General features: G+C 63.3%; 48 protein-coding genes (2 of these 48 running past the window's edge). 32 read left to right on the forward strand and 16 right to left on the reverse strand.

The annotated features are described in order from the left end of the window. From DOM67_RS07240 to DOM67_RS07270, 7 genes are all read left to right on the forward strand, one after another. A protein-coding gene (locus DOM67_RS07240; RefSeq protein WP_110674962.1) for an ABC transporter permease crosses the window boundary here: on the forward strand, positions 1-586 show its 3' portion. It extends 176 nt beyond the left edge of the window; only the last 586 of its 762 coding nucleotides appear in the window; its start codon lies off the left edge, out of view; the stop codon is at positions 584-586. A gap of 72 nt (positions 587-658) precedes the next feature. Further along, entirely contained in the window at positions 659-1,744 is a 1,086-nt protein-coding gene (locus DOM67_RS07245) for a nucleoid-associated protein (protein WP_110674963.1), read from the forward strand. 369 nt (positions 1,745-2,113) lie between these two features. Beyond that, positions 2,114-3,739: a methyl-accepting chemotaxis protein gene (locus tag DOM67_RS07250; protein ID WP_110674964.1), complete on the forward strand. Its 1,626-nt coding sequence runs from the start codon at positions 2,114-2,116 to the stop codon at positions 3,737-3,739. Between the two features lie 385 nt (positions 3,740-4,124). Beyond that, positions 4,125-5,765, forward strand: coding sequence for a methyl-accepting chemotaxis protein (locus DOM67_RS07255; protein WP_110674965.1), 1,641 nt, complete (start codon positions 4,125-4,127; stop codon positions 5,763-5,765). A 349-nt stretch (positions 5,766-6,114) separates the two neighbouring features. Beyond that, positions 6,115-7,731, forward strand: coding sequence for a methyl-accepting chemotaxis protein (locus DOM67_RS07260; RefSeq protein ID WP_110674966.1), 1,617 nt, complete (start codon positions 6,115-6,117; stop codon positions 7,729-7,731). Between the two features lie 379 nt (positions 7,732-8,110). Next, entirely contained in the window at positions 8,111-9,754 is a 1,644-nt protein-coding gene (locus DOM67_RS07265; RefSeq protein ID WP_198651749.1) for a methyl-accepting chemotaxis protein, read from the forward strand. A gap of 314 nt (positions 9,755-10,068) precedes the next feature. Beyond that, positions 10,069-11,709, forward strand: a complete 1,641-nt coding sequence (locus DOM67_RS07270; protein WP_110674968.1) for a methyl-accepting chemotaxis protein — start codon at positions 10,069-10,071, stop codon at positions 11,707-11,709. 242 nt (positions 11,710-11,951) lie between these two features. Here DOM67_RS07270 and DOM67_RS07275 read toward each other — a convergent pair whose 3' ends face one another. Continuing rightward, positions 11,952-13,415, reverse strand: a complete 1,464-nt coding sequence (locus tag DOM67_RS07275) for a catalase (protein WP_110674969.1) — start codon at positions 13,413-13,415, stop codon at positions 11,952-11,954. A gap of 381 nt (positions 13,416-13,796) precedes the next feature. Between DOM67_RS07275 and DOM67_RS07280 the strand changes: the two genes are divergently transcribed. From DOM67_RS07280 to cyoD, 4 genes are read left to right on the forward strand one after another with little or no spacing between them, the layout of a single operon-like run. Then, positions 13,797-14,816 carry a hypothetical protein gene (locus tag DOM67_RS07280; protein WP_198651750.1) on the forward strand — a complete coding sequence of 340 codons (1,020 nt, stop codon included), beginning with the start codon at positions 13,797-13,799 and terminating at the stop codon, positions 14,814-14,816. Beyond that, a complete protein-coding gene (locus DOM67_RS07285) occupies positions 14,813-16,918 on the forward strand; it encodes a cbb3-type cytochrome c oxidase subunit I (protein WP_110674971.1) in 2,106 nt (701 codons plus the stop codon). The genes DOM67_RS07280 and DOM67_RS07285 overlap by 4 nt, the downstream gene beginning before the upstream one ends. After that, positions 16,915-17,568: a cytochrome c oxidase subunit 3 gene (locus DOM67_RS07290; RefSeq protein ID WP_110674972.1), complete on the forward strand. Its 654-nt coding sequence runs from the start codon at positions 16,915-16,917 to the stop codon at positions 17,566-17,568. Before DOM67_RS07285 ends, DOM67_RS07290 begins: the two co-directional genes overlap by 4 nt. Continuing rightward, entirely contained in the window at positions 17,565-17,912 is a 348-nt protein-coding gene (cyoD, locus tag DOM67_RS07295; protein WP_110674973.1) for a cytochrome o ubiquinol oxidase subunit IV, read from the forward strand. The genes DOM67_RS07290 and cyoD overlap by 4 nt, the downstream gene beginning before the upstream one ends. A gap of 31 nt (positions 17,913-17,943) precedes the next feature. Here the strand turns inward: cyoD and DOM67_RS07300 are convergent, their stop codons facing one another. From DOM67_RS07300 to DOM67_RS07325, 6 genes are all read right to left on the reverse strand, one after another. Then, entirely contained in the window at positions 17,944-18,369 is a 426-nt protein-coding gene (locus DOM67_RS07300; RefSeq protein ID WP_110674974.1) for a transcriptional regulator, read from the reverse strand. Positions 18,370-18,907: 538 nt separating this feature from the next. Then, positions 18,908-19,384 (reverse strand): nucleoside deaminase, encoded by a 477-nt coding sequence (locus tag DOM67_RS07305; RefSeq protein ID WP_110674975.1) that lies wholly within the window; start codon positions 19,382-19,384, stop codon positions 18,908-18,910. Further along, positions 19,381-20,562: an N-methyl-L-tryptophan oxidase gene (gene solA, locus DOM67_RS07310; RefSeq protein ID WP_110674976.1), complete on the reverse strand. Its 1,182-nt coding sequence runs from the start codon at positions 20,560-20,562 to the stop codon at positions 19,381-19,383. The genes DOM67_RS07305 and solA overlap by 4 nt, the downstream gene beginning before the upstream one ends. A gap of 58 nt (positions 20,563-20,620) precedes the next feature. Beyond that, positions 20,621-21,943 carry a dicarboxylate/amino acid:cation symporter gene (locus tag DOM67_RS07315; RefSeq protein WP_110674977.1) on the reverse strand — a complete coding sequence of 441 codons (1,323 nt, stop codon included), beginning with the start codon at positions 21,941-21,943 and terminating at the stop codon, positions 20,621-20,623. 188 nt (positions 21,944-22,131) lie between these two features. Then, positions 22,132-22,992 carry a glutathione-dependent disulfide-bond oxidoreductase gene (gene yghU, locus DOM67_RS07320; protein ID WP_110674978.1) on the reverse strand — a complete coding sequence of 287 codons (861 nt, stop codon included), beginning with the start codon at positions 22,990-22,992 and terminating at the stop codon, positions 22,132-22,134. Between the two features lie 133 nt (positions 22,993-23,125). After that, positions 23,126-23,737 (reverse strand): NAD(P)-dependent oxidoreductase, encoded by a 612-nt coding sequence (locus tag DOM67_RS07325; protein WP_110674979.1) that lies wholly within the window; start codon positions 23,735-23,737, stop codon positions 23,126-23,128. A gap of 192 nt (positions 23,738-23,929) precedes the next feature. On the opposite strand from DOM67_RS07325, the gene DOM67_RS07330 reads away from it, so the two are divergent. Next, entirely contained in the window at positions 23,930-24,328 is a 399-nt protein-coding gene (locus DOM67_RS07330) for a helix-turn-helix domain-containing protein (protein ID WP_110674980.1), read from the forward strand. Between the two features lie 48 nt (positions 24,329-24,376). Here DOM67_RS07330 and DOM67_RS07335 read toward each other — a convergent pair whose 3' ends face one another. Beyond that, positions 24,377-25,618: a M48 family metallopeptidase gene (locus DOM67_RS07335; protein WP_110674981.1), complete on the reverse strand. Its 1,242-nt coding sequence runs from the start codon at positions 25,616-25,618 to the stop codon at positions 24,377-24,379. 433 nt (positions 25,619-26,051) lie between these two features. After that, positions 26,052-28,112, reverse strand: a complete 2,061-nt coding sequence (locus tag DOM67_RS07340; protein WP_110674982.1) for a sigma-54-dependent Fis family transcriptional regulator — start codon at positions 28,110-28,112, stop codon at positions 26,052-26,054. Between the two features lie 498 nt (positions 28,113-28,610). Between DOM67_RS07340 and DOM67_RS07345 the strand changes: the two genes are divergently transcribed. Both DOM67_RS07345 and DOM67_RS07350 read left to right on the forward strand, forming a co-directional pair. Continuing rightward, a complete protein-coding gene (locus tag DOM67_RS07345; protein WP_110674983.1) occupies positions 28,611-30,407 on the forward strand; it encodes an NAD(P)/FAD-dependent oxidoreductase in 1,797 nt (598 codons plus the stop codon). A gap of 31 nt (positions 30,408-30,438) precedes the next feature. Beyond that, positions 30,439-31,509 carry a 2,3-butanediol dehydrogenase gene (locus DOM67_RS07350; RefSeq protein ID WP_280951049.1) on the forward strand — a complete coding sequence of 357 codons (1,071 nt, stop codon included), beginning with the start codon at positions 30,439-30,441 and terminating at the stop codon, positions 31,507-31,509. Between the two features lie 87 nt (positions 31,510-31,596). Here the strand turns inward: DOM67_RS07350 and DOM67_RS07355 are convergent, their stop codons facing one another. Next, the gene (locus DOM67_RS07355) at positions 31,597-32,379 is read right to left on the reverse strand and encodes a hypothetical protein (RefSeq protein WP_110674984.1); all 783 of its coding nucleotides are present in this window, start codon (positions 32,377-32,379) and stop codon (positions 31,597-31,599) included. 403 nt (positions 32,380-32,782) lie between these two features. On the opposite strand from DOM67_RS07355, the gene DOM67_RS07360 reads away from it, so the two are divergent. Next, complete coding sequence (locus DOM67_RS07360) at positions 32,783-34,021, forward strand: MFS transporter (protein ID WP_110674985.1); 1,239 nt, start codon at positions 32,783-32,785, stop codon at positions 34,019-34,021. Here the strand turns inward: DOM67_RS07360 and DOM67_RS07365 are convergent. After that, positions 34,016-34,909, reverse strand: coding sequence for a LysR family transcriptional regulator (locus DOM67_RS07365; RefSeq protein ID WP_110674986.1), 894 nt, complete (start codon positions 34,907-34,909; stop codon positions 34,016-34,018). The two genes, DOM67_RS07360 and DOM67_RS07365, sit on opposite strands and share 6 nt — an antisense overlap. A 179-nt stretch (positions 34,910-35,088) precedes the next feature. Here DOM67_RS07365 and DOM67_RS07370 point away from each other — a divergent pair, with 179 nt between their 5' ends. The 3 genes from DOM67_RS07370 (at position 35,089) to DOM67_RS07380 (ending at position 38,057) form a co-directional block, all read left to right on the forward strand. Beyond that, on the forward strand, positions 35,089-36,291 hold the full coding sequence (locus DOM67_RS07370) for an amidohydrolase (RefSeq protein ID WP_110674987.1): 1,203 nt from the start codon (positions 35,089-35,091) through the stop codon (positions 36,289-36,291). A gap of 79 nt (positions 36,292-36,370) precedes the next feature. Then, the gene (locus DOM67_RS07375; RefSeq protein ID WP_110674988.1) at positions 36,371-36,592 is read left to right on the forward strand and encodes a DUF3311 domain-containing protein; all 222 of its coding nucleotides are present in this window, start codon (positions 36,371-36,373) and stop codon (positions 36,590-36,592) included. Then, positions 36,585-38,057 (forward strand): sodium:solute symporter family protein, encoded by a 1,473-nt coding sequence (locus DOM67_RS07380; protein ID WP_110674989.1) that lies wholly within the window; start codon positions 36,585-36,587, stop codon positions 38,055-38,057. The genes DOM67_RS07375 and DOM67_RS07380 overlap by 8 nt, the downstream gene beginning before the upstream one ends. 109 nt (positions 38,058-38,166) lie before the next feature. On the opposite strand, the gene DOM67_RS07385 is transcribed toward DOM67_RS07380, so the two are convergent. After that, positions 38,167-39,054 carry a LysR substrate-binding domain-containing protein gene (locus DOM67_RS07385; protein WP_110675306.1) on the reverse strand — a complete coding sequence of 296 codons (888 nt, stop codon included), beginning with the start codon at positions 39,052-39,054 and terminating at the stop codon, positions 38,167-38,169. A gap of 109 nt (positions 39,055-39,163) precedes the next feature. On the opposite strand from DOM67_RS07385, the gene DOM67_RS07390 reads away from it, so the two are divergent. Further along, a complete protein-coding gene (locus tag DOM67_RS07390; RefSeq protein ID WP_110674990.1) occupies positions 39,164-39,544 on the forward strand; it encodes a tautomerase family protein in 381 nt (126 codons plus the stop codon). 22 nt (positions 39,545-39,566) lie between these two features. On the opposite strand, the gene DOM67_RS07395 is transcribed toward DOM67_RS07390, so the two are convergent. After that, a complete protein-coding gene (locus DOM67_RS07395) occupies positions 39,567-40,499 on the reverse strand; it encodes a LysR family transcriptional regulator (RefSeq protein WP_110674991.1) in 933 nt (310 codons plus the stop codon). Positions 40,500-40,801: 302 nt separating this feature from the next. Here DOM67_RS07395 and DOM67_RS07400 point away from each other — a divergent pair, with 302 nt between their 5' ends. The 4 genes from DOM67_RS07400 (at position 40,802) to DOM67_RS07415 (ending at position 46,054) form a co-directional block, all read left to right on the forward strand. Beyond that, positions 40,802-42,301, forward strand: coding sequence for a CoA-acylating methylmalonate-semialdehyde dehydrogenase (locus tag DOM67_RS07400; RefSeq protein WP_110674992.1), 1,500 nt, complete (start codon positions 40,802-40,804; stop codon positions 42,299-42,301). Between the two features lie 55 nt (positions 42,302-42,356). Then, positions 42,357-43,661: an aspartate aminotransferase family protein gene (locus tag DOM67_RS07405; RefSeq protein WP_110674993.1), complete on the forward strand. Its 1,305-nt coding sequence runs from the start codon at positions 42,357-42,359 to the stop codon at positions 43,659-43,661. A 111-nt stretch (positions 43,662-43,772) separates the two neighbouring features. Next, positions 43,773-44,549 (forward strand): carbon-nitrogen hydrolase family protein, encoded by a 777-nt coding sequence (locus tag DOM67_RS07410; RefSeq protein ID WP_110674994.1) that lies wholly within the window; start codon positions 43,773-43,775, stop codon positions 44,547-44,549. Between the two features lie 56 nt (positions 44,550-44,605). Then, a complete protein-coding gene (locus tag DOM67_RS07415; RefSeq protein WP_110674995.1) occupies positions 44,606-46,054 on the forward strand; it encodes an APC family permease in 1,449 nt (482 codons plus the stop codon). Here DOM67_RS07415 and DOM67_RS07420 read toward each other — a convergent pair. Beyond that, positions 46,048-46,863 (reverse strand): helix-turn-helix transcriptional regulator, encoded by an 816-nt coding sequence (locus DOM67_RS07420; protein WP_348627296.1) that lies wholly within the window; start codon positions 46,861-46,863, stop codon positions 46,048-46,050. The two genes, DOM67_RS07415 and DOM67_RS07420, sit on opposite strands and share 7 nt — an antisense overlap. A gap of 132 nt (positions 46,864-46,995) precedes the next feature. On the opposite strand from DOM67_RS07420, the gene DOM67_RS07425 reads away from it, so the two are divergent. From DOM67_RS07425 to DOM67_RS07455, 7 genes are all read left to right on the forward strand, one after another. Then, entirely contained in the window at positions 46,996-47,301 is a 306-nt protein-coding gene (locus DOM67_RS07425) for a hypothetical protein (protein ID WP_110674996.1), read from the forward strand. A 41-nt stretch (positions 47,302-47,342) separates the two neighbouring features. After that, a complete protein-coding gene (locus DOM67_RS07430; protein ID WP_280951053.1) occupies positions 47,343-47,648 on the forward strand; it encodes a transposase in 306 nt (101 codons plus the stop codon). 299 nt (positions 47,649-47,947) lie between these two features. After that, positions 47,948-48,850 (forward strand): GHMP kinase, encoded by a 903-nt coding sequence (locus DOM67_RS07435; RefSeq protein ID WP_110675308.1) that lies wholly within the window; start codon positions 47,948-47,950, stop codon positions 48,848-48,850. A gap of 48 nt (positions 48,851-48,898) precedes the next feature. Beyond that, entirely contained in the window at positions 48,899-49,858 is a 960-nt protein-coding gene (locus DOM67_RS07440; protein WP_198651752.1) for a pyridoxal-phosphate dependent enzyme, read from the forward strand. A gap of 3 nt (positions 49,859-49,861) precedes the next feature. Further along, positions 49,862-52,429 (forward strand): lyase family protein, encoded by a 2,568-nt coding sequence (locus DOM67_RS07445; RefSeq protein ID WP_110674998.1) that lies wholly within the window; start codon positions 49,862-49,864, stop codon positions 52,427-52,429. Further along, a complete protein-coding gene (locus tag DOM67_RS07450) occupies positions 52,429-53,247 on the forward strand; it encodes a formyl transferase (protein WP_110674999.1) in 819 nt (272 codons plus the stop codon). The genes DOM67_RS07445 and DOM67_RS07450 overlap by 1 nt, the downstream gene beginning before the upstream one ends. Next, complete coding sequence (locus tag DOM67_RS07455; protein WP_110675000.1) at positions 53,244-53,840, forward strand: LysE family translocator; 597 nt, start codon at positions 53,244-53,246, stop codon at positions 53,838-53,840. Before DOM67_RS07450 ends, DOM67_RS07455 begins: the two co-directional genes overlap by 4 nt. Positions 53,841-53,904: 64 nt before the next feature. Here DOM67_RS07455 and DOM67_RS07460 read toward each other — a convergent pair whose 3' ends face one another. Continuing rightward, positions 53,905-54,639: an AraC family transcriptional regulator gene (locus DOM67_RS07460; protein ID WP_198651753.1), complete on the reverse strand. Its 735-nt coding sequence runs from the start codon at positions 54,637-54,639 to the stop codon at positions 53,905-53,907. 573 nt (positions 54,640-55,212) lie between these two features. After that, on the reverse strand, positions 55,213-55,881 hold the full coding sequence (gene tmpT / locus DOM67_RS07470; RefSeq protein WP_110675002.1) for a thiopurine S-methyltransferase: 669 nt from the start codon (positions 55,879-55,881) through the stop codon (positions 55,213-55,215). Between the two features lie 368 nt (positions 55,882-56,249). Here tmpT and DOM67_RS07475 point away from each other — a divergent pair, with 368 nt between their 5' ends. Both DOM67_RS07475 and DOM67_RS07480 read left to right on the forward strand, forming a co-directional pair. Continuing rightward, positions 56,250-57,053: an ABC transporter substrate-binding protein gene (locus DOM67_RS07475; RefSeq protein WP_110675003.1), complete on the forward strand. Its 804-nt coding sequence runs from the start codon at positions 56,250-56,252 to the stop codon at positions 57,051-57,053. A 113-nt stretch (positions 57,054-57,166) separates the two neighbouring features. After that, positions 57,167-57,671, forward strand: the 5' portion of a protein-coding gene (locus DOM67_RS07480; protein WP_110675004.1) for an amino acid ABC transporter permease. It continues 161 nt past the right edge of the window; only the first 505 of its 666 coding nucleotides appear in the window; it begins with the start codon at positions 57,167-57,169; its stop codon lies beyond the right edge, outside the window.

The following is a 57,671-nucleotide window of genomic DNA, read 5'->3' on the forward strand; positions in this document are numbered from 1 at the left end:
CGTGCCCGGGCTGATCATGTTGATGCTGTTGACCCAGAGCGTCTCCAACGCGTCCTTCGGGATCTTCTTCCCCAAGTTCACCGGCACCATCTACGAGGTGATGTCGGCGCCGATCTCGTACTTCGAGATCGTGCTCGGCTATGTCGGCGCTGCCGCCTCGAAGTCGGCGGTGCTGGGGCTGGTGATCCTGGGCACGGCGAACTTCTTCGTCGATCTGCACATCCTGCACCCATTCATGATGCTGCTGTTTCTGGTGCTCACCGCGATCACCTTCAGCCTGCTCGGCTTCATCATCGGCATCTGGGCGGACAGCTTCGAGAAGCTGCAGCTGGTGCCGCTGCTGATCATCACCCCGCTGACCTTCCTCGGCGGCAGCTTCTACTCGATCGACATGCTGCCCAGCGTGTGGCAGGCGGTCACCCTGGCCAACCCGGTGGTCTACCTGGTCAGCGGCTTCCGCTGGAGCTTCTACGGCATCAGCGACGTCAGCGTGGTCGCGAGCCTGGTCATGGTATTCGTGTTCCTCGGCGTCAGCCTGGCGGTGGTCAACTGGATCTTCCGCACCGGCTACCGCCTGCGTCCGTGATCGCCTGAGCCACCCGAGTCACGGGGCTGCCACGGCGGCCCCCCAAGAGTCACGCACCGCGCCGAGGTCCCCATGCCGATACTTCAAGCCTGTGCCTATCGCATCGACAAGCACGGCGACGACAGCCCCGCGACGCTCACCGCCGGCGAGGCGCTGGCCGCCAGCGAGGCCGCGGAGTCGCTGCTGGCCGCGTTCAACCAGAGCTTTCACGCCAAGCCCAAGGCGTGGGGGCACTTTGTGGAACAGCCAGGAGAGGAAGCGGACACGCAGGCCGCAACGGACGCCGACGATGAGAGCGAGGTCGTACCCTTCGCCGCCGACACCCAGGCCGCCGCGCCAGCGCCCTCGCGTTTCGCCGCGTCGCTGACACGCTATCGTCGTGGCGAGCTGAACTTCACCGACTTCACCACCCAGACCGCGCAGGACCTATTGGTGCTGGTCGACGCCCAGCTCTCCGTCGGCGGCCAGCTATGGTGCGTGCACAATCGCCAGGGCGAGACCGAGTTTCTGACCCTGGCGCTGCTGCACCAGCGCCGCGGTTATGGCTTCGATGCCGCCGGCCAGGTCGTCGAGGTCGACCAGCTCAACCTCGGCCAGCTGATGCTGGCGGCACGGATCGACCTGACCCAATGGCAGCGCGGCGAGTCGCGCCAGTACATCGCCCACGTGCAGGATCGCGGCAGCAAGAAGACCGGCGAAGCCTTTCGTGAGTGGCTCGGCTGCCGCGAAGGGGTCGATGCCAGCGCCGAGACCCGCACCCTGCTCAAGGCCTTCAGCGACTACGTCGAGCACGAAGATCTCAACGAAGAGGCCAGCCGCGAGAAGACCTCCACCCTGATCGACTACGCCAACGCCCAGGCCAAGCGCGGCGAACCGATCACCCTGGACGAACTCTCCGAGCTGGTCGACGAAACCCAGCCCAAGGCGTTCTACGACTACATCCGCAACCAGGATTACGGGCTGGCCGCCGAGATTCCGCCGGACAAGCGCACCCTGCAGCAGTTCAAGCGCTTCACCGGCCGTGCCACCGGCGTCTCGATCAGTTTCGACTCGCACCTGCTGGGCAACAGCATCGAGTATGACGAAGAGCGCGAGCGCCTGATCATCAAGCAGATCCCGGGGCAGTTGAAGGATCAGATCAAGCAGCGCGGTCAGTAGTCTCCATTCGCCCTTCGAGATCAGACCAGAGCCACCCAAGTCTGCCCCGCAGCCCGCCTTCGTGGGGGGCTGCGGGCATCCCCACCGCCTGATACGCGCCTGCACCGCACACCGCCCCTCTGCGCCATGCCCTTATCTGACAACCGCGCCTGCAAACCGCCTGTCACGGTGCCTGATCTCTCGATCGTCATCGCCTCTCTTCGCGCGTCCTTGCGCATCGAGGCGCGCAATAGTTCGCAAACTACTTAATTAAACTTGTCTTAAATTAGAATTAAATTCCGCCGATATAAACCTCGACGCAGCAGGTCCATGCCGCGTGCCGCCTATTCAAGGGCATAACCAGAGGCGTATCCATTCGGGGGAACGAATATGAGAAGTGCGCTACATAGCGTCAAGGCCCGGCTATGCCTGGGCTTGGGGTTGATTATCCTGCTGCTGATCGCGATCGGCGTGCAAGGCGTTCTCAGCAATCGCCAGACCCATCAAGCCATGCAGAGCATCGTCGAAGACAACACCCAGACGATGATCACGCTCGCTTCGGTCAGGGCCGCGATCGCCGACAATCGCACTATCTTCGCCAAGGTCGGCGGCGCCACGCCGACCCCGGCACAGAGCCAGATGATCGCCGAGAATCGTCAGCGCGCCGACGAAGCGTGGGGCCACTACTACCCCGAGCTCGCCACCACTGAGGTCGAGCAGCAGCTATCGCGCACCTATCTCGATACCTTGACCAAGCTGCGCCAACTGGTCGACAGCGGCGCCGAAGAAGCCGAAATCGACGCCACCTACACCCAGATCTACAAGACCGTGACCGAGCTCTACCGGCTGGCGCGTGAGACCACGCTGGCGGAGTATGAGAAAAGCGTGGCGGATTACCGCACCAGCCTTTACGTGGTCTTCGGGGCCATCGGCGTGAGTCTGCTGCTGGCCATCGCCCTAGGCGTGTGGCTGGCCCGCGGCATCCTGCGCCCGCTCAAGGAGGCCACCGACTTCTCCACCGCCCTGGCCGAGGGCGATCTGGGCGTGCGTCTCGACGCCCGCTACCGTGACGAGTTCGGACGCATGCTGGACGCCATGGCCGCCATGCGCGACAAGCTCACCGGCGTCATCAGCGAAGTTGCGAACAACGCACGCACCGTGGAGTCGATCTCCGCCGAACTGGCCGCGAGTAACGAGAACTTGAGCCAGCGCACCCAGGAGCAGGCCGCCAGCCTGCAGGAGACCGCCTCGGCACTGGAGCAGATCACCAATACCGTCAGCCAGAACGCCGACAACGCCGGCCAGGCCGACACCCTCGCCAGCGAGGTGAGCAGCCAGGCCAAGCAGGGCGGCGACGTGGTCGACGAGGCGATCGGCGCGATGCGCGAGATCGATGCCTCCAGCAAGCAGATCTCCAATATCATCGGCATGATCGACGAGATCGCCTTCCAGACCAACCTGCTCGCGCTCAACGCCTCGGTGGAGGCCGCACGTGCCGGTGAACAGGGCCGCGGCTTCGCCGTGGTCGCTCAGGAAGTGCGCCAGCTGGCCAGCCGCAGTGCCGACGCCGCCGGCGAGATCAAGCAGCTGGTCTCCGAAAGTGCCCAGCGCGTGGCGCGCGGCTCCGAACTGGTCAACCGCTCCGGCGAGACCCTGGCGCAGATCGTCACCAACGTCGAGAAGGTCACCGACCTGGTTTCCGAGATCGCCGTCGCCAGCCGCGAACAGTCCACCGGCATCCAGCAGATCAACCTGGCGGTGGGCGAGATGGATAGCGTCACCCAGCAGAACGCGACCCTGGTCGAGGAGTCGACCACTGTCACCGGCAACCTGCAGAACCAGGCCGAGATGCTGGCCCAGGAGATCAGCTTCTTCCGCGGCTATGCCAACGGTGAAGCGTCACCGCGCCATAGCCGGGCCCCCCTCCTCTCGCCGACGGTCAAGCCACGTCAATCCCAGCATCAACCGCAACCGCGTCACACTTCCCAGGACGTGGAGGAGTGGAGCAGCTTCTAACGCCAGCCGGCTCCAGCCGAGTATCGCCCGACAACCGGGCGATACTCGGGCCTCTGCTCTCTCCTCCTCACCCCACCTCATTCCCCTCATCACTGCCTGTTCTTGCTTTTCTTTACGCACTTCCTTGGCGCCATCAGCAAGCGGTGTCTCCCGCCTTCAGCATATCCCTGAACACCATCCTATTGATAACCAACATTTTAATTAAAAACATTATTTAGACACCACTCAATCATGCGTATCTAAAAAATAAATTGTCTTAACAATACCAATCGCCCCAATGAAATTTTAGATAAATAAAAATTCAACATGGTCGATAACTCTTCTGCGCGGCAACTCCCTGCCGCGACCTGCCTGCCTACCGAGCTACCCAGATGGGGAAACGAATATGAAAAGTGCGCTATATAGCGTCAAGGCCCGCCTGTGCCTGGGGCTGGGATTGATCATCTTGTTGCTGGTCGCCATCGGCGTGCAGAGCGTCTTGAGTAATCGTCAGACCCAGGAGGCGATGCGCTCCATCGTCGAGGTGAACGTTCAGGCGATGATCCGGCTCACCACGCTTAGAGCCACCGTCAGCGACAACCGCACGATCTTTGCGCTGGCTGGTAACGGGGAACTCACCGAAGCGCAGCGTAGCGAGGTGGAGTACAACCGCCAGCGGGCCAATAGCGCTTGGGAGAGCTACTATCCCGACTTGATCACCGGCGATGACCAGCGTCAGCAGGCGGAAACCTTCATCGAGCAGTTGCACACCCTGCGCAATTTGCTGGATAGCGGCCAGGTCGATGAGAGCGAGATGCGGCAAGACTTCGCCGATCTCTACGACACCATCACCGCCCTCTACCGCTCCACGCGATCGGTCATGCTGGCCAACTATCAGCAGAGCATGGTGGACTATCAGCGCGGTCTAATGATCGTCATCGGCGTCATGCTGGCCGCACTGCTGGTCGCGATTGCCATCGGTTGGTGGTTGGCCCGCGGTATCCTGCGCCCGCTCCAGGAGGCCACCGACTTCTCCACCGCCCTCGCCGAAGGCAACCTGGGCGTGCGCCTGAGCACCCGCTATCGCGACGAGTTCGGGCGCATGCTGGATGCCATGGCCACCATGCGCGACAAGCTCTCCGGGGTGATTCGCGAGGTGACGCAAAACGCCCGCACCGTGGAGTCGATCTCAGGGGAGCTGGTGGCGAGCAACGAGAACCTGAGTCAGCGCACCCAGGAGCAGGCCGCCAGCCTGCAGGAGACCGCCTCGGCGCTGGAGCAGATCACCAATACCGTCAGCCAGAACGCCGACAACGCCGGCCAAGCCGACACCCTCGCCAGTGAGGTGAGCACGCAGGCCAAGCAGGGCGGCGACGTGGTCGACGAGGCGATCGGCGCGATGCGCGAGATCGACGCCTCCAGCAAGCAGATCTCCAGTATCATCGGCATGATCGACCAGATCGCCTTCCAGACCAACCTGCTCGCGCTCAACGCCTCGGTGGAGGCCGCGCGTGCCGGTGAACAGGGCCGCGGCTTCGCCGTGGTCGCCCAGGAGGTGCGCCAACTCGCCAGCCGCAGTGCCGACGCCGCCGGAGAGATCAAACAGCTGGTCTCCGAAAGCGCCCAGCGCGTGGCGCGCGGCTCCGAACTGGTCAATCGCTCCGGTGAGACCCTGGCGCAGATCGTCACCAACGTCGAGAAGGTCACCGACCTGGTTTCCGAGATCGCCGTCGCCAGCCGCGAGCAGTCCACCGGCATCCAGCAGATCAACCTGGCGGTGGGCGAGATGGATAGCGTCACCCAGCAGAACGCCACCCTGGTCGAGGAGTCGACCACCGTGACCACCAGCCTGAAGGACCAAGCCGGGCTGCTGGCGCAGGAGGTCAGCTTCTTCCGCGGCTATGAAGATGGCGCGCGTAACGCCGCCAGCCGCGCGGTCAACAAGGCCACGGCCAAACTGGCCTCACCGCAGCCCCTGGTGGCCCCGGCCAAGCGTCAGCCCTCGCGTCAGACGTCCGAAGACGTCGAGGAGTGGAGCAGCTTCTAACGCCAGCAGCCTCCCCCACCTATCGCCCGACGATTGGGCGATAGGTGGCCTCTCAGCCCCCTCATCTCCTCACGGCCTGTTCTCGTTTTCCACGCGCCTGCGTAGCCGCATCGACACGCCGCTTCTCCTGCATTCGACGTCTCCATAACTTTCATCTTCTTGATCAACGACATGCTGGAAAACAATCTTTTAGTTAAGAACCATAAAAAATAAAAACATCTAATACAGAATGAATTTATTGATTGAACTTCAGCTCAATAACAATTAAACACGGCCGATAACCCTTGTACGCTGCAACTCCCTGCCGCGTGCTGCCTGCCTGTCAGACTATTCATATGGGGAAACGAACATGAGAAGTGCGCTACATAGCGTCAAGGCCCGTCTATGTATGGGACTGGGATTGATCATTCTGCTACTGGTCGCGATCGGCATGCTGGGTGTCTTGAACAATCGTGAGGCCCAGGAGACGATGCACGCGATCGTCGAGGATAACGTTCAGTCGATGATCGAACTCTCCACCGTCAGAGCCGCGGTCAGCGACAACCGCACTCTTTTTGCGCTGTCCGGCAACCAGGAACTCTCCGCAGCGCAGCGTCGCGAGATAGATGCCAACCGCCAGCGGGCCGATGCCGCCTGGGGGCGCTATGCATTAGTCTCCGGTGATGCACAGAAGCAAAAGGCGCAAACCTTTATCCAGGCACTAGAAACTCAACGCAACTTGCTGGATAGCGGTCACGCCGATGAGAGCGCGATAAGTCAGAGCTACGCCAATGTCTACGACTCGATCACCGCCCTCTACCGCTCGGAGCGCGCAGAGACACTGGCGAACTATCAGCAGAGCATTAAGAGCTACCAGCGCAACCGCACGATCGTCATCGGCGTCATTCTGGTGGCACTGGTGATCGCGATAGCCATCGGCTGGTGGTTGGCCCGCGGCATCCTGCGCCCGCTCCAGGAGGCCACCGACTTCTCCACGGCCCTCGCCGAGGGCAACCTGGGCGTACGCCTGAGCAACCGCTATCGCGACGAGTTCGGGCACATGCTGGATGCCATGGCCGCCATGCGTGACAAGCTCACCGGGGTGATCGCCGAGGTAGCCAACAATGCGCGCACCGTGGAGTCGATCTCCGGAGAGCTGGTGGCGAGCAACGAGAATCTGAGCCAACGTACCCAGGAGCAGGCCGCCAGCCTGCAGGAGACCGCCTCGGCGCTGGAGCAGATCACCAATACCGTCAGCCAGAACGCCGACAACGCCGGCCAGGCCGACACCCTCGCCAGCGACGTGAGCACTCAGGCCAAGCAGGGCGGCAACGTGGTCGAGGAGGCGATCGGCGCGATGCGCGAGATCGACACCTCCAGCAAGGAGATATCCAACATCATCGGCATGATCGATGAGATCGCCTTCCAGACCAATCTGCTCGCACTCAACGCCTCGGTGGAGGCCGCGCGTGCCGGTGAACAGGGCCGCGGCTTCGCCGTGGTCGCCCAGGAGGTACGCCAGCTGGCCAGCCGCAGTGCCGACGCCGCCGGTGAGATCAAGCAGCTGGTCTCCGAAAGCGCCCAGCGCGTGGCGCGTGGCTCCGAACTGGTCAATCGCTCCGGCGAGACCCTGGCGCAGATCGTCACCAGCGTCGCGAAAGTCACCGATCTGGTCTCCGAGATCGCCATCGCCAGCCGTGAGCAGTCCACCGGCATCCAGCAGATCAACCTGGCGGTGGGTGAGATGGATAGCGTCACCCAGCAGAACGCGACCCTGGTCGAGGAGTCGACCACCGTGACCGCCAGCCTGAAGGACCAGGCCGAGCTGCTAGCCCAGGAGGTCAGCTTCTTCCGCGGTTACGACAACAGTGTCGCGTCGCCGCACGATCACCGGGCCGCCCTCCTCTCGCCGACGGTCAAGTCTCGTCAACCACAGCCGCAGCCGCGTCACACTGCTCAGGACGTAGAGGCGTGGAGCAGCTTCTAACGCCGCCCCTCTCACCAGCGTCTCGCCCGACAATCGGGCGAGACGTGGGCCTCTCTTCTCCCCTCCACTCGTCCCCTCCCTTGCATCACTCCCTGCTCTTGCTTTTCTTCACGCACCTCTGTGGCAACGTCAGCAAGCGGATTCTCCTGCATTCAGCGTATCCCGGATATGCTGTCTTCTTGATAATGAAATTTTAAATTAAAGTCTAATTTAGATAACACCAAACAAATAATAACTAAAAAGCTTCTTCAATCGAGACGAACCGCCCCACTTAAACTTTAGGTTAATCTTAATTTAACATGGTCGATAAGCCTCATACGCGGCAACTCACTGCCACGCGAAGCCTGCCTAGCAGGCGATCAACATGAGGGGAACGAACATGAGAAGAGCGCTACATAGCGTCAAGGCCCGTCTGTGTCTGGGATTGGGGCTGATCATCCTGCTACTGGTCGCGATCGGCTTGCAGGGGGTCTTGAGCAATCGCCAGACCCAGGCGGCGATGCACGCGATCGTCGAGAATAACGTTCAGTCGATGATCGATCTCACCATTGTCAGATCCTCTATCAGCGACAATCGCACGATCTTTGCGCTGTCCGGCAACGGGGAGCTCTCCGCAGAGCAACGCCAAAAGATAGACGCCAATCGCAAGCTTGCCGATGCCGCCTGGGGTAGGTACTACCCCGCCCTGATCAGCAGTGATGAACAACGCACAGTGGCGACGAACTTCATAAAGGCGCTGGAAGTCCAGCGCAGCTTGCTGGATAGCGGTCAGGCCGAGGAGAGCGCGATACGTCAGAGCTACACCCATGTCTACGACTCGATCACCGCCCTCTACAGCTCAGAGCAAGCAGAGACGCAAGCGGCCTATCAGCAGAGCGTGAAGAATTACCAGAGCAGCCGCACGCTCATCATCGGCGTCATTCTGGTGGCACTGCTGATCGCGATCGCCATCGGCTGGTGGCTGGCCCGCGGCATCCTGCGCCCGCTCAAGGAAGCCACCGATTTCTCCACCGCCCTGGCCGAGGGCAATCTGGGCGTACGCCTGAGCAGCCGCTATCGCGACGAGTTCGGGCGCATGCTGGATGCCATGGCCGCTATGCGCGACAAGCTCACCGGCGTGATCGCCGAGGTAGCCAACAATGCGCGCACCGTGGAGTCGATCTCCGGGGAGCTGGTGGCGAGCAACGAGAACCTGAGCCAGCGCACTCAGGAGCAGGCCGCCAGCCTGCAGGAGACCGCCTCGGCGCTGGAGCAGATCACCAATACCGTCAGCCAGAACGCCGACAATGCCGGTCAGGCCGATACTCTCGCCAGTGAGGTGAGCAGCCAGGCCAAGCAGGGTGGCGACGTGGTCGACGAGGCGATCGGCGCGATGCGCGAGATCGATGCCTCCAGCAAGCAGATCTCCAACATCATCGGCATGATCGATGAGATCGCCTTCCAGACCAACCTGCTTGCGCTCAACGCCTCGGTGGAGGCCGCGCGTGCCGGTGAACAGGGTCGCGGCTTCGCCGTGGTCGCTCAGGAAGTGCGCCAACTCGCCAGCCGCAGTGCCGATGCCGCCGGCGAGATCAAGCAGTTGGTCTCCGAAAGTGCCCAGCGCGTGGCGCGTGGCTCCGAACTGGTCAATCGCTCCGGCGAGACTCTGGCGAAGATCGTCACCAACGTCGAGAAGGTCACCGACCTGGTTTCCGAGATCGCCGTCGCCAGCCGCGAGCAGTCCACCGGCATCCAGCAGATCAACCTGGCAGTGGGCGAGATGGACAGCGTCACCCAGCAGAACGCCACCCTGGTCGAGGAGTCGACCACGGTCACCGGTAACCTGAAGGAGCAGGCCGAACTGCTGGCGCAGGAGGTCAGCTTCTTCCGCGGCTACGAAGACAGTGCACAGAAGAGTATCGCCAGCCGCGCGGTCGACAAGGCCACCACCGCGCTGGCCTCGCCATCGCCCCGGTCGGCCTCGACCAAGCGCCATCCCCCGCGCCAGACGTCCGGAGACGTCGAGGAGTGGAGCAGCTTCTAACGCTTGCAGTCACCACCGGTGCATCGTTCGATAAATCGAGCGATGCGCCCTAATTCTAATGCACCGCTCGGCTAGCCACGCCCCAGAGGATCATGCATCCCATTCGGCCTCATCGGCGCCGCCTATCAGAGCATCAAGCAGATCTCAGCGCCAGAAAACATTACATAATAAAACCATGCAAACACGAAAAAAATCGAATCCTGCGAATTTCGTTCAATCCCGCCCGAATTTCGCCGATAGCGACAGATGGACCGTGTCATCTGCCCTACCGGGATGGCACCCATGGATGGCAATAGAACAGCGAGGAAGTACAGATGTTAGGGATAACCAGAAGCGTCAAGGCCAGGCTGGTCGTGGCACTGGGGGTGTTGATCGCCCTCCTGATCGCGGTCGGCGTGCAGGGGGTCTTGAGCAACCGTCAGACCCAGACCTCAATGCACTCGATCGTCGAGAAGAACGTTCAGTCGATGATCGAACTCTCCACGGTTCGGGCGGCCACCGGTGACAACCGCACCATTTTCGCCAAAATCGATGGCAACAACTTCTCCGACGCCCAGCGCCAGGAGATCGAGAAGAACCGCAAGCGCGCCGATGATGCCTGGGACCGCTACTCCCCCGGCTTGATCTCCAACGACGCCGAGCGTCAGTTGGCCACCACCTACACCCAGCAGCGCCAGGCGCTACGCGATCTGCTCGATAGCGGCAGCGCCAGCGATACTCAGATCGACGCAAGCTACACGAACCTCTACGACACCATCACCCAGCTCTACCGCTCGTCGCGAGCAGCGACGCTGTCTGACTATCAGCAGAGCGTGGCGGACTATCAGACCAGCCGCACGATCATCATCGCCGCCATCCTGGTCGCGCTGGTGATCGCTACCGCCATCGGCTGGTGGCTGGCCCGCGGTATCCTGCGCCCGCTCCAGGAAGCCACCGATTTCTCCACCGCCCTGGCCGAGGGCAACCTGGGCGTACGCCTGAGCACCCGCTATCGCGACGAGTTCGGACGCATGCTGGATGCCATGGCTGCCATGCGCGACAAGCTCACCGGGGTGATCGCCGAGGTAGCCAACAATGCGCGCACCGTGGAGTCGATCTCCGGGGAGCTGGTGGCCAGCAACGAGAACCTGAGTCAACGCACCCAGGAGCAGGCCGCCAGCCTGCAGGAGACCGCCTCGGCGCTGGAGCAGATCACCAATACCGTCAGCCAGAACGCCGACAACGCGGGCCAGGCCGACACTCTCGCCAGTGAAGTGAGCACCCAGGCCAAGCAGGGCGGCGACGTGGTCGACGAGGCGATCGGCGCGATGCGCGAGATCGACGCCTCCAGCAAGGAGATCTCCAACATCATCGGCATGATCGATGAGATCGCCTTCCAGACCAATCTGCTTGCACTCAACGCCTCGGTGGAGGCCGCGCGTGCCGGTGAACAGGGCCGCGGCTTCGCCGTGGTCGCCCAGGAAGTGCGCCAGCTGGCCAGCCGCAGTGCCGACGCCGCCGGCGAGATCAAGCAGCTGGTCTCCGAAAGCGCCCAGCGCGTGGCGCGCGGTTCCGAGCTGGTCAACCGCTCCGGTGAGACCCTGTCGCAGATCGTCACCAACGTCGAGAAGGTCACCGACCTGGTTTCCGAGATCGCCGTCGCCAGTCGCGAGCAGTCCACCGGTATCCAGCAGATCAACCTGGCGGTGGGCGAGATGGATAGCGTCACCCAGCAGAACGCCACCCTGGTCGAGGAGTCGACCACCGTGACCACCAGCCTGAAGGATCAGGCCGAGCTGCTGGCGCAGGAGGTCAGCTTCTTCCGCGGCTATGAAGACGGCGCGCGTAACGCCGCCAGCCGCGCGGTCGACAAGGCCACGGCCAAGCTGGCCTCACCGCAGCCCCAGGTGGCTCCGGCCAAGCGTCAGCCCTCGCGTCAGACGTCCGAAGACGTCGAGGAGTGGAGCAGCTTCTGACCCTGCCGGGTTCGTCGTACCACTATCAAGGCCCCGTCATCGATGATGACGGGGCCTTTTTGCAGCGGGTAGTCGGCGACACGCCTCGCGCTTCCCGGCGCGAATTTCGCGGGCCACCGGTGCCGGGTATGGCCCATAAGGAATGGCCTGCGCAAAACGGCCCCGTCCTAAGGGACGGGGCCGTTGTCTCGGGGGGGGAACAGGCCGCCCGGCGTGCTCGCTACCACGCCCTGGCCCGGCGGTCAGCGGCCGCGATTGGCCTTCACGCCGGCCTCCACGCGTTCGCCGATCTTGGCATCGACGTTCTTCCAGTACTCGAACACCCGCGACAGTACCGGCTCCTCGACGCCACCGGAGACATGGCCGACGATATTGTCGACCAGGCGGTCGCGCGCAGCGTCGTCCATCACCTTGTTGACCAGATCGTTGGCCTGACTCCAGTCGTCATCGGCGGGGCGCAGCGCATAGGCAGTGCGCACGAATTCGCCGTCGGCGGACCACACGGCGTCTTCCGGATAGCGCTGCGGGTCGGCCTTGGGGCCGCCCTTGCTGTTGGGCGCGTAGACCGGATCGCTGGCGTTGTGCATGCGCATGGCGCCGCCCTTGCTGTAGCTGTGCACCGGGCACCGCGGGGTATTGACCGGAATGTGCTTGTAGTTGACCCCCAGCCGCGCGCGGTGAGCGTCGGCGTAGGAGATCGAGCGCGCCAGTAGCATCTTGTCCGGCGAAAGCCCAGTGCCCGGCACCATGTTGTTGGGCTCGAAGGCGGCCTGCTCGATCTCGCTGTGGAAATCGGTCGGGTTGCGATCGAGCGTCATCTTGCCGACCTCGATCAGCGGATAGTCGCTGTGGGGCCATATCTTGGTCAGGTCGAACGGGTTGATGTGGTAATCCTTGGCCTCGTCGAACGGCATCACCTGCACGTGCAGGGTCCAGGTCGGATAGTCGCCACGCTTGATCGCCTCGAACAGATCGCGACGGTGATAGTCGGCGTCGCTGCCGGCCATCTGATCCGCCTGCTCCTGGGTCATGCACTTGATGCCCTGATCGGTCTTGAAGTGATACTTGACCCAGAAGCGCTCGCCCTCGGCATTGACCCACATGTAGGTATGGCTGGAGTAGCCGTTCATGTGGCGCCAGCTTGCGGGGACGCCGCGATCGCCCATCAGCCAGGTCACCTGGTGGGCCGATTCCGGCGCCAGGGTCCAGAAATCCCACTGCATGTCGTGATCGCGCAGACCATTGTCGGCGCGGCGCTTCTGCGAGTGGATGAAGTGCTGGAACTTCATCGGATCGCGCACGAAGAAGACCGGGGTGTTGTTCCCGACCATGTCGAAGTTGCCTTCTTCGGTATAGAACTTGAGCGCAAAGCCACGCGGATCGCGCCAGGTATCCGGGCTGCCGCTCTCCCCCGCCACGGTGGAGAAGCGCGCCACCATGTCGGTCTTCTTGCCCGGCTGCAGGAACTGGGCCTTGGTATAGCGGCTGATATCCTGGGTCACCTCGAAGTGACCGAAGGCGCCGCCGCCCTTCGCATGTGGCTGGCGGTCCGGAATCATCTCGCGGTTGAACGCCGCCATCTGCTCCATCAGATAGTGATCATGCATCACGATGGGGCCATCAGGCCCCACCGAAAGCGAGTTCTCTTCGCTCGCGACGGGAATGCCGGCATCCGTCGTCGTCGGCTTGCGGTTGTCGCTGGTCACGGTGACATCTCCCTCGTTCGACGCGGCGATGCGACGATCGCATCACCCCATGTCCCCACCGCGCGGCACCGAATCCACCAGTGTCGCGACCTCGGCCTCTGGGTCAGGACCAGGGGGGTATTCGCCATATCAGATCAGGGCGATAAAACGCGGGGACATCTTGAAGGTATAGAACTCCCCCCGCCGCACTGTCCAATACGCGACGCCGATGCCATCTGACAGGTGCACTCGGTGGAATCCCTGCCTATAGTTGGCGGACACACGGACTCACCGTGCCGATACATTTCATGACGCTCACGTTTCCTCGAGGTGCTCGTGTTCAAAGCTCCAGGGTGCAGGCTTTCACGGTGGGCGCCGTCTCGCCTGATCATAGGGTTGTCGTTGCCGCTGATCGCAGGCTGCAGCGATGCCCATCTCTCCTTTCTCGATCCCCAGGGGCCCATCGCCGCGGCCCAGCGGCAGCACTTCTGGTGGGTCATCGCCATCACCCTGACGGTGGTGCTCCCGGTCCTGGTGCTGACACCGCTCATCCTGTGGCGCTATCGCTACGGCGGCCGCGCCCGCTATCGGCCGCAATGGGAATTTTCCCTGCGCGCCGATCTGGCGATCTGGGGTATCCCGCTGCTGGTGTTCGCCGTGCTTGCCACGCTGACCTGGCGCAGCACGATAGCCCTCGACCCCTATCGACCGCTGGTCAGCGATCAGCCACCGCTCGAGGTCCAGGTCGTAGGGTTCGACTGGCAATGGCTGTTCATCTATCCCGAGCAGGGCATCGCCACGGTAGACGAGCTGGTGATCCCCGCCGGGCGGCCGGTCTCGCTGCGGCTGACCTCGGCCAGTGTGATGCAGGGCTTCTTCGTGCCCGCCCTGGGTAGCCAGATAGACGTGATGAATCACATGGTGACCCGGCTGCATCTGGAAGCCGACGCCCCGGGCGTGTTCCCCGGCCGCAACATGCAGTACAGCGGCAAGGAGTTCTATCGCCAGCGCTTCGTCACCCGCGCGCTCAGCGCCGACGCCTTCGCCGATTTCACCCATCAAGTGCGCGCGCAGGGCCGGTCATTCACCCCCGAGGTCTTCAGCCTGCTGATGGCCAAGAACACCCATGCCGCCCTGGCGCGCGCGCTCGACGGCACCGAGACTGCGGCCATCACGGGAAGGGCTCGGCAGACCGACGACGCCGGCAGCCCTGCCGACGACAGCACGCCACTGCGCTTCAAGCACTTCCCGTCCGGGCTGTTCGAGGCCATCGCCGCGCACCGCGCGCCCGACTGGAGTCAGGACACGGCGTCTCTCTCCACCACGCGCCCCTTGTCTCCCGATTCACTCCTACTCGCCAGTTCACCCTTGTCCATCCATCCGGCGCTGGCCGCCGCCGCACCCACGGGAGCCACACCGTGAACGATTCGACCCACTGGCTGCTCGGACGGCTAGACGCCAGCGCCCTGCCCTTCTGGGATGCGCTGCAGCATCCGACCACGAAGAACGTGATCAACGCCGTGATCGCCTCGGGGGCAGCATCGATGGTGGTGCTCGGCGCCATTGCGGTGGTCATCGGGCTGACCTGGACCCGGCGCTGGGGCTGGCTGTGGCGGGAGTGGCTGACCAGCCCCGATCACAAGAAGATCGGCATCATGTTCATCGCGCTGGCGCTGGTGATGCTGGCCCGGGCAGTGATCGAAGCGGTACTGATGCGCCTGCAGCAGGCCTTCGGCCTGGACGGCGGTTTCCTGACCGCGGATCATTTCGGCCAGCTCTTCACCACCCACGGCACCATCATGGTGTTCTTCATGGCCATGCCGTTTCTCACCGGCATGATCAACTACGTGATGCCGCTGCAGATCGGTACCCGCGATCTCTCGTTCCCGGTGATGAACCAGATCAGTCTCGGGCTGACCGCCGCCGGTGCCGCCGTGGTGATGATCTCGCTGGTGCTGGCGCCCTTCTCCACCGGCGGCTGGACCGGCTATCCCACCTTTACTGGGCACGCTGCCAATCCCGGTGCCGGAGTCGACTACTGGATCTGGGCAGTGACCCTCTCGACCCTGTCATCGACCCTGAGCGGGATCAATTTCGCCGTCACCATCTACAAGCGGCGCGCCCCGGGGATGAGCTGGATGCGCCTGCCGCTGTTCACCTGGACCGCGCTGTGCACGGCGATCCTGATGATCTTCGCCATGCCGCCGCTGACCGTCGCCACCGCGCTGCTGGCGCTCGACCGCTATCTCGATTTTCATCTGTTCACCGCCGATCTGGGCGGCAACATGATGAACTACATCAATCTGTTCTGGGCCTTCGGCCACCCCGAGGTCTATATCCTGATCCTGCCCGCCTTCGGCATCTTCTCGGAAGTCTTCTCGACCTTCGCCGGCAAGACGCTCTACGGCTACAAGGCGCTCGTGATCGCCACCCTGGCGATCGCCGTGCTCTCCTTCACGGTATGGCTGCACCACTTCTTCACCATGGGCCAGAGCGCCCATATCAACGCCGTGTTCGGGATCGCGACGATGCTGATCGGCATCCCCACCGGGGTGAAGATCTACGACTGGATGCTGACGCTGTTCCGCGGGCGCATCCGCATGTCGGTGCCGATGATCTACGCCAGCGGCTTTCTGATGCTGTTCGTGCTGGGCGGGCTGACCGGCATCGTGCTGGCGGTGCCCAGCGTCGACTATCAGGTGCACAACTCGCTGTTCCTGGTCGCCCACTTCCACAACATGCTGATCCCGGGGCTGCTGTTCGGGATGCTCGCGGGCACCAACTTCTGGTTTCCCAAGGCCTTCGGCTTCCGTCTCGAGGAGCGCTGGGGGCGCCGCGCCGCCTACGCCTGGATCATCGGCTTCATGCTCGCCTTCTTCCCGCTCTATGCGCTCGGCGTGCTCGGCATGCCGCGCCGCACGGTGGCCTTCTTCACCCCGGCCTATCTGCCGTGGACGCTGACCGCGCTGGTCGGCGCCACGATCGTTCTGCTGGCCATGACGTGCCTGGTGATCCAGCTCTGGGTGAGCGTGCGCGACCGCCATCTCAACGCGATGCCGATCGGCGACCCGTGGGATGGGCGCAGCCTGGAGTGGGCGGTGAGTTCGCCGCCACCGGAGTACAACTTCCCGGTCATCCCGGAGGTCTACGGGCGCGATGCCTTCATGCTCGAGAAGGAGCGCGGCAAGGCGTATCAGGTGCCGGACGAGTTTCCCGATATCGTACTGCCGGCCAATAGCCCGATGGGGGTGATCTTCGCCGTCACCGGCACCGCCATGGCCTTCGGCCTGACCTGGTATCAGTGGTGGATGGTTCTGCTCGCCGCCGGCATCACGCTGGCCGCGGTGATCGCCCGCGGTTTCTGCCGCAACACCACCCGCACCTTGCCCGGTGAAGAGGTGCGTCGTACCCACCTGACCTGGCTCGCCCAGGTCCGTGCCACCACACCGGTCGCCCGCTCGCGGGAACAGTCATCCGATAACCGGGGCCTCCCCGTGCCTCCCGTGGAGGGCGCCATCCAATGACAGCACTCACCTCTCGTCACACTGATCGGGCCGGCGCGCCGGCGCGCCATCCCGGGCTCAACCTGGGGCACGCTCACCGCGAGGGCGAAGAGAGCCGCGAAGAGATGGTCTTCGGCTTCTGGGTCTTCATGATGAGCGACATGATCCTCTTCGGGCTGCTCTTCGGCACCTACGTGACCATGCTCGGCGGCACCGCTGGCGGCCCTGGGCCGAAAGATCTGTTCGACATGCGGGGCGCCTTCTTCGAGACCATGCTGCTGCTGGTGAGCAGCTTCACCTTCGGCATGGCGTCGCTGGCGCTCAAGTACCGCGACGACCGCCGGGTGCTGGTCGGCTGGCTACTGGTCACGCTGCTCCTGGGGCTCGGCTTCGTGGCCCACGAGCTCTATGACTTTCACCGCATGTTCGAGGCCGGCGGCGTACCCAGCCGCAGCGGCTTCCTCTCCGCGTTCTTCTCGCTGGTGCCGCTGCACGGGCTGCACGTGACCGTTGCCTGTATTTGGCTGATCGCGCTGCTCGGTCAACTCGCCGTGCACGGCCTGGATGCGCAGACCAAGAACGGCCTGATCCGCCTGGCGATTCTGTGGCACTTCCTCGATATCGTCTGGATCGGGATCTTTTCGCTCGTCTATCTGGGGGGGCTGGCATGAGTCGACGCACACTCAGCGACGCCGAAGCACAAGAGCGCGCCAGCGAGCAGCGCAGCTATCTATGGGGCTTCACCCTGGCGCTGATCCTGACGCTGATCCCGTTCGGCGTCGCCGCCTTTGCCGAGTGGCGGCCGCTGCATCTCTACCTGCTCATCGGCCTGTGTGCCATGGTGCAGGTGGTAGTGCACTTTCGCTGCTTCCTGCATATCACGCTGGCGCGCAACAAGCGCGAGGATCTGCAGTTGATCCTGTTCACCGCACTGATCCTGCTGATCATGGTCGGCGGCACGCTGTGGATACTGTTCAATCTCTACTACCGCATGATGCCCCACATGCTGCCGTGAGACGCCCCTGAGCGTCGCGGCCGTCCCAGGCCTACGCCTGGGACGGAGGTTTCGCCCGATCCGGCTCCAGCTCATTGGCACGCGCGAAGGTGAGAATGACCTGGCGCAAGAGCTGGCGCTGCTCGTCGGGCAGCCCGCGATAGACACGCAGCACCTCGTCCTCCTCGCCACCGACCGCGATCATCCAGGTCGCCTGGGACAGTTCCGGGCTGCAGGCAGCCCGGGCACCATAGCGCAGATAATGGGGCTCCACCCCGAGCCATCCCGCCAGCACCTGGAGCTTGTTCTGGGCCGGGATCGATTCACCGCGCAGCCAGCGCCTGACGCCCTGAAACGTCATCGGCGAGCCCCAATAGCGCAGGTTGAACTCCCGCTCCAGCACAGAGGGGCGCGGTTCGTAACCCGCCGCTATCAGCGCTTCTTTCAGCCGCTCGGCGAATAAGGTCTTTTCATCCATGTGATTGAACTTGAACCTTCAATTAAAATTTAGTTGAAACCCTGTTTCAGCCTTCGTTGAATTGTTGATTAAACGAAGAGGCGCCCTTCAGCGCGCTGCCCCAAGCGCTGGCTGAATGACACCGCGACACCCAGGCGCCCTGCCTGTCTGCCACCTCAGATGATTGTCTTTGACACCTGCGCATCCCCACGGGCACGGCTTCGGCCATTGCCCATCAGCGCCGATACCGGCTCTGACAGGAAGCCGCTGGGCCCTTAGCTTAGAGAGATTTGGCGTAGACACCACAAATCCGGCGCTCTCATCGCGAGAGGCCTGGGTGAGATATCGCGGCGTGAAGCCCTCGACACGTCGCCAGCGCCGTGCCGCGCGACACCATCCTCGGGTCGTCACCCCGGGTGACTAATGGATATGCTTGGACCGCTTTCGCTTGCCGCCAGGCTGAAGGGCCCAAAGGCCCTCTACGCCCATCGGCCGACAGGAGCCGCGACTACAGTCTTTTCGGGCCGGCAGATCGCCGGCCCACAAGGCAGGAAGGCTATCAGTGTCCATGGCGGCGCCGGTGCAGCGCCCGTACCTGCTGGTCGAAACCGGCCACCGGTCCCTCGACGCAGAGCCCCGGTACCACCGAGGTAATCGGCAGCGGCGCCACCGGCGGCGGCGCCTGCCCCAGCTCGCCGAGCCACGCCACCAGTTGCGCCGCCGAGCTGGCGTAGACGATCCGCCCCAGCCCGACCCAGCCATGCGCGGCGGCACACATCGGGCAGTGCTCACCGGAGGTATAGACGGTAGCGGCAGCGCGCGCCTGCCAAGAGAGATGCTCGGCCGCCCAGCGCGCCAGGGCGAACTCCGGATGGCGGGTGGCATCACCACCGGAGATGCGATTGCGGTCCTCGGCCAGCACTTCGCCGTCAGCGCTTACCAGCACGCTGCCGAAGGGTTCGTCGCCGGCCTCCAGCGCGGCCTCGGCCAGGGCCACCGCGCGCGCCAGAAAGCGCGCCTGATCTGTCTTGCTCATGCGTTCTCCTCACTGGGGATGGAAAACCGTGCCAGCCCGAAGGCGGCGAGTTCCGGCGCCCGCTTACCACATGCCAACCACTCGCCGAGCACCTCGCCCATGACGCTCGCGAACTTGAAACCGTGGCCCGAGAAGCCGCCGGCGATCACCAGCCCCGGCAGCGGCTCATCGATCAGGAAGTGCTCGTCGGGGGTGCGGATGTATTGGCACACGGCGCCGTGGCGTAGCGCCCCGACCCCGGGCAGATAGCGCGCGATCACCTGTGCCAGCTCGGAGATATCCGCCGGATGCTCGCCGAACGGCAGCAGCGGCTCTCCCGCTTCCAGCGGCTGCCCAGCATCATGGCGGCCAATCTTGAATCCGGCGTTATCGATATCGGGAAAGCCGTAGTAGATGCCCAGCTCGTCATCGGTGAGGCTGAAGCCCGGAAAGCGCTCGCGGTGATAGCGCGCATCCGCGTCGTACCAGGCAAAGGTCTTGCGCACCCGCGTCAGCGGCAGGGTCACTCCCAGCGGTTGCAGCAGACCGGCCAGGTGCTGGCCACAGGCGGCCAGCACGCGCCGGGCGCCGAAGCGGCGGCCATCGGCACAGTGCGCGACGTAGCCGCCCGCTGGCAGCGCCTCGAGGGCGACCACTCGCGCACCGGTGGCCAGCGTCACCCACGTGCTGCGGGCCAGGCGCTGGCGCCAGCAGGCGATGATCCGCGCCACCCGCAGTACCCCGGCGCGGGATTCGAAGGCGCCGACATGGGCCTCGCTCAGCGCCGCTGCGCCGCCCTGCCAGCCGGGCCAGCGCCGCGCCACGCCGGGGCCGTCGAGCTGCTCGAGGGGCAGCGCATAGTCCCGCGCGCTGGCCGCGACCTGACGCAGGAAGGGGGCCGACGCCGGGCCGAGGTTGAGCACCCCGGTGGGCAGCAGCAGCGCCTCATCGCTCTCTCGCTCGAGCCGCTGCCAGCCCGCCCAGGCGCGCTGGGCCAGCGCCACATAGCCGCTGCCTTCGCCATAGGCGAGCCGGATCAGCCGCGTCTCGCCGTGGTGGGCGCCCTGGTCGTGGGGCGGATCGTGGGCGTCCAGCACCTGTACCGACCCCACCCCACGGGCGGCCAGATGATCGGCCGCCGCCAGCCCCATGCTGCCGCCGCCGATGATCAGCAGATCCGACTGTGTCACCTGTGTCATGCCTCACCTTGTCTTCACTCGAGTCTCGGGCGCCGTTAGCCAGGCCACACTGACCGTTTCAGGCTGTCGGTTCCCGCGCCGCCGACACCTCTCCCGCCCGCGCCTCGCTACGCGCGATGATCGCGCTACCGGTCAGATCGCCGGTGACGTTGAGCGCGGTACAGCCCATGCCCACCAGCGCATCGATCGAGGTCAATAGCGCCACCGTCTCGATCGGCAGGCCAACCTGGGCGAACACCGTGGCGATCATCACGATACCCGCTCCGGGCACACCGGCGGTACCGATCGACGTCAGCGTGCCGATCAGCACGATCTCGAGCATGCTGGTGAGATCGAGCGGGATGCCCGCCACGTTGGCAGCGAACACCGCCGAGATCGCGATGCGGATCGCGGCACCATCCATGTTGACCGTCGCTCCCAGCGGCAGGCTGAAGGCGTAGAGACTGCGCGGCAGTCCCAGGCGCTGGGCCGCGTTGAGCGTCAGCGGCAGCGTGCCGCTGCTGCTCTGGGTGGCGAAGGCGGTCGCCATTGGCGTGCGCGCCTCGCGGAAGAAGGCCCCGAGACGCACCCCGAAGCCCTTCATCAGCACGCAGTAGAGCAGCAGGTGTACGGCCAGCGCCAGGTAGAGCACCAGCACCATGTTGCCGAGGGAGAGAATCGTGCCGAGCCCCTGCTTGGCCACGGTGCCGGTGACGATGGCGAAGACCCCGATCGGCACGAACTGCAGCACCCCGGCCATCACCTTCATGGTCACCGCGTTGAGCCCCTCGATCACCCCATAGAGCTTCTCCGCCAGCTCGCCCTGGGTCTTGTCATCGGATTGGGGCTTTGCCTCTGAATGCGCATCGCCATCGGCCTGGGCCGCATCCTTGAGGGCCGCCCCGCGCTGACGCAGCTTGAGCAGCGCGATTCCGAACACGAAGGCGGTGAAGATGATCCCCAGCAGGTTGGGCTCGGCCAGCGCGGCGACGATATTGCTGGGCACGATCGACAGCAGCACGCTGACGATACCGGGATTCTCCGGTACCGAGACGCTGGCGCTGTCGTCGAGGGTCATGCCACTGCCCGGCGAGAGCAGCGAGGCGACGACCAGCCCGACCACGATCGCCAGCGCCGAGGTCACCACGTAGTAGGCGAACACCTTGCCGCCCATGCGCCCGAGCCGCCCCAGCTCGGCCTGATTGATCCCCACGATCAGCGTGAACAGCACGATGGGGACGATCAGGAACTTGAGCAGACGCAGCAGCAGATCGCCCAGCGGTGCCACCCAGGCGGCCAGGGTCTCGCCGCCCAGCAGGCCGGCAACCAGGCCCAGCACCAGGGCGATGGTGACACGCAGAATCAGAGAAGCGTCGAGATAGGCGCGAAAGAGTGACTTCATGAGCAAGCCTTGATGAGTGAATGACGAGCGCCGCGAGAGGCGGACCGCTGACCGAATGGAGACATTATCGACGTATATTCCACCCGGCCGCCAATCTAGGCAGCCAACCCTGGCCGGCCTCGGGATCGCGGCCCTGGATACGCAAAACCCGGCCAGGCGGCCGGGTCGAAGAGAGAAACAAGGCGGATTCAGCCGCCGAGCTTGTCCTGGGTGCGGATGTCGAAATCGCTGGCATCGTGGCGCTCGTGGAGCTGGCTCGACGGCTCGCCGAAGGTGCGGTTGACCATTCGCCCGCGCTGCACCGCCGGGCGTGCATCGATCTCCTTGGCCCAGCGCTGCACATGGGTGTAGCTCTCGACCTGGAGGAACTCTGCCGCGTCGTAGAGCCGCCCCAGTGCGAGCTGGCCGTACCAGGACCAGTTGGCGATGTCGGCGATGGTGTACTCGTCACCGGCCAGATAGCGCGACTCGGCCAGACGCCGATCGAGCACGTCGAGCTGGCGCTTGGTCTCCATGGTGAAGCGGTCGATCGGATACTCCAGCTTCTCCGGCGCGTAGGCGTAGAAGTGACCGAAACCGCCGCCCAGGTAGGGCGCACTGCCCATCTGCCAGAACAGCCAGTTGAGGGTTTCCACCCGGGTGGCGGTGTCGCTGGGCAGGAAGGCACCGAACTTCTCCGCCAGGTGCAGGAGGATCGAGCCGGACTCGAAGACCCGCAGCGGCTTGTCACCGCTGTAGTCCATCAGCGCCGGGATCTTGGAGTTGGGGTTGACCTCGACGAAGCCGCTGCCGAACTGATCGCCCTCGCCGATGTTGATCAGCCAGGCGTCGTACTCGGCGTCCTTGCCCAGTGCCAGCAGCTCCTCGAACATCACCCCGGCCTTGACCCCGTTGGGGGTGGCCAGCGAGTAGAGCTGGAACGGATGCTTGCCCACCGGGAGCGCTTTCTCATGGGTGGGCCCGGCCACCGGACGGTTGATGCTGGCGAACTTGCCGCCGCTCTCCTTGGGTTCCCAGACCTTGGGGGGTGTGTAACGACTGTCGCTCATGACGATTCTCCACAATGGGTCGATAGCGCGCGAAGCGCCTGTGTGAAGAAAGGTAGCTGGTTAATGGCCTGCGATCGAGGGCCAGCGCCCCCGATCATCGCCTAGCACGGATCTCGGAAGTTGCGCGCAAAGCCTAGTAGCCCACGGTGAAGCGCTGACGCACGTGCCGCGGGCTCTCCAGCTCATCCACCAGGGCGATGGCGTAGTCCTCGAACGAGATGCGCGATCCCTCCGCGAAGGTCAGCAGCGCATCCTGCCCCAGGCGGAAGCGGCCGGTACGCTCGCCGGGCACGAACTCGGCCGACGGCGACAGGAAGGTCCAGTCGAGATCCGTCACCGCCCGCAGCCGTTCGAGGAACTCTGCGCCCTGGGCCGCCTCGGCGCGGTAGGCCTCGGGGAAGTCCGGCTGATCGATCAGCCGCTGTCCGGGCGCCACTTCCAGGCTGCCGGCACCGCCGACTACCAGATAGCGCCTGACCCCGGCGTCGCGTACCGCACCGACCAGCGTCTCGAAGTCGCTGGCGACGAAGTGCACCGCGCTGATCACCGCCTCGTGCCCGGCGAGCAGCGCCGCCAGCGCGTGGCGATCGTTGGCATCGCCGGCCGTCGGCGTGACGCCCTCGAGCGGGGCGATGCGCTCGGGATGGCGCGCGATCGCGGTGACCTGATGACCGCGGGCGACGAGTTCGATGAGGATACGCGATCCGGCATTGCCGGAGGCGCCGATCAGAGCAATCTTGGCCATGGGGGTCTTCCTTCGCTGAGTCGAGTAGAGGACATAGGTCTACAAACTGGACCGTGACGGCGAATCTATGCGAGTTTTACCCCTCCCACAAGAAGTCACGCCGGCCTGACCCGGTCACACCCGACTGACCCAGGGCCGCCCCTTTGCCCCCATCGTCACCCCATCGCGACGAGACAGTCATACGAGCCCCTCATGAACGACAACCCACACAACCCTGATGTCTCCTCCTCAGAATCGCTGGTGTTGGCCCAACCCTGCCCGATCCGCGACGTACTCGACCGGATCGGCGATCAGTGGAGCCTGCTGGTGCTGCTGACCCTGAGACCGGGCACCCGCCGCTTCAACCAGCTACGCCGCGAGATCGACGACATCTCCAAGCAGATGCTCTCGCGCACGCTCAAGCAGCTGGAGCAGGACGGGCTGGTCAGTCGCACCGCCTACCCCGAGGTGCCGCCCCGGGTGGAGTACCAGCTCACCGAGCTCGGCCAGTCGCTGCTGACACCGGTCGCCGCGCTGGTCGCCTGGGCCGAACAGCACCAGCCAGCGGTGAACGCGGCGCGCGAGCGCTACAAGCACACGACAGCGCGCTGAGCGCCGGACAGTACCCTGCCATTGGCCGGCGCTCGAGACCGGGGGGGTCTAGGGCGACGTCTCCCCGAGACAATGCTCGGATAGCAGACCCGGCACCAAGGTGTCGCTCATGCACAACCAGGTCATGCCGTCGAGTTCGTCCTGTTCGTCGAAGCTCGGATAGGGGTTCAAGATCAGGCTCTGACCTGCCAGTTGCCCGCCGACGAAGGTGTACACGAGCTCACCTTCGCTGCCGAGTTCGAGGGTGGCCTGCAGGGCGGTATCGTTGTGGCGGCTGTCGATCCCCAGTTGATCGAGCGTCGAGGGCCACTCCATCTCGTGCAGTGTGAAGGCGGTGAGGGCTTCACGGTCTGGGTCGGTCTGTTCGATGAAGCTCGTCAACTGCGCCTTGGCCTGATACTGCTGAAACGCCTTCACGCCCAACACCGCCGCAACGGCGATGATCACCACGAACAGCAGCGCACCGGCGCCACCGAGCCCGGGCACCCGCGGGCAGAAGGCGGCAAAACACCAGGCCAGCGGATGACGGCGCGGCTGCGAAGGGGTCTCTTCCCGGGCGAGCTGGAGAATGGCGTGGGCCCGTTTGGTGGTCCAGGGGTAGTCACCGATCAACTCGTTCAGCGAGGCCCAGAACCCGTTGACGTCGTGGCGCTGCGCCGCGAACACCTCGAGATCGAGACTCGCACGCCGTGAGCCACCCGCCGCCAGCGCCGACATGGCGGCAAAGGCTGCATCCGGATCCGGGCAGCAGGCGAGCCCATGACGGTCGCAGGTGTACTCACACGCACGACGGTAGGCCGCCCCCAGCAGCGGCAACCAGGATGCGATCGCGACCACGACGCCTTTGCTCAGGTGCCCGCGCCGAATGTGTCCCAGCTCATGGCCGATATAGAAGCGCAGCGCGTCCGGGCGATCCGCCAGTGCATCGACCACCGAGGAGTAAAGCACCACATAGTGGCGGCGCAGAAAGCGGGTGGCCAGCGCGTTGAACAGCCCATCGGCATGCAGCAGATACGCCTCCGGCTGACGCTCGAGACCCACGATCTGACAGCAGTTTTCGATATCCGCCGCCAGCGCCGGGAACTGTTGCGCGCTGATGCGAACCCCATTGCCACGGATCGTGGAGATGAACGCCGATTGCACGAACAGGGCGACGACCCAGATGAACAGGAGATAGAACAACACCATCCCCAGTGACATGACAAAGAGCGCGGCCCATAGCGTGACGGCAACCACCATGAGCAGGGCGAAGCGTCGCCGCTCCCCCGGATAGATCAGAGAAAATTGCATGACTGTTCCCTTGCTTTCGTATTTTTCTTGACTGGCAGCGTCGGCCGTCAGGCAGCGCCAGATGAGGTATCGGGCCCGGATTGACCATGGCGAAGCAGCACGCAAACGCGTGCTAGATATCGCGCCGCGCTGAATCGTATACCGAGTTTTGGGCAAGCTCCATGGCTAAATGATGACGCCTGGCCAATCACGCCCCTCGATCACGCCCGCCGAGCAAGATCCTCGAGTCCGTGAAGACGCCTCGACAACGACACAGGCAGCATCGAGCCAGATGGGGGAATCACAGACAGGTATTGAGGGGGACATGGCATGCAGGCCGCCAGCAGGCGGCGTCATCGACAGCCTGTTCAGCCCCCGGCGTGCCGCGCGGTAGAGCGCGGAAACCGATGACGGCAGCGCAGAGGCGCGAATGCAGCACTGGGAGGCAAGCGCCTCAGTCGCGGAGCGCCTCTCGGCGGTTGGGCGGGACCAGCCCGTGGCGGCGCATGCGCCGGTAGAGCGTTGGCCGCGAGACACCGAGCTGACGCGCCACCTGGCTGACGTTCCAACCCGCCTGGGCCAGAGCACGTGCCAGTGACTCGGCCTCGGCCGGCGCGTCGTCGCTTTCATGCCTTAGCTGGGTCGTCCTGGGTATCGCCGATGTCGCAGAGATGGGCGGCGTTGCGACCCGATCGGCGCGGCAGCTCTCGGGCAAGTCGTGCACGGTGATCGTCTCCCCCTCGCGGGTGGCCAGGGCGAACGCCAGGGCACTCTTGAGCTGGCGCACATTGCCCGGCCAGGGGGCGTCGAGCAGCGCGTGCAGGGCATCGGCGCGCAACTGCACGGCACCGCCCTGCTCGGCGGTCAGGGCGGCGAACAGCCGCTGGATCAGATAGCGGCGGTCGGCGCGCTCGCGCAGTGGCGGCAGGACCAACTCGGCACCATTGAGGCGGTAGTAGAGATCCTCGCGGAAGCGGCCCTCGGCGATCAGCGCGGCGAGGTCGCGGTGGGTGGCGGTCACCACGCGCAGCGCCACCTTGACCGGCCGCTCGGCGCCGAGTGGCATCACCTCCTGCTCGGCCAGCACCCGCAGCAGCCGGCTCTGCAGCGTCAACGGCATGTCGCCGATCTCGTCGAGGAACAGCGTACCGCCGTCGGCCTGCGCGATCAGGCCGCGCATTCCCTTGGGGTTGCCGCCGGTAAAGGCACCGGGCAGATAGCCGAACAGCTCGCTCTCGATCAACGCTTCGGGAATCGCCGCGCAGTTGACCGCGACGAAGGCCCCTTCGGCGCGGTCACCGCTGGCATGCAGCGCCCGCGCCAGCACCTCCTTGCCGGTGCCGGTCTCGCCCCGGATCAGCACGTTGAGCGGCTGCCGGCAGAGCCGCCGGGCCAGGCCCAGCAGCCGCTGCATCGCCGGATCGTCCCCCGCCAGGCGATCCAGGGCCGGCGTCGAGGTCGTCGCTACCGGTTCATGGATCTCGCCGGCGGCATCAGTCACGGCGTCAGTCGCCGCGCAGATCGGCTCCGCATCACGACGATGCCGGCGGAGACCTCGCGGCTCGACCAGCGCGGCAAAGCGGATCTCACCGCTGGCGCGCAGGCGCAAGGCGCGCAACTGGTCCGGCTCGCAGCGCGGCAGCGCCAGCAGATCGTCCAGCTCGGCCTCGAACAGCTGGGTCACCTGTGTCGGTGCCGGCGGCGTCCGCTGGGCGTGGGCCGCGATCAGCGCCCGCCCCTCGCCGTTGGCGGCGAGCACCCGCCCCTGAGCGTCGAAGGCGATCAGGCCACGGCCATTGAAGTGGACGAAGGCGCGGGTGGTGTCGAAGCGCAGGATGGTGGTGTCGCGGTAACGATGCAGGAAGTAGGCATCCTCGATCATCCGCGCGTAGAGCGTGACCAGCGGCAGGCCGAAGCTCTGGCTCTCCAGCCCGCGGGGGGACTGCAGCGCGGAGATATCGAGCACCGCGATGGGCCGCCCCTGGGGATCGTGGATCGGCGCCGCAGTGCAGGTGAGCGCGATATGCGTGGCGTCGAAGTGCTCGCGCTGATGACAGGTCAGGGCGCGCGATTCGTGAATGCAGGTGCCTACGGCGCAGGTACCGGCGTGGCGTTCGTCCCAGTCGGCGCCGAGATAGAGGCCGGCACGACGTAGCGCGGCATCCTGTTCCGGGTGACCGCGAAAGTCGACGGTGACCCCGTGGCGGTCGGTCAGCAGCAGGACATAGCCCATCGGCGCCACCTGGGCGAAGAGCTGGTCGACCCCGGCCCGGGCCACGTAGAGGAGTTCGTCCACCGGCTCGCGCGAGTCGACCAGCGCTTCGTGGGTCAGCACACGTACCGGCCGCGGGCGGCTGGGGTCGAGCCGATAGTCGTCGACACAGCGCCGCCAGGAGCGCTGGATGATCTCGCGTCCCGCCAGCACCTCGCGCCCCTCGCCCAGGCGCGCCACCGCGGCGATGTGCTGGCGCTGCGCCTGCTCGAACCTGCCCGCTTTCGTCAAGCCGAGTTCCATTCCGACGCCTCCTGCCGATGGCCAGCTGCCAGACCGGGCCTATGTGAAAGAAGTGGACGCGCGAAGGCAGTTGTCCACCCAGCCTACCCCCTCGCGGCTGGCTGACGCCCTCGTCCGTTGGTCGCAGCGGCACCGGCGGCGTGACAGCTGTCACGCCTGGGTTAACAGCTGTCACGCATCGCCGTTACACCCATGTCGCCAGCGTATCCCCACCCGCCTGACCACATCGGCCCCTGATATACAAAACCCAGTTTCATCAACACTTTGGCATCTACGACCAAAGCGCTAGCGCCGCCTGGCACGTTTGCTGCACCGCTTGATCGGCACACCCGATCCGGGTCCGCACGCCCACCACTGGCGTCATCGATGGCAGCTATCGATAGCAGCTCCCCAGAGCCACCATCGATAGCACCTATCGATGACAACGACTCAGAACAACCATCGATAGCAACAACCATCGATAGCAACAACCATCAATAGCAACAACAGGAGCAGCCCATGCCAGCATCCACGCCCACCCAGCAGGCCGAACAGTGGCTGGCGGATTTCGACGCCGCCCTGCGCGCCGGCGACATTCCGCGCGCCACCGCGCTGTTTCGCGACGACAGCTATTGGCGCGATCTGGTCGCCTTTACCTGGAACCTGAAGACCCTGGAGGGCCCGGCGGAGATCGCTGCGATGCTCGAGGCGACCCTGGCGCATACCGCCCCCGGCCAGTGGCAGCTCGAGGGCGAGGCCAGCGAGAGCGATGGCGTGATCGAAGCCTGGTTCACCTTTGCCACCGGGGTCGCCACCGGCAAGGGGCTGCTGCGCCTGAAGGCGGGCAAGTGCTGGACCCTGCTGACCACCCTGCAGGCGCTCAAGGACTACCCCGAGCCGCGCGGTCACAACCGCCCCAAGGGCGCCGAGCACGGCGCCAACAAGACGCGCGAGACCTGGCGTGAGGCGCGCGAGCGCGAAGCCGCAGAGCTGGGCATCACCCGTCAGCCCTACTGTCTGATCGTCGGCGGCGGCCAGGGCGGCATCGGTCTCGCCGCCCGCCTGCGCCAGATGAACGTGCCGACCCTGGTGATCGACAAGCACGAACGCCCCGGCGATGCGTGGCGCAAGCGCTACAAATCACTGTGTCTGCACGATCCGGTCTGGTACGACCATCTGCCTTACCTGCCCTTCCCCGACAACTGGCCGGTATTCGCGCCCAAGGACAAGATCGGCGACTGGCTGGAGATGTACACCCGGGTAATGGAGCTCAACTACTGGAGCAATACCGAGTGCGAGAGCGCCAGCTTCGACGAGGCCAGCGGTGAGTGGACGGTGAAGGTGGTGCGCGATGGCCAGCCGCTGACGCTCAAGCCCAAGCAGCTGATACTCGCCACCGGCATGTCCGGCGTGCCCAATGTGCCGCACTTCCCCGGCGCCGAGGAGTTCGCCGGCGAGCAGCATCACTCCAGCCGCCATCCCGGCCCCGACGCCTACCGCGGCAAGCAGGTGGTGGTGATCGGCGCCAACAATTCGGCCCACGACATCTGCGCCGCGCTGTGGGAGAACGACGCCGACGTCACCATGGTGCAGCGCTCCTCGACCCATATCGTCAAGTCCGACTCACTGATGCAGCACGCCCTCGGCCCGCTCTATTCCGAGGAAGCGCTGGCCAACGGCATCACCACCGAGAAGGCGGACCTGACTTTCGCCTCGATCCCCTACCGTCTGCTGCCCGACTTCCAGCGCCCCGCCTTCGACGCCATCCGCGAGCAGGATGCCGACTTCTACCGGCGTCTCGAACGCGCAGGTTTCCTGCTCGATTTCGGCGCTGACGATTCGGGCCTGTTTCTCAAGTACCTGCGCCGCGGCTCCGGCTACTACATCGATGTCGGCGCCAGCGAGCTGGTCGCCAGCGGTGAGATCAAGCTGCGCAGCGGGGTCGACGTGGCCTGCATCAACCGCCACTCGGTGAGCTTGAGCAACGGCAGCGAGCTGCCCGCCGACCTGATCGTCTACGCCACCGGCTACGGCTCGATGAACGGCTGGGCGGCGGAGATCATCTCGCAGGAGGTCGCCGACAAGGTCGGCAAGTGCTGGGGCATGGGCTCCGATACGCCCAAGGACCCCGGCCCCTGGGAGGGTGAGCTGCGCAACATGTGGAAGCCGACCCAGCAGACGGCGCTGTGGTTCCACGGCGGCAACCTGCACCAGTCACGCCACTACTCCCACTATCTGGCGCTGCAGCTGAAGGCGCGTCTCGAAGGGCTCGAGACGCCGGTCTATGGCCTGCAGCCGGTCCACCACCTGGCCTGAACGCCGCGCGACAGCGGCAGGAGACGATGACATGAGTGAACAGCGCATGAAGGCGGCACGCTGGTACCAGGCACGCGATATCCGCGTCGAGCAGATCGAGGTTCCGACCCTCGGCGATCCGTATCAGGTCAAGGTGAAGGTCGCCGCCTGCGGTATCTGCGGCAGCGACCTGCACGAGTACGCCGCCGGGCCGATCTTCATCCCGGTGGAGTCGCCGCACCCGTTGAGCCACGACCAGGCGCCCATCGTCATGGGCCACGAGTTCGCCGGCGAGGTGGTCGAGGTGGGCAGTGCGGTGACCCGGGTGGCGGTGGGCGATCGGGTGGCGATCGAACCGATTCTCTCGCCCCACCGCGACGGCGCCTATCTGATGGAGCGCTACAACCTGAGCCCTCAGCTCGGCTTCCACGGGCTCTCCGGCGGTGGCGGCGGCTTCGCCGAGTACACCGTGGTCGGCGAGCACATGGTACATCGGCTGCCTGAGGGGCTCTCCTATGAGCAGGGCGCACTGGTCGAGCCCGCCGCGGTCGGCCTGCACGCGGTACGCCAGAGTTCGCTCAAGGCGGGCGACAGCGCGGTAGTGTTCGGCGCCGGGCCGATCGGGCTGATGGTGATCGAGTCGCTCAAGGCCGCCGGCGCGGCGTCGATCCACGCGGTCGAGGTCTCCGCCGCGCGCAAGCAGCGCGCCAGTGAACTGGGGGCGATCGTGCACGACCCCACGGAGGGAGAGATCGTCGAGCGGCTCATGGCCGCCAGCGGCGGCGGCTTCGATGTCGCCTTCGAGGTGACCGGCCTGCCCGCGGTGCTCAACCAGTCGATCGCCAGCACCCACCCCGGCGGCGAAACGGTCATCGTCAGCATCTGGGAGTCGGAGGCGGCCATCCACCCCAACCAGCTGGTGATCCAGGAGCGCACGCTCAAGGGCATCATCGCCTATCGCCATATCTACCCCGCGGTGATCGCACTGATGCAGCAGGGCTACTACCGTGCCGAGGATCTGGTGACCGCACGCATCGCCCTTGACGACGTGGTCAGCCAGGGGTTCGAGGCGCTGCTCGCCGACAAGGCGCAGGTGAAGATCCTGGTCGACCCCAGCGCCTGAGTCACGACCTCAGGGAGTGGCGGGCTCGATTCGCAGAGCGAGTCCGCCACTCCCTGAGCGGGCATCGGGTCCAGGCCGTCGACGGTCTCAGAATTCACCGCTACTGCACGTTTTCTCGCCACCCTCGTAGCGACACTTCGTCCACTGAACGTTCATCGCATCGCTCTTGGCGGAGGTCCACGCGAAGTCGATCGTCCGGTCCAGGCGGCCGTCAAGCGTGTCGCGCTGGGCATAAGTACCGGAGCAGTCCGGACGTTCAAGGAATTGAATCTCACCGCCATCGCCACTTTCGGCCAGGTAATGCTCCGTGCCGTCGGCATCCCGTATCAGTTCGTAGTCGGTGGTCACACCGTCATCGATCACCGACATCGTGACCGTGTTGTAATCGCTGTCTCCGATCATGACCCGGGCTACCAGATCATCCTGTCCACCCCGAAAGACGTAGCTCAACTGCCCATCGTCCATCGTCACGTCTTCCAGCGTCGCCTTGCCGCCAAACGCCATCGACATGCTTTCGCAGCCGTCTTGCGCATAAAGGTCGTGATTGCACATGACGGTGGCCAACGAGAAGAAGAAGCTGTTCATGGGCAACAGGGAAAACACTGTCATCATTTGCGTCTGGTTCATGTACGCCCCGAGCGCGTCCATGGAAGTGGCATCGGGCTCTTCCAGCCCATTCATCTTTTTCTCCATAGCCGGGTAGAGGGGGGAATCCAGCGATACGAAGGGCGCCCCATCGGCCGGATCGAAGTCAGGCGCGAGACACGACTTCAGTGCACGTTCACCGACTTCAGCCGACGCATTCAGGCTAGCGCTGACAATGCCCATCAACCCCACGGACAACAGCTTGCGTATTGTCTGTCTGTTCATGGCACCCCTCTGATCGACGTTAAAACATCAGCAAAATGAAAGGTGAAAAATATATTCACTCCGAATGACGCCTTGCAATAAAACCTTCGACGCAGTAGATAAACGATGCCAATAACAATGATAAGCACACCTCTTCTGGCTGCTCTCCACGACCGCTGGAATCCATGGGTAATAGCGCTCGGCGCCTGGGTCGAGCAGGCCGCCGCCATCGCCTGAGTCTGATATCCTGAGAAGAAGATCGTCTCTGGCGGCCGGCATTCCGGCCACCGCCGGACACAGTGACGTGTCCGGTACCGCGAACCACAAGGAGCGTCGCCATCATCTTTCCCGCACCAACCCGTTCGACCTCGGCCACCCATCCAGGCCAGAGATCCGTACGCAAACCCGGCAAGCGCCCCCAGTCGTGAGCGACAAACGCCTGTTCCGGTCGCTCAGGGTCTACAACTACCGCCTGTGGGCCGCCGGCGCGCTGATCTCCAACACCGGTACCTGGATGCAGCGGGTGGCCCAGGACTGGCTGGTGCTCACCGTGCTGACCCAGCACAACGCCAGCGCCGTAGGGATCACCATGGCGCTGCAGTTCGGTCCGCAGCTACTGCTGTTACCGCTGACCGGTTACGCCGCCGACCGCTGCAATCGGCGTCGCCTGATCCTGCTCACCCAGGCGCTGCTCGGCCTGCTCGCGCTGGGACTGGGGGTAGTGACCCTCACCGGCGTGGTCACGCTGTGGCAGGTCTACGCCTTCGCCCTGGGGCTGGGCTGCGTCAGCGCCTTCGACGCGCCGGCGCGCCAGACCTTCGTCAACGACCTTGTCGGCGAGAAGTACCTCTCCAACGCGGTGGCGCTGAACGCGACCTCGTTCAACGCCGCGCGCATGGTCGGCCCCGCCGTGGCCGGCCTGCTGATCGCGGCGATCGGCACCGGCTGGGTCTTCATCGTCAATGCCATCTCTTTTGCCATGGTGCTGGGCTCGCTGTGCCTGCTGCGCGTGGGCGAGCTCTACCCGACCCCGCGCCCGCCGCGCCAGGCCGGCGGCCTGACCGAGGGGTTTCGCTATGTGTGGCGGCGGCGGGATCTGATGGCGATCCTGCTGATGCTGTTCTTGATCGGCACCTTCGGTTTCAACTTCCCGATCTACATCTCGACCATGTCGGTCAGCGTATTCCACGGCGATGCCGGCCAGTACGGGCTCTTGACCTCCTGCCTGGCGGTCGGCTCGGTGGTCGGCGCGCTGCTCGCCGCCCGGCGTGAGCGCCCGCGGGTGCGGCTGTTGTGCTTCGCCACCCTGAGCTTCGGCCTGTGCTGCGGGGCGGCGGCATTCGCGCCCAATGCCGGGCTCTTCGCCGTAGCGCTGACCGGCGTCGGCCTCTCCGCGCTGACCTTCATGACCGCCGCCACCGCGCTGATGCAGCTCGCCACCGAACCCATGATGCGCGGGCGGATCATGGCGCTGCGGATCGCGGTGACCATGGGCGGCACGCCGGTCGGCGCACCCATCGTCGGTTTCATCGCCGATCACGCCGGCCCGCGCTGGGCCCTCGGCGTGGGCGCCGCGTCGGGGCTCGTCGCCGCGGCGATCGCCGCGCGCCTGATGCTCAGGCTGCGCCGCCTCGGCCAGCGCCAAGCGGCCAACGTCTCATAGGCCCAGCTCCCGCGATTCGGCGACATCGATCAGCCGATGCACGGCGGGCAGACTGGCGTCACGTCGCCACACCAGCGTCAGCGGCAGTGCCATGTCGAGATCCTCCAGCGGATGCGAGACCACCCCGGCGGGGGCACCGGCCATGGTCATCTCGGGCAGGATGGTGCAGCCCATGCCGGCGGCGACCAGGCAGAGCATGGTGGCGTTGTCGGTCCCCTCCTGGACCACATGGGGCGTGAAACCGGCGCGCTGAAACGCGTGAATCAGACGGTCGTGGTAGGTCGGGGTCGCGCTGCGGTCGAACCAGATGAAATCTTCGCCATTCAGCGCCGCCAGCCGGCGTGGCGGGTGCTGGGCCAGACGAGAGCCGGCCCGCGCCACCAGCACCAGACGATCTTCATACAGCGGGTGATAGCAGAGGCCCGGGTCGTCCTCCGGCGGAAAGAACAGGATGCCCGCATCCAGTTGGTCATGACGCAGTGCCTCGATCTGCGGCCCCGACAGCAGCGAGACCACCTTCAACGTCACCGCCGGGTATTGATGCCGAAAGTCATTCAGCAACTGGGTGATCCGGGGCACCCAGAGATGCATCACCGTCACCCCCAGCCGCAGCTGCCCCATCTGCCCTTCGGAGACGCGCCGGGCATTGCACTTGGCCTGCTCGAACTGGCTCAGCAGCCGGCCCACGTCACGGTGAAAGGCTTCACCCGCGGCGGTCAGCGTCACGCCCCGGCGGGAGCGGCGCAGCAAGGGGGCCCCGACGCTCTCCTCGAGCAGCTGGAGCTGACGGGTCAGCGCCGGCTGCGCCAGTGGCAGGGAAGCCGCTGCCGCGGAGATCGTGCCCTCCTCCACCACGGCCATGAAATAACGCAGCTGCTTGAAGTCCATGGCAGGCCTCGATACGGCGGGTCTCGCCGCGGCGATGGTCGGCAAGCTTCACGACTGCCATCGACAGTCTTCGCGATTGCCATCCAAAAAAAGTATACACAGGCGAGAATAATACGATTTTAACGATGGTTGCCGATACGCCACGATGAGTCGAATTCAACAACAACCGACCATCGCCCATGGATCTCATCGATTCTCCCTTTTTCGAGCGCCATCACACGCGCCTCACCGATCTGCGTCAGACGCTGCACCGCCATCCCGAACTGGGATTCCAGGAGCACGGCACCTCACGCCTCATCGCCGACGAACTGACCCGCCTGGAGATTCCCTTCGAATCAGGCATCGGCGAGACCGGTATCGTCGCCACACTCACCGGACAGCGCCCCGACAACGGCCGGCGAGTCGGCCTGCGCGCCGACATGGACGCCCTGCCCATCCACGAGCAGTCGACCCACGACCATGTCTCGCACTGCCCGGGCGTCATGCACGCCTGCGGGCACGACGGCCACACCACCATGCTGCTGGGCGTCGCCGCCTATCTGGCCGAATGGCGTGATTTCGCCGGCAAGATCTACCTGGTGTTCCAGCCCGCCGAGGAGGGGCTCGGCGGCGGCCGCGCGATGGTCGAAGCGGGCCTCTTCGAGCGCTTTCCGATGGATGCCATCTACGCCCTGCACAACTGGCCCGCGCTACCGGCCGGCCAGGTGGCGATTCGTAGCGGCGCCATCATGGCCGCCACCGACCGGCTGGATATCAGCGTGCGCGGCCATGGCGGCCATGGCGGCGTCGACCCGCATCTCTCCACCGACCCGGTACGCATGGCAGGCGCCCTGATCCAGGCCCTGCACAGTGTCGTGTCACGCGACATCGACCCGCTGTCACCGGCGGCGCTGAGCCTGTGCGGCATCCAGGGCGGCGAACTGGACGGCTTTGCCATCATTCCCGACGAGGTACGCATCAGCGGCACCGCGCGAACCCTCGACGAGGCCACGCGGCAGCGATTGGAAGAGGCCGTGCGCCGAACCTGCACAGGCGTCGCCACCACCTACGGCGGCGAGATCAGTCTCGACTACCAGCGTATCTTTCCGGCCACGATCAATGCAGAGTCGGCAGTGCGCCACGTCGAGCAGGTGGCCCGTGCCACCCTGGGCGACGCCGCGCTGATCTCGAACGTCGCCCCCAGTCTCGGCGGCGAGGATTTCGCCTTCATGCTCGAGCACTGCCCCGGCGCCTACTTCTTTCTCGGCACCGCCGAAGGTGATGCGACAGCGCCGCTGCACAATGCGCGCTTCGACTTCAACGATGCACTGATACCCACCGGCTGCCGGTTACTCACGGCGATCGCGCTCGCCGCGCTGGGTAGCGCTTCCCCGGGCACCTGACATCGGCGCGTCAGGCACCCGATTCACACCACCAACGACGATTCCGGTTCACACCACCAACAACAATGAGGTGATCACGATGTCTCGAACCCCGCTGCCCAGCAAGGGCATGCTGATCTACTTTGGCATCTGCACACTGGCCATGGTGTGGCCGGGTGCGCTCATCGCCAACCGCATCGAGCCCATGATCCTGGGGCTGCCGTTCTTCATCTTCTGGTACGTCGCCTGGGTCTTCGTGCTGTTCATCGGTCTGGTGATCGCCTACCGCCAAGAAAGCGGCGAGGAGGTGGACGATGAGTGATTCCGTCATCATCACCGGGCTGACCCTGGGCTATCTGTTACTGGTCCTGATCGTCGGGCTGCGTGCCAACGCCGGCAAGAGTTCCTCGCTCGAGGGCTATGTCGCCGGCGGCCGCCACGTCGGGCTGCTGGTGCTGTTCTTCATTCTCGGCGCGGAGATCTTCTCCGCCTTCGCCTTCCTCGGTGCTCCGGGCTGGGCTTACGGCAAAGGCGTACCGGCCCTCTATATCATTGCCTACCTGACTCTGGCGGTGATCGTGTGGTGGCTCATCGCGCCCTATATCTCGCGGCTCGGACGTCGCCACGGCTTTCTGACCCAGGCCGAGTTCCTCGCCGCCTGCTATCCCACCCGCGGCAACCTGCTGGGGCTCTTCATCGGCATCATCAGTGTCCTGGCGATGATCCCCTACCTGACCATCCAGATCGCCGGCGCGGGGATGCTGTTCGAAGCCGCCACCTCGGGCATCGTCCCCTTCTGGCTGGGTAGCCTGCTGGCCTGCGGCGTGGTCGCCGCCTATGTCTACGCCAGCGGCCTGCACGGCATCGGCTGGACCAATCTGCTCCAGGGCGTGATGATGGTCTTCATCGCCTGGTTCCTGGGCCTGGCGACGGCCGATCAGTTCTTCGGCGGGGTCGGCGAGATGTTCCGTCAGATCCAGCAAGAGGCGCCGGAGTATCTGACCATGCCGGGTGCCCAGGGCATGGGCTGGGGCGCCTTCTCCACCGCGATCCTGGTCAGCGCGCTGGGCTGCGTGATGTGGCCGCATATCTTCATGAAGTTCTACAGCGCACGCAGCGAGCGCACGCTCAAGCGGGTCTTCGTGCTCTATCCGCTCTACAGCTATCTGCTGATTCCGCTGCTGTTCGTCGGCTTTGCGGGGATCGTGGTGCTCGCCGACCAGCCCCTCGACTCGCCCGACGAAGTGCTGCTGACGCTGGTGGTGAAGATGGCCGATTTCCCCGCCTGGCTGATCGGCCTGGCACTTTCCGGGGCGCTCGCCGCCGCCATGTCGACGGCGGCCAACCTGGCGCACACCTCGGCGACGATCCTGGTCCGCGATATCGGCCAGAACCTGCCCATCGGCCGCAATCTCCCCGAAGCGCGCGTGTTGAAGCTGACCCGCGGCGGCGTGATCGTCATCTCGCTGGCCGCCTATCTGCTGGCACTGGCCAACCCGGCCTCGCTGGTGTCGCTGCTGCTCGGGGCCTACGGCATCGTGGTGCAGCTCTTGCCCATGCTGCTGGGCGCCCTGTTCTGGCGTCGCGCGTCCCGCGCTGCGGCCTTCATCGGCCTGGGGGTCGGCGCTGCGGTCACGCTGTACTACCAGTTCCTCGGCGGCTCACCGTTCGGCTGGCATCCCGGCTTCTGTGGTCTGATCGTGAATTCAGCGCTGTTCGTGGTGGTCAGTTTCGCCTCCAAGCGCCAGGAGACACGCTCGCCGGCAGACGCCCTCTCTCCACGCTAAACCCACGCTAACCCCGCGCTAACCGTGCACCACGCCGNNCGGCGTGGTGCACGGCTTGCCGTCCCAACATCGCCACTTCCCGTAGGGCTGGATGCATCGGCAAGGGGACTCAAGACCGAGCCGCAGGCAACACCTCCATATGCTGACGTATGATCTCCGCCAGCCGGGTGACGGCTAGCGAGGGGGCAGCCTCGGCGTAATAGAGAGAGAGTCCCAGAGGGGGTAACGCTGGCAGCCCGACAGCTGACGCCTCCAGCACACGCACACTCGGCGGCAGGCACAGTGACGTACGCAGGCCAATGCCCAGCCCGGCCGAAATAGCGGCCCAGGTAGCGGCGAGACTGGCACTGCTAAACGCGATGCGCCAGGAGATCCCCGCACGGTCCAGGGCATCGAGGGCCGCCTGACGCAGAAGACATGGCCCTTCCAACACCACCAGCGGCAGCGGCGCCGCGTGAGGAATCGGCCCGTCAGCGGCAGACGGGCCGATCCAGGCCATGGGAACGCGGGTGAGCAGCTCGCCATCGAGCGCTTCGCCCTCGCCCTGCCAGGCCAACGCCAAGTCCAGCCGCCCCCTGGCAATGTCTTCCTTCATCTGCCCATTGCTGGCGACGCGTACGGCGATCTGCAGGTTCGGATGCGCGCGGGAAAAACGCGCCAGCACATCCGGCAACAGGCGTTCACCGAAATCCTCCTGCAGCCCCAGACGGATACGCCCTTCGAGCGTCTCACCACACATCGCCGCCGCGGCCTCGTCGTTGAGCTCCAGCAGCCGCCGCGCGTAGCTCAGCATGAGTTCGCCCTGTTCGGTGAGAGCCAGGCCACGCCCCACCTTGTGCACCAGGGGCTTGCCCGTCTGCTCCTCGAGGCGTTTCAACTGGGCACTCACGGCGGAGGTCGAGCGGTTCAGGCGCTCGGCGGCCTTGGCGAAGCTACCCAGCTCAGCCCCCAGCACGAAGCTGCGCAATACGTCAGGATCAAAGGTGGTTCGGCGCACATCATCAATCCCATTAAAGTGGATCTTAAATCCCAATAATTTCGATTTTAAGGATCATGTTCAAGCGCTAACGTCGACGGTGTCAACATCCACTTTTCAGGAGATCGTCATGCCACTCGTTCGTATCTCACTGCGCCGGGGCAAAGGAACCACGCATCTACAGGCCCTTCGTGACGGCGTCTACGCGGCGCTTCGCGACACTTTCGAGGTTCCGGAAAGCGATCGCTTCATCCTGGTTCACCAGCATGATGACGATGCCTTCGACTGTAGCTCCGACTATCTCGGCATCACACGAAGCCAGGATCTGGTGATCATCCAGATCACCTGCAGCAACACTCGTACTTCGGATCAAAAACAGGCGCTCTATCAACAACTGACGCGAAATCTCAGCGCCTCACCCGGGCTCAGGCCAGAGGATGTCTTCATCAATCTGCTAGAGACGGATCCTCACAACTGGTCGTTCGGCAACGGCGGCATGCAGTACGCTTAGGTCAGATTCCGTTCGGCCCCGCTCATTGGCCCCGCGTCTGCGCCACGCACTGTTCGAGCTCCTCCAGGAAGCTCTCCAGCACCAGATTGGGCGGGCGCCCCTTGCGGGTGATCGCGTAATAGCGGGTGGCGTACTCGTAGGTGTCGGGGGCGAGGCGCCGCATGCGCCCGTGGTCGCTCCAGCGCCGGGCGTAGTGGGTGGGCAGAAAGCCGATATAGCTACCGGTGAGCACCAGAAAGGCGACCCCCTCACGATCGGTGGCGGAGGCCATCGGCTTGAGCGCTTCGTGCACGCGCTTGATCTCGGGCGTCTGGGCATAGGAGGGCACCACCGCATCGCAGCCGGCGATCTCGTCCACGCTCGGCGCCTCGCGCGCAAACAGCGGATGCCGGTCGCTGCAGTAGAGTGCCGACTGCTCTTCGTACAGTGCCAGGTAGTCGAGCCCCGGCACGCGCTTGAGTTCCGGCACCACCCCCGCGTGCAGGCTGCCACCGAGCACCGCCATCTCGATGTCGTTGGGCGGGGCCATGCGGATATTGATGTGCACGTTGTCGCCGCGCGTCTTGAGTGCACGCAGCGCCTCGGTCACCTGCATGTTGGGCAGCGTGACCAGATTGTCGGTGATGCCGATGTTGAGCTCGCCGGTCAACCGCGAGTGCAGGCCGTTGACCCGGGTACGGAAGTCCTCCACCGCGGCCAAGAGCTGCACCGTGGCGTCATACACGTCACGCCCTTCGCTGGTCATGCGGAAGCCGCTGCGCCCGCGCTGGCACAGGCGCATCGAGAGCCGTGTCTCCAGGTCGCTCATCGCCATGCTGATCGCCGCGCGGCTGATATTGAGCTCGACCTCCGCCGACGAGAAGCCACCGCACTCCACCACCTTGCGGAAGATGCGCAACAGGCGCAGATCGACGTCGCCCAACTGCCCCATCAGCGTGATTCTGCGCTGGCTCATCCCCCACTCTCTCCTCTGGTCGCTCTGCGCAGCTGATCCCCGGCACCCCTAGCGCCTTGCATCCTGGCACCCTCGACGTCGCTACCCGGGCCTGTTCACGACGCCCGATGGTGGCACCTGCCCCGGGAAATCCCGGAGGCTGCAAAAGTTAACCAAACGCTTCAGTGACCTTAAGCATACCGGGATTGTTTGACGCTCTCCTACTGCCGCAGGCTACGGAACAGCACATTCGAAACGCAACGCCGGCCCATGCCCGGCGTTGCGTGCCTTCCCATGGATTCACGACCAGGAGACGCTGCCCCATGTCCTCCCCGATTACGCATTTCATCGATGGCCAGCGCGTCGCGCTGAACGCCACCCGTACCAGCCCGGTGTTCAACCCCTCCACCGGCGCCCAGTCCGGAGAGGTCCTGCTGGCCTCCCGCGATGACGTCGAGTACGCCATCACCGCCGCCAGCCGCGCCTTCACGAGCTGGTCAGCACTCTCGCCGCTGAAGCGTTCGCGCATCCTGTTCAACTACAAGGCGCTGCTGGAGCAGCACAGCGACGAGCTGGCACGCCTGATCTCCCAGGAGCACGGCAAGGTCTTCTCCGACGCCAAGGGTGAGCTGACCCGCGGCCTGGAAGTGGTCGAGTTCGCCTGCGGCATGCCGCACCTGCAGAAGGGGGAGCACTCGCTCAACGTCGGCACGGGCATCGACTCCTTCTCGATGATGCAGCCGCTCGGCGTGTGCGCCGGCATCACCCCGTTCAACTTCCCGGCCATGGTGCCGCTGTGGATGTTCCCGATCGCCATCGCCGCCGGTAACACCTTCGTGCTCAAGCCGTCGGAGAAGGACCCCTCGGCCACCCTGCGCCTCGCCGAGCTGTTCAGTGAAGCGGGCCTGCCCGAGGGCGTACTCAACGTGGTCAACGGCGACAAGGAAGCGGTCGATACCCTGCTCACCGACCCGCGGGTACAGGCGGTCAGCTTTGTCGGCTCGACGCCGATCGCCGAGTACGTCTACGCCACTGCCTCTGCCCACGGCAAGCGCGTGCAGGCCCTCGGCGGGGCCAAGAACCATATGGTGATCATGCCCGATGCCGACCTCGACCAGGCCGCGGACGCGCTGATGGGCGCGGCCTACGGGAGTGCCGGCGAGCGCTGCATGGCGATCTCGGTGGCAATGCCGGTGGGCGACGAGACCGCCGAGAAGCTGCGCGAGAAACTGCTGTCACGGCTGGACGAGCTGCGCGTGGGCGAGAGCCTCACCGACGGCCCGGACAACGACATGGGCCCGCTGGTGTCGCGCGCGCACCTGGAGAAGGTGAGCGGCTATATCGAGCAGGGCGCGCAGGAAGGCGCCGAGCTGGTGCGCGATGGCCGCCAGCTCCAGCACGACAGCGACGGCTTCTTCATCGGCGGCACCCTGTTCGACCACGTCAAGCCGGGCATGCGCATCTACGACGAGGAGATCTTCGGCCCGGTACTGGCGATCGCCCGTGCCGAGAGCTTCGATGCCGCGGTCAAGATGGTCAACGACCACGAGTTCGGCAATGGTACCGCCATCTTCACCCGTGACGGCGACAGCGCGCGGCAGTACTGCGAGCAGATTCAGGTCGGTATGGTCGGGGTCAACGTGCCGATCCCGGTGCCCATGGCGTTCCACAGCTTCGGCGGCTGGAAGCGCTCGCTGTTCGGCGCGCTGCACGTACACGGTGCCGACGGCGTACGCTTCTACACGCGCATGAAGACAGTCACCGCACGCTGGCCTTCCGGGCTGCGGGAAGCGACCAATCAGTACACCATGCCAACGCTCTAGGCCATGCCTGAAAAGTACTGTGCCCCGAACATCATGTGATACGACAGGATTCCCCATGCACTCGATCGACAATCAGCAGGTGAAGGCGCTCGACCGCGCCCACGTATTCCACTCCTGGTCGGCCCAGGGCGCACTCGATCCGCTGGTGATCAAGAGCGGCGAAGGCTGTCGCCTGTGGGACTACGACGGCCGCGAGTACCTCGACTTCTCCAGCCAGCTGGTCAATACCAACATCGGCCACCAGCACCCGCGGGTGATCGCGGCGATCAAGGCCCAGGCCGACGAGCTGACCACCGTCGCCCCTGCCCATGCCAACTGGATGCGCGGGCGCGCCGCCGAGAAGATCCTCGAACGCGCTCCGGCCGGCTTCGCCAAGGTGTTCTTCACCAACGCCGGCGCGGACGCCAACGAAAACGCCATCCGCATGGCGCGGGCGGTCACCGGCCGCGACAAGATCCTCTCGGCCTACCGCTCCTACCACGGCGGCACCGGCTCGGCGATCGCCGCCACCGGGGATTTCCGCCGCGTGCCCAACGAGTACGCCCGCGGCCACGTGCACTTCTTCAACCCCTGGCTCTATCGCAGCGAATTCTGGGCCGGCAACGAGGAGGAGGAGTGCCAGCGCGCGCTGCACCACCTGCGCCGGGTGATCGAGTGCGAGGGGCCGGCGAGCATCGCCGGGCTGCTGCTCGAGACCATCCCGGGCACCGCCGGCGTCCTGGTGCCGCCGCCGGGCTATCTGGCCGGCGTGCGCGCGCTGGCCGACGAGTTCGGCCTGGTGCTGATCTTCGATGAGGTGATGGCCGGCTTCGGCCGCACCGGCGCCTGGCTGGCGCTGGACCACTTCGGCGTGGTGCCGGATCTGATCACCTTCGCCAAGGGGGTCAACTCCGGCTACGTGCCCGCCGGTGGGGTGATCGTCAACCAGCGCATCGCCCACCACTTCGACGACGAGATGTTCTACGGCGGCCTGACCTACTCCGGCCACCCGCTGGCCATGGCAGCGATCTGCGCCACCCTGGAGACGATGCAGGAGGAGGGTATCGTCGACAACGCCCGCCAGATCGGCGAGACGGTGCTCACCCCCGGCCTCGCCCGCCTGGCCCAGCGACATGCCCATGTCGGCGAGGTACGCGGCCTGGGGGTGTTCCACGCCATCGAGCTGGTCGAGGACCGGGACAGCCGTAAACCGCTGGCCGCGGCCAAGGTCGGCAAGCTCAAGCAGGCGATGCTGGCGCGTGGCCTGCTGGCATTCGTGGTGGCCAACCGCATCCATGTCGTGCCGCCGTGCATCGTCACCGCCGGTGAAGCCGAACAGGGGTTGGCGATCATCGACGAGGCACTGGGTACACTGGGCTGAGAGGCGGCCGGACCGAACACCGGCCAGACCCGGCGGGCGTGGCGTCTATCCCGACATAACGCCCAAGACGACGCGCCCGCTGCCATTCGACCCATCCGAAAGGAGTTTCCCATGCAGATCGCCGCCTGGCAGGCACTGAGCACCCACGGCGATATCGCCACCAACCTTGCGCGGCTGGACGAGAGCGCCCGTCGCGCCGCGGCGGAAGGCGCGGCGCTGTTGATCACCCCGGAGATGTTCCTGACCGGCTACGTGCTCGGCGACGACACCCGGCGGCTGGCGCAGGCAGCACCGCTGGAGCGCGCGCGAGAGATCGCCGCGCGCCACGCCATCGGGCTGGTGGTGGGCGGGCCGGAGATCGAGTCCGGCGCCTGCTACAACGCCGCCCATCTGATCGCTGACGACGGCCAGGTGCTCGCGCGCTACCACAAGGCGCATCTGTTCGGTGATGTCGACCGCGATCAGTTCACCGCCGGTGACCGCGCCACCTGCGTGGCGGACTATCGCGGCGTACGTATCGCGCTGCTGATCTGCTACGACGTGGAGTTCCCGGAGAGCGTCCGCGCCGCGGCACGCCAGGGCGCCGAGCTGATCTGCGTGCCCACCGCCCAGATGCAACCATTCGCCCACGTCAACCGGCGGCTCATCCCCACCCGGGCCTGGGAGAGCCAGGTCTATGTGGCCTATACCAACCAGCACGGCCACGAGGCAGCGTTCGACTACGTCGGCCACAGCCTGATCGTGGCGCCGAATGGCGAGCCCCTCGCCGAGGCGCCCAGCGCCGGCGAAGCGCTCATCCATGCCGAGATCGACCCCGCCGCGGTGGCCGCGGGCCGTGCCGCCAACCCCTATCTCGACGACCTGCGCCAGGAGCTATTCACCCCCTAGACAGCGTCATCGCGACAACCCGAATTTCCAACCAATAACAACGAGGAAATCGTCCCATGGACAACACCACTCCTGCGGACCCGACGCGCCTTCACGGCAGTCTGGGTACCGGCAGTATCGTCTTCATGGTCATCGCCGCCGCGGCACCGCTCACGGTGATCGGCGGCAATGCCCCCATCGCGCTGGCCTCCGGCAACGGTGCCGGCGCCCCGGTGGGCTTTCTCATCGCCTCGCTGGTGATGCTGATCTTCTCGGTCGGCTTCGTGGCGATGACGCCCCACGTCAAGGAGGCCGGCGCCTTCTTCTCCTATGTCACCCTCGGGCTGGGCCAGCGGCTGGGTCTGGGTACCGCGTTCATGGCGCTGGTCGCCTACACCGCCATCCAGGCCGGCGTCTACGGTTACATGGGCTGGGCGGTCGGCGATTTCGTCCGCCATAGCGGCGGCCCCACCATCCCCTGGTGGATCTACTCGCTGCTCACCGTCGCCATCGTCGCCTATCTCGGCTATCGCCATATCGATCTCAGCGCCAAGGTGCTGGGGGTCGCGCTGGTGCTGGAGATTGCCGTGGTGGTGATCATGAACCTGACCATCTTCGCCGACGGCGGCGCCCAGGGTATCGAGTTCTCCTCCTTCGCGCCGAGTACCGCTCTCACCAGCGGTCTCGGCGTGGCGGTCCTGTTCGCGCTCACCGGTTTCATCGGCTTCGAGGCCACCGCGGTGTTCCGCGACGAGGCCCGCCAGCCGGCGCGTACCATCCCCAGGGCGACCTATCTCGCGGTGCTGATCATCGGCGTGTTCTACACCCTCTCGGTATGGGCCCTGGTGATCGCCAACGGCGCCGGAGAGGTCGCCGGCATCGCCCAGAAGACCCTGGATGGCGACGCCAATCTGCTGCTCGACACCGCCGAGCTCTACACCGGCAGTGTCATGCGCGATCTGATGCAGGTGCTGCTGCTCACCAGCCTCTTCGCCTGCGTGCTGAGCTTCCACAACGTGCTCGCCCGCTATCAGTTCACCCTGGCGCGCCAGGGCACGCTGCCGCGGCGGTTGGCCCGCATTCACCCGCGGCATCGCGCGCCCTCCTACGCCTCGCTGGTGCAGACGCTCACCGCACTAGCGCTGATGCTGCTGTGTCTGGCACTGGGCCTGGACCCGCTGACGCAGGTGTTCGGTTATATGGCGGGTATCGCCACCGTGGGCATGATCGGCCTGATGCTGCTGACGACCCTGGCGTCGCTGGCGTTCTTCCGGCGTCATCCGGAACTCGCCTGGCAACGCCGCTGGCAGACCCGTATCGCCCCCAGCCTCGCCGCTCTGCTGCTGCTCGCCAGCCTGCTACTAGTGCTCTCCAACTTCACGCTGGTGACCGGTGGCAGTATCGGTATCAGCGCCCTGCTGGCCCTGATTCCGCTGCTCGCCCTGCTGGTGGGGGCGCTGTTCGGCCGCGCCCGAGCGATGGCCGGCGACGCGCCGCTCTCGCCGCCCGGCGCCGGGGCTTATTGATCGGCGGCGTCGACTGTCGAGTCGGCCATGCCACTGGGTGTGGCCAAGCTGACGTGTATCGGCTCACCGGCAGCGTAGCGCCCCGGCGTACACCCGAAGACGCCATGAAAGCGGGCGATAAAGGCGCTGGCACTGGTATAGCCTAGTGTCAGCGCCGCGCTCTGTACCGTCTCCCCCGAGGCCAGGAGTTCCAACGAGCGCAACAGCCGCGCGCGCTGGCGCCACTGGGTCAGGGTAAAGCCGGTCTCCTTGACGAAGCGACGCGACAGCGTGCGCGTGGACACATGGGCCCAGATGGCCCATTCACTCAATCGCCGCTCATCCTGCGGGCATCTTGCGATGGCGTCGGCGACACGACGCAAGCGCGAGCCGCTTGGATACGGCAAGCCCAGCGGCTCGTGGGGAGCCGCGCAGGCTTCATCGAGCAGTGCTAGCGCGAGACGACGATGGGCCGGGTCGTCCGGCCCGCGTGTATCACCCGCTAGCCGCCTCACCATCTCGAGCCACAGCGGCGACATCAGACAGAGATAGGGCATGCTCGGAAAATGCACGCAATGCGCTGGCGCCACATAGGCGCTCCAGCCTTCGAAGTCACCATGAGACGACATGCCGTGGGGCACGTCCGGCGGTACCCACATCGCATAGGTGGCGGGCACCACCCAGCGACCGTGGTCGCCGTCGACCGTGATCAATCCCTTCGATGTCCCCAGCCACTGGCCACGAGCATGCGTATGACGAGGCGTCGTGCGTCCCTGCCCGTCACATCTCGCCACCACCTGCACCGGGGGGGCCTTCCGAGCTATCCGCACGGGAGGGATCGAGCATGGGCGTGCGCATCAAGATTGGCCTCTTTGTGCTATCGAATGACCTTCAACGCTTATCCATGACACGTCGATACCCTCTATCGTGAGCGAATACCACGCCTCGACCGGAGACAATGCATGCGACCAGAAGACCTTCTCCCCGATGAACAGGATCGTATCGAACGTGATGGCATCAGCATTCGCAAGGGCACGGTGGGTGCCTTCCTGGCGAGTGCCAGAGTGTGGCTCGATCCGCTGACAACAGATGCCGAGCGCCAACGGGCAGCGGACAGTATCGAAACCTTGAGACCCGCACTCGAGGCGCTGGGACTGTTCGATATCCTCGAAGTTCGCGACGACGCGCTGCGCAGCAGCATGCACGCCTCGGCGGCCGACGATGATACGACGCACCCGGCCGCCGGCCCTCGCCGAGACGACAGCTAACGCGGCAGCAGCTGCGGCGCAGCACCGCTCAGCGCGACGAGCTGTCGGGCGTAGTCCCTGCGGTATCTCTTCGCCCGCTGGCGACGCTGCGTAGCCGCACTTTCGAAAGCGCCCGGCAGGCAGCGGCCTTCGCCGGCGTGATGTCTGTAAGCTGGGAATCAGGCAGTTCCGTACGAGGCCGGCTTCGCTCATTGAAAGCCGGCAATCCGAAGCTACGTCAGAGCCTATACATGTCGGCTATCGTCGGCATAAGTCGAAACCCGGATATATCGGCGCTCTATCGGCGGCTGACAGGCAATGGCAAGAGCAAAATGGAAGCCACGAACCGCTTAATGAGACGTTCGTGAACGGTCTGGAAAGATTGTATATAGTATACGATCTCATTGGGCCACCTATACTACGAAACCACGAAGGATCTGCACAGGACTCCCCAAACAGCAATTGGCCGGTCACGATGCTGGTTGAATTCGAGGACACGAAAGGCCTCTTCCGGCTGGTCGTACTCGCCGAGAATACCTCCCTCGAAGAAATCATGTCCCGCGCAACTTTTCACAAGCGGATAGCAATTCTTCCAAAGCAATACACCAACAAGCTTATCTATCCTCGGGGTTCCGCGTGATCGAGCCTTTCTTCATTGGGGATGAATATGGATGTTCATACAGAGCTAGCTGGCTCCTTCCTCGATTGTGATGCATTGCCTAAACGTGCAACTGGTCAGTGCTTTGGAACATTCGGTGAGTTGCTCCAAGGAGTGTTACCCAACAACCGGCATTTCCTCGTGACGCTTCCCGTGGACCTCGAAACCGTTGTCGATTTCGAAGTGAATGAGGACACCCGAGTTTCAGCTTCCATAGCTTCCCGAACCAAGGCTTGCCGAGCAGCGGATGAGTACCTCTGCCGCAACGACTTGCCTCCCGGAGGAAAACTCCACTTCAAGTCCGTATTCCCCGCAGGTAAGGGCCTTGCAAGCTCATCAGCAGATATGGTCGCAGCTATACGAGCAGCTGCCAGAGCTCATCTGCGTGAAGTGGTCCCTTTTGAGATTGAATGCATTCTGCGGAATATCGAGCCAACCGATGGAGTGATGTACGACGGCGTCGTCTCCTTCTACCACCGCGATGTAGAGCTGGATGAGCGACTTGGCGATGTCCCTCCCCTTTCAATCATAGGAGCCTGTCGCTCCGGGGAGTGCGACACCATCAAGTTCAATCAGGCTCGACATGAAGTATCAGCTCAGCTACGGGGAGAATATCTGGAACTGCTTAAGGAGATAAAGACTGCTTTCCGCAACAATGATCTTAAGTCACTTGGTGCGATTTCGACTCGCAGTTGTGAGTTATCCCAAACCTTCAATCCCATGCCCCACTTAGACACCATGCACTCTCTCATGGTCGAAACAGATGCACTCGGACTGATCGCAGCCCACTCGGGAACCTACCTCGGACTGCTCTATGACGTGAATGATCCTGAGCGAGTCAGCAAGTCAACCTACGCGCAGATGAAGCTTCAAGCAAATCGAATCAGCTCCCAACATTACAGAACGGTATAAAAGATGCTTAGATACAAATCCGCGCTGGATGCTATGCGGGACGCGACCTTGTTCATCCTGGAAGATAATCTCCACATGGTGTCCTTCAAAGCAATGAAGATCGTCCCTGCTAACTACATCATCAAGAAGGCCTTATCCCGTAGAGATCTGAAGCCCGGGGGATTGGTGGTTGAGACATCAAGCGGTAACTTCGCTCTTGGGATGGCCATCGTTTGCAATCGCATGAACCTTCGCTTCGTTGCCATTGGCGATCCGATTATTGACGAGTCGTACAAACGTCAGCTTGAAATGCTTGGCGGCCGTGTTGAGATCATCACCGACAAGAAAGGAGCAGCGGGTTACCAAAAAGCTCGGCTTGATCGCCTTCATGAAATTCTTGCTAGCGAACCCGATGCATTTTGGTGCCGACAATACGACAACGATGACAACGCAAATGCCTACTCAGAGATCGGACAGCAGCTCAAAGAGCTCATCGGCCCCCGAGCAATCCTGGTGGCTCCCGTGGGCTCTGGTGGCTCCAGTTGCGGCATAGCATCATCAATGCGCAATGCAGGTGCGGACTGCACTCTAATTGGGGTAGACACATTCAACAGCGTTCTCTTCGGCCAAGGTGGTGGCCCTGTCAGGCTGCGAGGGCTCGGCAACACGGTGATGCCGAAAAATCTACGTCATCAACTGTTCGATGACGTGCACTGGCTCACACCAGAGCTAGCAAACCACTATACACGCCTGCTTTACAGCTCCACCGGCCATTTCCGTGGCCCTACTACTGGGGCTGCATACACCGTTGCTCGCTTTGTGCGAGACCAGAACCCTGGTGTACCCATTGTGTTTCTAAGTCCAGATGATGGCTCACGCTACACCAACACAGCCTATCTCGAGGACTCCAATGCCTCTGCCTTCGAGCACCTGGCCCCTCATCGCCTCCAATGGCCGACCGAGTACGATGCAAATACTCATTGGGCATGGATGCACTGGAATCGCAAGTCAATTCAGGCATATCGATGATCTATGGCTATTATCTACATTGAGTCAAATACCACAGGTTTCGGTGAGGCACTTCTAACAGCATCACTGCCGTATGACGATGTTTATTTCTTGCTTCGTGACCCGTCGAAGTATGCCTTTCTCAACAAACTGGACCCCCGCATCCACATTAAGATATGCGATACATCATCCATCGATGCTGTCGCAGATGAAATCTCTCACATAGATGACGTTCGCTATGTGACGTCGACGAGTGATGGCTACATCCAGATCGCTTCTGAGGTTACCGAGCGCCTTGTCTTGATCGGCAACTCCCCAAGCTCAGTCAACTTGTGCCGTGACAAATTCAGCCTCCAGAGTGTGCTGAGAGACTATGGCATCAAATACCCAGTAACGAGAGAGATCCAGAAGCCGAACGATTTAAAGGGTCTCGACTACCCTGTCATAGTGAAACCCCGTCAAGGCACAGGGAGCACCGGTGTTCGGTTCATTGAAAGCTGCGATCAAATGCCACAGTTAACCGAGGGCAGTTGGATTTTACAGCAGTTTGCTCCGGGTACTGAATTTTCTATTGAGACGTTCACAGATGACCAAGGACATCACCTACTGGCCGTGACACGCAAGTTCGTTACAAAGCCTCCTCACTTCCTCGAGCTAGCGCATGTGCTTCCTCTGGAGTTGGACGATACAACGCATAGAAGAATTACCGAGACCGCTATCCGTGCTCTCGATGCCGTTGGGTACACCTTTGGGCCTGCCCACACTGAGCTGAAAATTCACGGTGATAGTGTGACTGTGATTGAGATTAACGCTCGATTAGCCGGCGGCATGATTCCTCGGCTTATGGAGCATGCCTATGGCTGGTCGGTCGTAGACCTTTACATTCGGAGCTATCTCTCAGGGCGTTGCCAGTTCAATATCCCCAAGCCTTACTTAACTACTGCTGTGTCGTTCATCGTCCCGGAAGTCGACCGACCATACTTGGGTGTTGAATTTTCCGCTGAGTGTTTCGAGTCCGGCGAGTTCCACACTTCAGGCAGAAATAAAGGAAAATTCGACTTCTCTGATCGTGCAGGCTACGTTATTGCTACTGGTACTCATGGTATGGCAGCCCTTCGTAGTTCGCTCAGGAGTAGGAAATGCAGCCGTGTACTATACACCGACACCCATGAAACCCAAGTAGATGCAAAGGACATTTATGAGATCGTCAACCAAAAATCTGGACCTCCACGATTCGGTAAACTGACATCCAACTTGCTGACCATCGAGAAGGCTCACCTACTCATGCTGCGATCTCAGGGTGTGATTAAGTCAGGTCAATTCTGCGATCTTAAAGAGGCAGTTTTGGCATTGGAGTACAACCCTGAGTTGCTAGAGGAGCATCACTCAGGCCGCGGAGACTACTTTGACTATGAGCAATACGTAATCAGTCGCTGCGGTCGAAACACTGGTGGGATGATCCAAGCGGCCCGTTCCCGAAACGACATCAACGCAACCCACTTACTCTTGTCTGTAAAAGAAGTGATAAACGCGGTAGTGGAGCGCGTAATCATACTAGAGGAAACCTTGGCCAGCCGAGCAAGCGAGACTCTAGACGTTCCGTTGCCCATCTATAGCCAGTACCAAACAGCAATGCCAGGTACTGCTGGCCACTATATGGCAGCACAGGGAGAGATCCTACTAGATTCTCTCGACCCACTGATCGCTATGCGAGACGAGCTCGAGAGATCCCCGCTCGGGGCCTGTGCCGGTGCAGGGACAAGTTTCAATACTGACTCCCAGTACACCGCGAGGTTGCTCGGTTTCAAATCCGGCCCAACCAATTCCCTCAGTGCAATTACAGATAAAAATCCAGCACTTAGATGTGCCAGTCTGATGACGATCCTAAGCGGAGACATCAATCGAATCGCGAGCGACCTCCAACTGTGGTCAATGAGAGAAATCGCCTTTATCACACTTCCCAAGGGTATGTATGGTGGGTCATCGAACATGCCCCAGAAGCGTAATCCCTATCTGCTGGAATGGCTCAGACTGCACCACGACCTAAACGTAGGTCACTTGACTGGAGCTTTCTCCTCGCTGACCCACATTCCGACTGGAAACTCCTACCAGGCAAGCCGCACAGCTGTTGAGATCGTCGCGGAGATAGCAGAAAAGCTGCTCGATATGCTGGATGTTTTGACATACGCGATTGAAGGCCTCTGCATCGATACCATTAGAACGGTGAGAGCCGTCAAACACGGAAATGCTTGCGCAACCATCGTGGCTGAGAGTTTGGTACAGCAAGGAAAATCATCCTTTCGTGACGCTCACACAGCAGTTGGGACTGTTCTGCTATCCGGCGGTGGCAACAAAGATTCTTTGTCGACGGCCGCGGCAAACTTGCTGACCGAGTTAGAGAGTGAGGCTGATGGCGCCCAAGCCTATGAGCGTCTTGTAGGTGGGGGAGGCCCCGCAAAGGACAACACACAAGCTGCTGTTACTTCATTGAGTGGTCGTCTGCGAGCTGTAGCTCGTCATCAACTCGCATTCAGGGCGCGAGAGAACGGCAACAAACGAGATCTCGACAATCGATTTAGGAGAACAAACTGATGCCCAGGGTCACGTTGCTCTGCTCCGACGGTCCCCACCACTTGTATCTTGCGGCTGAGTTGCAAAAAGCCTTCGGTGAGGTGCGAGTGATTGTTGAGCCTGGTTACGCTCAGGTTTTACGACTTCGAAGGACGGGCAACTATCGCGACTACCTATGGTCTCGGTATCACGATATACGGCGGCGTGTTTTTGGTTACTCCAAATTTCGCCAACGATATTTTTCACGCGAGGATGCCATTCGAGACTGGAAATGTCTCCGTGCACTTGAGGGGGTGAAGTTTCTAGAAACCCCATGGATCAACGATTCCTGTGTCATCGGTGCGCTTCGCGAGGAAGTTTCAGATGCCTATATAGTGATGGGCACCAAGATTATTGGTTCGAAGGTGCTAGCAGAGATTCCGTCTGACAGGATCATCAACGTGCATGGTGGCCACCTCCCTGAGTACAAGGGAAACCATTGTTTCTTTTTCGCACTTTATAACGGCGACTACGACAAACTCGGCGCTACCATCCATCGCGTCTCATCGAGCTTAGATGCTGGTGAGATCATCAGCCACCACTCCGTGAATTTTGAGTACGGCGATAACTCTGAGACGTTGTACTCGCGCGCAGAGAAACAGGCGGTTGTCTCGCTTGTCAACCGCTTACGGCTCTATCCTGATATCTCCCGTTGGGAGAACTCCCCTCAACCAGATAGGGGGACCGTATATCGAATGCGCGACCGAGGCCCGCTCGTAGAACTCAGACATCATCTTGCGATGCGTCGCCAGAGCGGTGACACTACAGCGAATGATCAGGAAGGGAGGCGAATTCGATGAACGATAGTTTGATTATTCAGTTATTTCAGATCTCATTGTTTGCCGTCCCCCTGGTCATCTCGCCGGGTCCCAACAATTTGCTGGTGACAACAAATTGTGCCCAGTTTGGCTACCGGCGAACTTTGCCACCGTTAATCGGTATATCTCTGGGGGTTTTCGTTCTATTCATGGGGGTCGCTCTCGGCCTTGGAGGAGTTTTGAGCCGCTATCCTGTCCTTCATACTGCTCTCAAGGTCGTAGGGTCGGCATATATTTTGTACCTCGCCTACAAGCTTTATACTTCAAAATCGACTGGCACAGCGGAGCATGGGAATGATCACCCCATAACTCTGGGTCAGGCAGCTTTATTACAAGTGCTGAATCCCAAGATCTGGTTACTCGCTGCCACTGCGACATCCACGTTTCTACCCCTTACCGGAGGGGTCTACACAGATGCTATCCTGCTTTCAATCACGCTGGGACTGATATTCTTTCCGTGTAACACTGTGTGGGCGATGGGAGGGCTAATGATGCGGCATTTTCTTCATGGCCGGATGTTCTTCCGTATCATGGGATTATTGACTGCATCCTCCGTGATTTTTCTACTTATATGATTATAACCCTCACATCTTCTATCAAATTTCGCAATGAATTCAACTTAGTTATCAAAGCAAACTATCAGTCGCGATCTATACGCTTACGAAGAGCCGCCGGTGGGTACCCATAATGCCGCTTAAAGGCGCTAGTAAACTGGCTATGCTGAGCATAACCACACTCAAGAGCAATCATCGCCACCTTTTCATCAGTCTTCTGAAGCAGATCATGTGCTTGGTTCATCCGAAGTTGGGTCAAGTATGCATGGGGTGATTGACCGAAGGTGTTCTTGAACTTGCGTAGAAAGTGGAATCGACTGAGATTAATGAGCCCAGCGAGGTCATCGAGCAGGATACGTTCCCCTAGATTTTCATTCAAATAACCCCGAATGAGAGTGGCTTGGCGTACTGACAGACACCCCCGCAGGTCTGTGTCCTCAAGGTCTTTCTCTGCGAAGTAATGGAATGTATTCTGCAGTATCCAGCACATCAGGCTATCAATCCCAAGAGATAGCGATTGATCAGTCCAATCCGCCTGCGCAAGGCTACGAGCAGCAGAGCTAATTACAGGGGCCGATTCCTGGAACACCTCTCGAAAATGACAACGCTCAGGCGCTTGGCGCATTGATTGAAGAAAATCGATGTCAAAACATCTAGGATCGAAGTAAATGTGGAGGAAATTCAGTCGATTGGTAATTTTCCATACCGACTTCCCTTCGCCCCTTGGGAACAGACATATTGCGTCTTTAAAGCCCCTTCTCACAACTCTTTGCCCATGAATCTGGCTACAGTTCTCGCCTCCAGACAGATAGATGCTCAACACGTTCTCTGAAGAGCCGCTATATTCCGTTAGTGTGTCGTACCCAGACCACTCTGAAAGTACAATTCCAGACGGTAACCGCAAGGAACGGACAGCTTTAGCTCCAGCAGTTTCGAGTGAGCCCTGGACTGTCAGCGGATTGGGATATGTCATTTGCAACTCGACCTCATGAAGACTGCCGCTATCCCTTTACAAGTTCGGCCTCCAGTCAACTGGTTCCCGGACCTGAAGCGAGCCACCTTTACATCAGTTGTCGCATCTATACGAAATGTTTGATGACTCACGATATCCCTGCATATAGAGCAACGCAAGCCATACACTTGCCCTGGGCGACGACTGGACGATCATGCCATGCCGGCGCTCACGTGAGCTTTCTCATCGCCTCGCTGGTGATGCTGCTCTTCTCGGTCGGTTTTGTGGCTATGACGCCTCACGTCAACGAGACTGGCGCCTTATTCTCCTACGTCACCCTCGGGCTGGGTCAGCAAATGGGCCGCTGGCGATAGAGGAAGGGCTGGGGGCAGGCGACACGCCTGGTCTGGACGACGACCGATAGCGAGTTCCCGTCGGCGTTCAAGCATGCCCCTTCGCAAGCGGCAGCAACCGCCAGGCGACTTCGACGAAACACGACACGCCCGCATCGCGGAAGCTGAGCGAGGCGTCGAGCACGTCCTTGCGCGACAGCTCCTCGATCTTGTGGGTATCGGCGTAGTGGCGGGCGACCTCCGCCGGCAGCACCGGAAACGGCGGGCCCTCCTTCTCCGCCGGGTCGTACTCGAAGGTGATCAGCAGCTGCGGCGCGGCGTCGCTCAACTCGACGAGCTGTCGGGCGTAGGCGTCGCGCATGGTCGGCGGTAGCGCCACCAGCGCAGCGCGGTCATAGACCAGATCGACCGTGCCCAGCGTCGCCGGTGTCAGCGCGAAGATATCGCCCTGGAACACGGTCAGCGCGTCGTGCTGCCAGCACTGGCCGCCCTCCCACTCGCTCACCACCGGTTCGACACCGAGTTCGGCGAACAGCTGCGCCACCGCCAGCTCGCTCAACTCGGCGCCGACCACCGCATACCCCTCACTCAGCAGCCAGCCGATATCCAGGGTCTTGCCGCACAGCGGCAGGAACACTCGCGCCCCCGGCGCGAGCGAATAGCGCGCCAGATGGCGCTTGAGAATGGGATGGACGAAGCTCAGATGAAACCCGAGCTGTGCCTGCTCCCAGCGCTGTTGCCAGAATCGATGCTCCACCGGTTCTCTCCCACTTGCTGAGTGATCGACACCAGGCTGTCGCCGTGCCGCTGCCTGTCGCCAGCTTAACCCAGTCGAGCTCTGGGTAGAGCAGTTAGACCTTGGTGGTCTTCGAGCGACCCGCCACTTCTTCCAGTACATAGCGTCTGCGCTGCCCACGTATCGCGCGACTCGCCGGTTTTTCGAGCAGGGATCACTTGTTAGAGGCATTCGGACAGGGGCTGACGCAAGTCACGCTGGGGGAAAAGCGCTATTTTATCGATATACGATAACTATTAACACTTGCCGATAACTCAGGGCTTGGATAGGCTCGACCAGGCAGGTGAATCGCTGAGTCGACATAACAACCCCACAAGACAGGTAGCCTCATGATCGATTACTCACCCACTACCCGCGCCCCCTTGCGCTGGCTCTCTCGCCTACGCCGACACTGCCTCGTGGCCGCCGCCACGCTGGGTCTCGCCACGGCGGGCATCAACGCCGCCCAGGCACAGGAGACCCTGATCGCCGGCGCCACCCCCAGTGGCATCCCCTTCACCTTCCTCGATGTCTCCAGCGGCAAGATCACCGGCGCCATGGTCGATCTGATCGAGGCGGTGGGCCAGGACATGGGGGTCAAGGTCGAGATCAAGGAGTCGTCGTTCAACGCGCTGATTCCGTCGCTCACCTCGGGCAAGATCGACATCATCTCCGCGGCCATGCTGCGTACCCCCGAGCGCGCCAAGGTCGTTGCGTTCAGTGACGATGTCTATCCCTACGGCGAGGGCGTGATCGTCAAGCGTGACCATCAGGGGGATATCCATACCCTCGACGATCTCAAGGGTCAGGTGGTCGGCGCGCAGGTCGGCACGACCTATGTGCGCCAGCTGCAGGCGACCGGGCTGTTTCCGGACATTCGCAACTACGACACCCTCGCCGACATGATGCGCGACGTCTCCCTGGGCCGCATCGTGGCGGGCATCGGCGACGCGCCGGTGATGGCCTATCAGCTCAAGCAGGGCCGCTTCGCCGATCTCGAGCTGGCGCCTGACTACCAGCAGCAGATGGTGGGCGAGGTCGCGCTGGCCGTGGCCAAGGACAATACGGCCCTGCTCGACCGCGTCAACGCCTCCCTGGCCAAGCTCAAGGCAAGCGGCAAGCTCGACGCCATCTTCGCCAAATGGGGCCTGTGACAAGTCCCACCGTGTCGCCACCGACACGTCGCCGCTATTTCGCGATTCCCCGCTAACCGCCGCACGCCGGGCTTCACTGCCCGGCGCGCCCGGCCTCGGCCCAGGAGACCTCCATGGCGTACTCCGATATCGCCGCGTTTTTCCCGATCCTGCTCAAGGGCGCCGTGGTCACGGTGCAGATCACCCTTGGCGCCCTGCTGCTCAGTACCTTTCTGGGCCTGCTGCTGGCGCTGATGAAGCGCTCTCCGTTCGCGCCGATATCGGCGCTGGCCAGCACCTTCATCAACGTGATCCGTGGCCTGCCGATCATCGTGCAGCTGTTCTACATCTACTTCGTCATTCCCGAACTGGGCATCGATCTGAGCGCGTTCCAGGCCAGCATCATCGGCCTGGGGATCGCCTATAGCGCCTATCAGGCGGAGAACTTCCGCGCCGGCATCGAAGCGGTCGACGCCGGCCAGATCGAGGCGGCCAAATCCATCGGCATGAAGAGCGCCCTGATCATGCGCCGAGTGGTGCTGCCCCAGGCGGTACGCATCGCCCTGCCCCCCTACGGCAACACCGCGGTCATGATCCTCAAGGACTCTTCGCTCGCCTCGACCATCACGGTGGCGGAGA

Origin of the sequence: Salinicola sp. RZ23 (genome assembly GCF_003206675.1) — a bacterium.
GTDB classification, from domain to species: Bacteria; Pseudomonadota; Gammaproteobacteria; order Pseudomonadales; family Halomonadaceae; genus Salinicola; species Salinicola endophyticus.

What these genes read in the sequence shown, in the direction of transcription:
- DOM67_RS07245 (WP_110674963.1), top strand. Translation starts at nt 659, where the DNA reads ATGCCGATACTTCAAGCCTGTGCCTATCGCATCGACAAGCACGGCGAC.
- DOM67_RS07350 (WP_280951049.1), top strand. Translation starts at nt 30,439, where the DNA reads ATGAGTGAACAGCGCATGAAGGCGGCACGCTGGTACCAGGCACGCGAT.
- DOM67_RS07410 (WP_110674994.1), top strand. Translation starts at nt 43,773, where the DNA reads ATGCAGATCGCCGCCTGGCAGGCACTGAGCACCCACGGCGATATCGCC.
- cyoD (WP_110674973.1), top strand. Translation starts at nt 17,565, where the DNA reads ATGAGTCGACGCACACTCAGCGACGCCGAAGCACAAGAGCGCGCCAGC.
- DOM67_RS07380 (WP_110674989.1), top strand. Translation starts at nt 36,585, where the DNA reads ATGAGTGATTCCGTCATCATCACCGGGCTGACCCTGGGCTATCTGTTA.
- DOM67_RS07340 (WP_110674982.1), bottom strand. Translation starts at nt 28,112, where the DNA reads ATGGAACTCGGCTTGACGAAAGCGGGCAGGTTCGAGCAGGCGCAGCGC.
- DOM67_RS07370 (WP_110674987.1), top strand. Translation starts at nt 35,089, where the DNA reads ATGGATCTCATCGATTCTCCCTTTTTCGAGCGCCATCACACGCGCCTC.
- DOM67_RS07415 (WP_110674995.1), top strand. Translation starts at nt 44,606, where the DNA reads ATGGACAACACCACTCCTGCGGACCCGACGCGCCTTCACGGCAGTCTG.
- DOM67_RS07475 (WP_110675003.1), top strand. Translation starts at nt 56,250, where the DNA reads ATGATCGATTACTCACCCACTACCCGCGCCCCCTTGCGCTGGCTCTCT.
- DOM67_RS07405 (WP_110674993.1), top strand. Translation starts at nt 42,357, where the DNA reads ATGCACTCGATCGACAATCAGCAGGTGAAGGCGCTCGACCGCGCCCAC.
- DOM67_RS07455 (WP_110675000.1), top strand. Translation starts at nt 53,244, where the DNA reads ATGAACGATAGTTTGATTATTCAGTTATTTCAGATCTCATTGTTTGCC.
- DOM67_RS07260 (WP_110674966.1), top strand. Translation starts at nt 6,115, where the DNA reads ATGAGAAGTGCGCTACATAGCGTCAAGGCCCGTCTATGTATGGGACTG.
- DOM67_RS07300 (WP_110674974.1), bottom strand. Translation starts at nt 18,369, where the DNA reads ATGGATGAAAAGACCTTATTCGCCGAGCGGCTGAAAGAAGCGCTGATA.
- DOM67_RS07345 (WP_110674983.1), top strand. Translation starts at nt 28,611, where the DNA reads ATGCCAGCATCCACGCCCACCCAGCAGGCCGAACAGTGGCTGGCGGAT.
- DOM67_RS07250 (WP_110674964.1), top strand. Translation starts at nt 2,114, where the DNA reads ATGAGAAGTGCGCTACATAGCGTCAAGGCCCGGCTATGCCTGGGCTTG.
- DOM67_RS07315 (WP_110674977.1), bottom strand. Translation starts at nt 21,943, where the DNA reads ATGAAGTCACTCTTTCGCGCCTATCTCGACGCTTCTCTGATTCTGCGT.
- DOM67_RS07445 (WP_110674998.1), top strand. Translation starts at nt 49,862, where the DNA reads ATGGCTATTATCTACATTGAGTCAAATACCACAGGTTTCGGTGAGGCA.
- DOM67_RS07330 (WP_110674980.1), top strand. Translation starts at nt 23,930, where the DNA reads ATGAACGACAACCCACACAACCCTGATGTCTCCTCCTCAGAATCGCTG.
- DOM67_RS07435 (WP_110675308.1), top strand. Translation starts at nt 47,948, where the DNA reads ATGGATGTTCATACAGAGCTAGCTGGCTCCTTCCTCGATTGTGATGCA.
- DOM67_RS07305 (WP_110674975.1), bottom strand. Translation starts at nt 19,384, where the DNA reads ATGAGCAAGACAGATCAGGCGCGCTTTCTGGCGCGCGCGGTGGCCCTG.
- DOM67_RS07290 (WP_110674972.1), top strand. Translation starts at nt 16,915, where the DNA reads ATGACAGCACTCACCTCTCGTCACACTGATCGGGCCGGCGCGCCGGCG.
- DOM67_RS07365 (WP_110674986.1), bottom strand. Translation starts at nt 34,909, where the DNA reads ATGGACTTCAAGCAGCTGCGTTATTTCATGGCCGTGGTGGAGGAGGGC.
- DOM67_RS07390 (WP_110674990.1), top strand. Translation starts at nt 39,164, where the DNA reads ATGCCACTCGTTCGTATCTCACTGCGCCGGGGCAAAGGAACCACGCAT.
- DOM67_RS07375 (WP_110674988.1), top strand. Translation starts at nt 36,371, where the DNA reads ATGTCTCGAACCCCGCTGCCCAGCAAGGGCATGCTGATCTACTTTGGC.
- DOM67_RS07450 (WP_110674999.1), top strand. Translation starts at nt 52,429, where the DNA reads ATGCCCAGGGTCACGTTGCTCTGCTCCGACGGTCCCCACCACTTGTAT.
- DOM67_RS07395 (WP_110674991.1), bottom strand. Translation starts at nt 40,499, where the DNA reads ATGAGCCAGCGCAGAATCACGCTGATGGGGCAGTTGGGCGACGTCGAT.
- DOM67_RS07325 (WP_110674979.1), bottom strand. Translation starts at nt 23,737, where the DNA reads ATGGCCAAGATTGCTCTGATCGGCGCCTCCGGCAATGCCGGATCGCGT.
- DOM67_RS07270 (WP_110674968.1), top strand. Translation starts at nt 10,069, where the DNA reads ATGTTAGGGATAACCAGAAGCGTCAAGGCCAGGCTGGTCGTGGCACTG.
- DOM67_RS07335 (WP_110674981.1), bottom strand. Translation starts at nt 25,618, where the DNA reads ATGCAATTTTCTCTGATCTATCCGGGGGAGCGGCGACGCTTCGCCCTG.
- DOM67_RS07355 (WP_110674984.1), bottom strand. Translation starts at nt 32,379, where the DNA reads ATGAACAGACAGACAATACGCAAGCTGTTGTCCGTGGGGTTGATGGGC.
- DOM67_RS07265 (WP_198651749.1), top strand. Translation starts at nt 8,111, where the DNA reads ATGAGAAGAGCGCTACATAGCGTCAAGGCCCGTCTGTGTCTGGGATTG.
- DOM67_RS07400 (WP_110674992.1), top strand. Translation starts at nt 40,802, where the DNA reads ATGTCCTCCCCGATTACGCATTTCATCGATGGCCAGCGCGTCGCGCTG.
- DOM67_RS07425 (WP_110674996.1), top strand. Translation starts at nt 46,996, where the DNA reads ATGCGACCAGAAGACCTTCTCCCCGATGAACAGGATCGTATCGAACGT.
- DOM67_RS07255 (WP_110674965.1), top strand. Translation starts at nt 4,125, where the DNA reads ATGAAAAGTGCGCTATATAGCGTCAAGGCCCGCCTGTGCCTGGGGCTG.
- solA (WP_110674976.1), bottom strand. Translation starts at nt 20,562, where the DNA reads ATGACACAGGTGACACAGTCGGATCTGCTGATCATCGGCGGCGGCAGC.
- yghU (WP_110674978.1), bottom strand. Translation starts at nt 22,992, where the DNA reads ATGAGCGACAGTCGTTACACACCCCCCAAGGTCTGGGAACCCAAGGAG.